The organism is Pseudoalteromonas sp. ND6B (assembly GCF_000764215.1).
GTDB lineage: Bacteria > Pseudomonadota > Gammaproteobacteria > Enterobacterales > Alteromonadaceae > Pseudoalteromonas > Pseudoalteromonas tetraodonis.
The window spans coordinates 1-40,951 of sequence record NZ_JQFL01000060.1 but is presented as its reverse complement, the minus strand read 5'-3'; the positions used below and the strand labels follow the sequence as shown (position 1 = coordinate 40,951).

The window sequence follows — 40,951 nt, the reverse complement described above, 5'->3', positions numbered from 1 at the left end:
ATGGTATCTACAAAACATTCTTACCACAGAGTACACCGAGGCGCTTCGCGCTACACAGAGAAGACAAAGCAAATAAAACATGTTTTTAATCATTTTCTCTGTGTGCTCTGCCCCCTCTGTGGTAAATAAAATCTCTTCAAGATCTTTTTGCACAAAGAGAAGTGAATGAGGAGTAAATGAGAACATAAAACCATTAGCCCAACTGGTTAATTCGAAGCTCTAGGCTGGAGGCCTGAAGCTCGTAGCTCGTTACCCGATGCCCGTCGCCCGTTACCCTTTAACCAACTCTTTCATATATTCAGTAAACTCAGCACCTAACGTTTCATGGCGCATGCTGTATTCTAAAATTACTTTTAAATGACTATAGCTCAAAGTAGTTTATTAATTGCAGCAGCTATATGCTCAGCCTGAGCTTGTGATGCAACAGAGTCTGTTGATTCAACCATTACTCTAATAAGTGGCTCAGTGCCTGATTTACGAAGTAAAACACGCCCTGTATCTGCAAGTACGGTTTCAGATTCGACTACTGCTTGTTTAACCCCATCGGTATTGAGTATTTCATCGGCATTATTTTGTGTTAAACGCACATTTAAAAGTACTTGCGGTAGTTTTTGCATGCCAGAAACATAGTCCCTTAAAGACTGCTTTTGCTGAATAAGCGCTGTTAGCACTAACAGTGAGGCTACAATGCCGTCACCTGTAGTCGCATAGTCTAAATGTAAAATATGGCCTGAACCTTCACCGCCTAACTTCCACCCGGTGTGTTTTAACTGCTCAACCACGTATCGGTCACCTACCTTAGCGCGCTTAAATGGAATATCCATTTGCTTGAGTGCTAGCTCTAAGCCTAAGTTAGACATTAACGTACCAACTACACCACCATTCAGAGTACCTTGAAGCTTGGCAGCTTTAGCTAAAACATACAGTATTTGGTCACCATCAACTACTGCACCTAAATCGTCTACTAGCATTAATCTGTCAGCATCACCATCAAGCGCTATACCTAAATCGGCTTTGTGCTCTAATACAGCGGCTTGTAAGCTATCTAAATGTGTTGCACCACATTGCTCGTTAATATTTAAACCATTAGGTTTATCATTAATGCTAATAACCTCTGCACCTAGCTCTGCATATACATTAGGAGCAATATGGTACGCTGCGCCATTGGCGCTATCTACAACAATTTTTAACCCTTCAAGTGTTAACTCTTTTGGAAATACGCCTTTACAAAACTCAATATAACGGCCTGCGGCATCGTTAATACGCCTAGCTTTACCTAAACGCTCTGAGCTTACACATTGCATGGCATTGTTGTTTAATGCCTGCTCTAGTAAGGCTTCAATTTCAAGCTCTTGTTCATCGTTTAGCTTAGTGCCATAGTTATTAAAAAATTTAATCCCATTATCATAAAATGGATTATGTGATGCACTAATTACTACACCGGCATCGGCTCTAAAGGTTGATGCTAAATAGGCAACAGCAGGCGTTGGCATAGGCCCAACAAATGCAACATTGACACCCGCGGCAGAAAGGCCAGCCTCCATGGCCGACTCAAACATATAACCGCTATTACGTGTATCTTTACCTATTAAAATTTCTTTAGTACCGCTTGAGGCTAAAACCGTACCCGCAGCCCAACCTAACTTCATTGCAAAATCAGGGGTAATAGGAAACGTACCCACTTTACCTCTTACACCATCAGTACCAAAATACTTACGTGACATTATTATTCCTTTATAAATTTAATAAAAATTGGTTTTAAAAAATAAAATTTTAGAAAGCAAAAAGCGCGAGTAAAACTCACGCTTTTATCTATTAATACTTCAAGGTTTTACATTTTTACTCTAAACCAAATCAGCATTAACTTACACCGTCAATCATCTAATAGATGAAAACTCTTTCTCTGGTAGGTTTAGCTTACGTCTAAAGTAATTCATTACAGTGCAATAATTTATTAAAAATATAAGGTACACAGTAAAAATAGCAATAAAACTATAAAACATAATAAATTCAGGTATTAATAATATTTCACCAACAATTCCCACACCGGCGAAAGCTGTAGCGATAAAACATATTAAAGTTAATGTTTGTAGTGATGAAAAGCCTAAGCGTTGACAAATATGATGTAAATGCTCACGGTCTGGCTTAAAAGGAGATTTACCATGCTTTACTCGGCGCACCATAATTGCAACCATATCCATTAACGGTACTGCAATTAACCATAAAGCGGTAACAGGGCGAATCATCGGGTTACCTGCAGTTTGGCTTGCACCTATAAGCAACCAAATAACTGTGAAGCCAATCATCATGCTGCCAGCATCACCCATAAATACTTTACGCTTATGGCCAACAAAACCCAAGTTTAATAGTATGTAAGGCACCATGCATACTACTAGTAGCAAACATAAATAACTTAGGCTTTGTTCACCCGCTAATAAAAGTAATATACCAATACTCGCAAAAGTCACTATTGATAAGCCACCTAACAAGCCATCAATACCATCGACCATGTTAAACGCATTAATACAGCCAATAACTGCAAAAACAGTGACCAAACCACCAAGTACACCTAAATTAATTGCACCAAAGCCAAGTAAATTACCTAGTGTGTGTAGCTCTGCATTGGCAAAGTAAATCATAGCAATAGATATGAGTGCTTGTACTAACATACGTATTTTTACGCTTAAATCAAAGCGATCATCTAAAGCACCAACAGCAGTTAACCCACAAATACAGAGCATATATAAATTTGCGTGGTTAATCATGTTAGGATGTGTATAAATATAATTAACTATAGTTATACATATTGCCACACCACCCACTAATGGTACGTTACCCGTATGCATTTTGCGCCCTGATGGCTTATCTACAAGGCCTACTCTACGAGCCACTTTACGCATTAAGAATAAAATTGCAAAAGCAATGAAAAAAGTAAAAAGCAGATCTAAAAACATAGTAGTTCCATTAGTAAATAATATATTTTAATCCATATAGGAGTTGGTAAATGAAGCTGATATCTAGCCTGATTAAGAGTTAGTATAAATAATATTATTAAAAGCCATTAAAAGATTAATTATTTTTTTCATTTATTAAAGTTTTTGCATACTTTTCAACAAATGGACCTTCTTTTATTTCTAGCATAAGTGCCTGCTCCGAGATACATTCTACGCTGTGCACATCGCCTGGTTTAAATTCAATGGCTTGAGTATCTTGCTCATCGCCTATCAAGCAAGAACTTATTACAGAGCCATCTTTATGGTGCTGCGTTACTTTTAATACCCCGCTTTGCACAATAAACATTTCCCATTGATGCGCTAACGCATGGTAATGCGGTTCTACATAACTGCCTTTAAGTAGTGCTATATACAGCCTTTGTACTTTGTCATCAAAGCTAGCGTGTAAATTAAGGTGCGCTCTTTTTCTGGGCGAGTTACTGGCCTGCTCAAATAAAAGTTCGATGTCTGATTGGGTTATTTTTCTCATTATTGCTCTTTTAATTTTTTAACAATGTTAGCGGCGATAGTAGTAACTGAAAATTCATTTTTTAACAGCTCATATGCTCCATTGCCTAGCTGCTTACGTAAATTGGGATTTTCGTAAAGCGCCACTGCATTTTTTAACAATGTATCATCATCACCATTTTCACTGATAAATCCTGCCTCGCATGAATTAACTAGCGGTTGTAGGTCATTCCCACTATTAACACTGCCTAAAATTGGTAACGACTGCACCATATAACCCAACAATTTACCTGGAAAATTATGTGCCGTATGCTTAGCTGACAAAGAAAATAGCCCTACATCTATATCTGCTAATATGCGTTTAAATTCATTTTGATCAACCGATGGTAAATAGCTGTAATTAGTAAGTTGCCACTGTTGTGCAAGCTGATTTATTAAGTCTACTTCATCACCTTGGCCAATAAATAAAAAGTGCGCATCAGTGCAATGCTGCATATTTTTAGCTAAGCGCATTAAATTGGCCATATCTTGTGCATGGCCAATATTGCCACCATAAAAGTAAATAACTTTATTTTCTAGTTGCAGCTGCGTACGAATAGAGTTAGCACTAGTATCGATATTACTTGGTGTTGTATCTGCCCAGTTACGCAAGATTTCGGTGGGGTAATGTTTGCGGTTACTTTGGCTAAATACTTCTCTGTTTTTTTCTGACATTAAGCCAATGGTGTTTGCAGCTTGATATGAATATTGTTCAAAAAACTTAAAATAGCGTGCTATTAAAGAACCTTTATTTAACATGCCAGCATCTATCACCCACTGCGGAAACAAATCACGTAACACTAAGTAAGAGGAGCAGTTACAGCGTTGTTTGATTTTATTAACTAAGCCACCAAAGAATATAGAAGGAGAGTAATAAATGACACCATCAAACGTGTGCTCGTTTACATGTTGTTTAATAGCCGACCAAGCTCTAAAAGAGAGTAAGGTTTCGTTTAGCGCTCGCGTTACTTTTCCAACATCTTTAATCGGGCCAGAACTAAAACGCCAAACGTTTACTCCCTCTACTTTTTGCTCAGTAAAGGCTTCTACTTGACCTACAGCAGGTGTAATAACAGTTACATCGTGCCCACTGGCCATGAGTTCAAGTGCGAGCTCATGAAACATTTTAGCACCCACTCGGGTGCTGTCGGGCAAGTAGTCATCAATGATCAAAGCAAGTTTCATTAATATTTTTTCCACACCACTCTATTTACATAGTCGGTATAACTAATAATGGTTCGTAATACCTTGTCTGATACATTAGGGGCAATGTAGTTTTGCACTTTATTAATGAGTCTGTGCTCACCACGAGGTTGCTTATCGAGTATTTCAAGAGCTTGAAGTATCCGCTCTACATTCATACCAGTAAACATAACCGCACCTTCTTCAAAGCCTTCGGGGCGCTCTTGTGCATCTCTAATATTAATGGCAGGAAAGTTTAAAATAGACGACTCTTCGGTAATGGTACCGCTGTCACTTAATACAACTTTCGCTTCCATTTGCAGTTTTACGTAATCACTAAACCCTAATGGTTTTAACAAGTTAACTAACGGGTGGAACTCAAGGTTAAGTAAATCAATTTTCTTTCTGGTACGAGGGTGAGTCGACACTATAATAGGATGCTGATACTTTTCGGCAATGGCGTTCAAAGCTTTTACATAACTGTGAATATTTGTCTCAGAGTCCACATTTTCTTCTCTGTGCACACTTACTACAAAATACTCGCCCGATGTTAAACCTAGCGTGGTTGAAATTTCGGCATTAGCAATTTTATCTACGTAGCGATTTAGCACTTCGTCCATAGGACTACCCGTTTTAACAATTAGATCGGGCTTGAGGCCTTCGGCTAATAAATATTCGCGCGCTATATCGGTATAAGGCATGTTAACGTCAGAAATATGATCCACTATTTTACGGTTGATCTCTTCAGGTACTCGCATGTCAAAACAGCGGTTGCCTGCTTCCATATGAAAAATCGGGATTTTTTTACGTTTAGCTGGAATAGCTGCCATTGCACTGTTGGTATCGCCCAGTATTAAAATTGCATCGGGCTTTACTTCAGCAAACATTGCATCGGCTTTACTAATTACTTGCGCCATGGTTTCGGCAGCGGTAGCGCCAGCACATTCTAAAAATATGTCTGGTGCGCGAATGCCAAGGTCTTCGAAAAATATTTGATTTAGTTCGTAATCGTAGTTTTGCCCAGTATGAACTAACACATGTTCACAAAACTCATCTAACTTTGCTATGGTGCATGACAACCTAATGATCTCTGGGCGAGTACCAACAACGGTAACCACTTTTAACTTTTTCATGCTTTATACCTTTTTACATAATCTGTATGCATATATTCAACAAGTTCGTTCCATGGGGGAGGGCTAAACTGCGTTACCTGCCTAAACTTATCTGAATTTAGCGAACGATCTATCACCAACTCTTGCGACTCAGCAATAGTGATTTGCTTTTGGTATTGCTTTGCAATCAGCTGCAATAACGTGTACTTGTCAACTGGGTCTACCGATAAGTGCAATAAGCCTGCAACCTCTGGGTTTGGTAAAATATACTCTACCAACAGTTTCGCTATGTAGCTGGTAGGTAAGCCCGAGAATATCGCCTTAGAAAACCCCTTAGTACTTTCGCCTTGCGATAAAAACCAGTCAACTAAGCTTACCGCAGAAGTAAGCTCATGCCCTATAATCGAGGTTCGTAACGTTAGATGTTTTCCATAACTCACTTCACCTAAACACTTAGATTTACCATACAAGTCACGCGCATCGGGTAATGAGTCTTCGGTATATAAACCTACATCACCAGTAAAAACACAGTCGGTAGAAAAATGAATCAATTTAGCAGCAAACTTGTCACAAATATTGGCCAACTCATGTGGAAGTAATGCATTAATTTTGACGGCATCTATGTGTTGCTTTGAAATACCATGCTGTTTAATTAAACCCACACAGTTAATTACTACATCAGGCGCCACTGTTTCGATTGCGTGCTGCAGAGAGCTAATGTCGTAAGCGTCAACACCAGTAATTAACTGCGGTTGAGTGTCTTTAAAAAAATGCTCTTTACCTACAATGCTTCTAACTGTACCAAATACCGACAAGCTAGCATGTTCATTTAAGTTGCTAAACAGGCTGTAACCTAGCATGCCTGTAGCCCCTAAAATTAATACTTTCATGCTTACACCCCTTCAGGAACTACTATATTTCCAGATTCAATTTCACGTATAAAATCAAGCTTACGTAGTAACTGTTTCATGCCTTCAACGTCTAAACGCTTGGTATTATGCGAGTTGTAATCTTCTATTTTAGAAAGGTCTGCGTCACCTTCTTCAAAAAACTTTGAGTAGTTTAAATCTCTATTATCGGCAGGTACTCTAAAGTATTCACCTTGCTCTTGTGCCACAAACATTTCTTCGCGGCTACATAAAGCTTCAAACAGCTTTTCACCGTGGCGAGTACCAATCACATTTACAACATGCTCAGGTTTTTTAAGCATTTCGAGTAACGCAGTTACTAGCACCTGGATAGTTGCTGCTGGCGCTTTTTGTACAAAAATATCGCCATTTTTACCATTTTCGAAAGCATGTAACACTAAGTCAACCGCGTCGTCTAAGGTCATCATAAAGCGGGTCATGGTCGGGTCGGTAATAGTGATAGGCTCGTTATTAACTACCTGGCGAATAAACAAAGGAATAACCGAGCCACGAGATGCCATTACATTGCCGTAGCGCGTACAACAAACTGTGGTATTGGTATGTTCTAAATTACGACTTTTAGCAACAATCACTTTTTCCATCATCGCTTTCGAAATACCCATAGCATTAATTGGGTACACGGCTTTATCGGTACTCAAACACACAACGCGTTCAACATTATTAGCTATAGCAGCTTCTAACACGTTTTCTGTACCTAATACGTTAGTTTTAACGGCTTCTAACGGATAAAACTCACATGACGGAACTTGCTTTAATGCAGCAGCATGGTAAACATAATCAACACCACGAATGGCGGTATTAATACTTTGGCTATCGCGTACATCACCAATATAAAACTTTAATTTATCTGACTGAAAATGCTTACGCATGTCATCTTGTTTTTTTTCATCACGTGAAAAAATGCGAATTTCTTTAATGTCGGTATTTAAAAAGCGACGCAACACTGCATTGCCAAATGAGCCTGTACCGCCTGTAATAAGTAATACTTTATTTTTAAACACTATATTTTCTCCAATAGTATCTATATTAGATAGCTAATAAATTCATGAGGATTTTTTAATTCTACCAAGGGTGAAGGCTCACCAAGATAACGTAAAACTGATAACGAAATTGAAACACTAGAATGCGGGTTAAATGTTTCATTAGGTGTAACTACATCGCGCACATAATCAAGCTCTGCAGCTACAATAGCCAGACCAAATTGATTAGCCTCAATTAAAGGCATACCAAAAGATTCGACCAAAGAGGGATAAATTAATGCTTTAGTTTGTTGGTAAAGCTTTTGAACAATGTCTTTTGACACATAACCAACATTTATAATATTGCAGCCGTACTCACCGTTTAGTTGTGCTATCGCTTCAATAAGCTGGGTATTATCGTCACTTAATGTAACCAGCAGAGTTGGATAATAGCCTTTTTCAGCAAGTAAACGCCAAGCTGCAAATAATGTATGATGGTTTTTATGTGCAGAGCCATCGGCTATGTAGGCAAAGTCATATTTTTTTTCTACTGCCCCTGTAGCGACGCACTGAGAACTTTGGCTAATAAAGGGTTTCACCGTTACTAAAATAGATGTTAAATTTTTTAAGTTTAGCTCTGTTTGCGTTTTCATGGAGTTAGACTGCACAATAAACTCAGTTACTCTAGTGCGTAACACATAAAACATTAAGCGCTCAAAGGTTAACCTTAGTGCCGTTTTGAAGTTATAACCCGCTACCGAAAAACCACTTATGTACAATCTATTTTGCAAAAATACGATTATTTCACTGCCTTTATAAAACACTGGCGGAAGGCCATGAAAGCAAAAAATTTTATCGTGTTTATATTTAAGCCCACTAATAAATAGCTCCGCTTTAAGTCTTGAAATTGGGTCCGGCTTCACCCAATATACATTTTGCAATGGACTGACATCTAATCGATTTACAATTCGATGATCAAGAACAAATTGCACATCACTATTTTCATCAAAAGATGTTAATAATGACTTAAGCAACTCAAAACCACCTCCAATGTGGACATTGGGTGCATAAAAAATCATAACTTTATTGTTCTCTATAATTACTAAATACAGTTGCCAAATTAAATCCTTTTTTGCTTAAGTGGGCGTTTAATAATTCTGGTGTTTTTGAAACGTCTAAAACACCAGATACAAACTCTTTGCCACCAGCGGCAGTAGGAATGAGTATACGTTTAGCTATATATGCGCCTCTCAACAATAAATTTTTGACTTTGTAATTAATCAATTTAAGCTTAAAACTTGTTGCACTCATTCCATATTTTTCACGGTATAGCTTTTCAGAATCAGCTATTTCAGCATAATAATCGGAATGATTAGCTTCACACAACGAGTATAGATTAATGAAATTATAATCTTGAATTCTATTTGGAGATAGCTTTTCTAGTGTATTTAGTGCAGCATGACTCCAGACTGTTTCCACAGAAAAAAAGAGTGGAATAAGGTTATTCCATCCCGATTTTGTAAAGGCATTTGTTTGTGATTCAGATGAAAGTGAGCCTTTATGTTTATTCATAGCACTTCGACCAGTGTTACTACCACCAGATGCACCAGGGATTGTTAATGGATAATCGATCTCATGGAAGCTATCAGCTATCAAAGCTAAGCCTATTGCTGCAGACATATCAGGACTTGAACCATGAAAAAAAGCCCCCGTTTTATCATTTAATTTCTTCAATAAATCGTTTTTAACTAAACCATGATAAAGCTTAGGCAGTCCGTCAGTACCTTGACATGAATTATTCAATGCATTTACTAATGCACTCTTAGTATCTTTCTTTTCAATTCCGCCAATAGTTTTTGGTAGATAGAGTCTAGTGCAATGCTTATTACCAAAAACTTTAGTTTGAAAATCAGGCCAGTTATACATGGCTGTCACTTTAGGTGTAAGGATATTTATATTCTGTTTTTTAGCCCATTCCGCTGCGTTATATAATTCATCTGACACCGAATCATCATCACCGATTAAACAAACATACTCTCCTGTTGCTTGCGAAAGCGCATAGTCATGATTTTCTGTCATATCTAAACGCACACTGTGTTTTGTATATTTAAAGTGTACTTTACTCAACTTAGTATCAATCTCATCAACTAAGTTTTTTAGTAAATCATCAGTGCTAGTATCACTTACAACAAGCTCTATACCATTTTGATTAAACTGTAAAATTGATCTAATCGCATAAATTGCATATTTTGATCTATTGTGCGTTGGTATAATAATAGAGAGTAGAGGTAACTCAGAATTCATTTAGTGATCCCTGCAAAGTTTTTAGTTGATTTATTTGTTAACAAAAGCGCAATAGCTAAATAGAGGTTCATTGGAAAAGCCTCAAAAATAATTGTCGTGAAAGAAAAAAGTATAAAAACCAATAAAACAGGGATATAGCTGGAGGAGTTTATATTGTGTTTATTTATATAATTCCTATAAAAAAGCACTAATAAGACAACTATAGGTATAAAAAACAGACCTAGGTTACCAATCATTGATGCGATTAGTGAATCTGGAGCTACCATTTCTTCAGGGTTTTCACTACTTAAGTTAGCTGCATTTGTGAAAACCCCAAAACCGTTCACACTATAATATTGGTAGATACTTTTCTCAAAAATACTTATTAATATATCAATCCGTCCTCCTCCAGATAGCTCAAGATAGTTATCTCTTTGGGTAATTATATTAAGACTTAAAAATGCGACTATTAATACTATAGGTAAGATTACAAATCGTACAATAGTATTTCTCTCCGTTAAAATTGTCATTATTAACAAAAAAGATACTATTATTCCGGTGCCGGATTGTGCTAGCAGGCTGATTAAAAGTGATAAAAAAGAAGGATACAGGCTTTCTTTGAAACGCCCCTCACTAGCTGAGATAATTAATGCAGCACTAGCACAACCAAAAAAAGCCGCTGAATTTGGCGCCATAAATATACCAGGGGTTCTAGCTGGTATATTAGCAAATATAACACCATATATAGGTGGCATAATAAATAACTGAATCACCTGTACTAAAAGACAGATATACAAACCAATATAAATCCAAAATATCAGTTTTTTGTTATCTAAATTTGCAACCCAATTTCCCATTATTAAAAATATGAATAACGGTATGAACCACCTCACACCTAGTAAGGCAATATATACACCGTTAAAATACATTGATAAAAAAAATAGAATTAATATTAACAAAAAAATAAAAACTAATGTTTCTTTGAGAAAACTTTCACCCTTAATAGTAGAACTAATTATCACCATAAAAATGATACTAAAAAAGAGAACGTCTTTTAATAACTTAATATAGATTGGCCCTGAATATGTATGAAGAGCTAAATCTCCACCTTGCAGTATAGAAATTAAATCGTAAGAGTTTTGGACTATTGTAATAAGTAAAATAATAGGAAACAGTAAGATTTTAGTCACAATGCAATCCCATATGTTTACTTAATTATTCTTTTAGCTTTATAAAGCATAATCAAGTAATCAATGATATTTCTTGACGTCCAAGCCAACGCCACTCCTATAACGCCATATTGAACACCCAACATATACATAACCATGCAATAAATAGGCAGCTCGATTAAGTGAACTATAGCTGTAAAACGAACAAACCCATTTCCTTGAATTAATGAGAATGGAACTTGGGCTAAACAAGTAAAAAACATGCCGATAGAAATAATAGCCATTGCGTCACTTGATTTTTTAGCAAAACCATCATTGATCCATAACGCTAATATTTCGTAAGAATATGTAAAAAACACCCCTGTTAAAGGTAACATGATCAATAATAACAGTGTGTTGGTATCCCTATATAATTTTTTTAGCACTTCCTTATTGCCTATATTACTAGAGACAGTAGGGAAGAATACAGATGTAATTGAGATAGGTATAATTGAAAGTTTAGAAATGAGCTCCTGAGGAGTAACATAGTATGCAATAGCCGCAGTAGAAACTGACGAACCTATAAAAAAACGATCTAAGTACGTCATTAATGGACTAACAATATTACTTACCGTCATCCATCCTCCAGAATATACTAAGGATTTAAGTTCACCTTTTTGAAACCTCCCTTCTTTAAAGTAAATTCCCTCTTTGTGAAAGATTTTCATCACTAGTACATAATGAACAAACATAGCTACAATCCGCCCAATCACTAAGAAAACACATATGGCAAGAAGACTATTACCAAAAATCATAATAGAAAAAACCGGACCTAAAAATGTAAATAAACCCATAGGGAAGCGAATTAAATTTATTAATTTAAACTCCCCCTTAGACTCTAAAACCCCTCGTAAACCAGAAGTCAAAGTTATAGCTGGCATTGCGATAGCCATCGCAAAAACACACCATTTAACTTGATTGCTATCAACCCCCCCTGTTGCTTCCAGTGATACAAAGGGAATAAACAATACCATGAAAAAACCAGCGATAATGCCCAGTACAAGAAGTGTAACAAGTGAAGTAAAAACCAAGTTTAATATTCGGTCTCGTTGTTTTTTAGAGTAAGCAATGGATAGCTCTAGAGTTAAAGATCTCCCTAAACCAAAATCAAATAAAGAAAAATAACTGACTACGGCCCATATTAGTGTAAGAATACCAAAAGTTGAATCGCCCAAATGAGAGATTAAGAATGGAATAGAAAATATAGCCGCAAAAAAAGGCAATCCTAAACCGAGCATATTATAAACTATATTTTTATAAGACACTTAACTTCTACTCAACTTTCATTTTTTGATTATAGAAATGTTTTTTCCTCACAAAAACATACTTAATAAAGAGACCTAAAACAGAAAAAACAAAACCTAAAATAAAACCAACAATAACAATCATACCTCGTTTGGGTTTAAACTTTTTCTCCGGCACAAAAGCAGGGTCTATAGTTTTAAAAACATACTCTTCTCGTACTTCTGCAAACATTATTGTTTTTGCTTGCTCTTCGACTAATTTGTATAAGACAGCTCGAATATCAGCGATATTTGTTTGTTTTATTTTATTCTCTAAAAACTCGATACTTTTATTGGCTTCTGTAACATCTCTTTGTTTCATTTCACTGTTGATGTCTTGGATAAATAAACTAATCCAGTACTCAGCTAAATATGGTGAAATATGCTCTATAGATATAGTTATCATACCTGTATCTTTATTGGTATTAACATGTAATATTTTACTAAATTCTCTATATGCTTCTTGTAAAGATGGTTTAGACTTAAGAGGCGCAGCAACTTCTCGAACCCATTCATCATTAGAAACAAGGTATTTTTTTTCATCATAAGAAATTGAATTATCGTGCATATTCCATTGCTTAGCTGCCATCAAATCTGGTAACAAATTGTGCTTTTTGATGAAGTCTCCGATAAACCTTCGTGATTTCATCACTTCAATTGCAATTTGCGTTTTATCGCCAGCCCCTTTACTTCCCAAGTCAATCCCAGCCATACTTGCTATTCCACCAAATTGGCCGGCAAGAGCAGCTAACCCACCTCCACCATTCTCTGAGTTAGTGGGCGCTAGTAGAGCTTCAGATTTATAAACATTGGGCTGCTTAACTGCGAATATTAAAGACCCTATTAAGAAGAGCGAAGTAATTATTATAGCAACCCGCTTTCCTTGCCAAACAATATAGAGTAGCTCTCGTAAGTCAATTTCATCCCCAGTAACATTATTTCTCTGAGTATGTGGTTTATTTGATATTTGTTCGTTATCTTGCTTTGTACTTGGGTTATTCATATGGGTCTCATGGGTTCTAGTGAGTGGCTTCGAGCCGCGAGCTATTGACTAAGAGCTATTTTTAATGACCGTTATTAATCTGCTTAGCATCTTTGCAATTACCTCACACTCCTCAAGAATATAACCTGCTTTTGAGCTATTGATATATCCTAATTCTGAAGCAATCATAACTTGTGTTTTTAATTCGCCTATGGAGCCTTTGGCTATCCATAAAAAACGTGTTTTTTCTTTTTCAAAACCTCTTTCCATCCCCTCTGCAATATTGCTAGGTACAGAAACAGAGCATCTACACATTTGATCTTTTAGACCATAATCCTGGAGCTGCTGAAAGTTTTATCAATCAATAAACTTAGCTTAAAGCTCTTTGCCAAACTTCTAGGTTTTCATATTTCATTTTTAACTCTAAAGTAATACTTTAAAGTTAAAATGTAGCAGGTTTTAGCGTTTTTACAGTTAGTTAATTTTAGAGCTTCGAGCTTCGGGCTTCGAGCTTTGGGCTTCAGGCTTCGAGCTTCGGGCTTCGGGCTTCGAGCTCTAGGCTCTAGGCTCGTCGCTGTAAGCTTATCTAGCCCTTCGGGCACGCTCCACGTTCCAGTTCGTCGCAGAGTTCCTCTCGCTCCAGCTTGAAAGCAAAACTATTTGCTTGTCTAGCCCTTCGGGCACGCTTCCGCCCCTAGGTTGCAGTTCCTACGGTCTGATAAAAAAAATAGGTTTTAGGTCCTAGGTCCTAGGTTCTAGGTTCTAGGTTCATAGTCTTTAAGTAAACACCTGCGGGCGTAAAGCCCGGCCTACAAAATCATTTTGAACCACAGAGCACGCGAGGCACTGCGCGCTTCACTGAGAAACAAGCTTGCGCGGCGTAAAGCCCCGCCTACAGGCTATTTAAACCCCGAAGCTCGCAACTCGTCTCTTCCTTAATCCCTAACGGCTTATCTTTACCCTCTGTGGTAAATAAAATCACCTTAACGCGACATAAAGTCGCTGTTACCTTTGCGAGGCGTAAAGCCCCGCTTTAAAAATCATTTTTGAACCACAGAGTGCACTGAGGCGCTGCGCGCTACACCGAGAAAAAGCTTGCTGAAAAATGACAGCTAATAACTGCTTTTTTCCTCTGTGTTCTCTTTACCTCTGTGGTAAATAAAATCACTTTAACGCGACATAAAGTCGCTGCTACCTTTGCGAGGCGTAAAGCCCAGCCTACAAAATCATTTTGAACCACAGAGCACGCGAGGCGCTGTGCGCTTCACAGAGAAACAAGCTTGCGCGGCGTAAAGCCCCCGCCTACAAGCTATTTAAACCCCGAAGCTCGCAACTCGTCTCTTCCTTAATCCCTAACGGCTTATCTTTACCTCTGTGGTAAATAAAATCACTTTAACGCGACATAAAGTCGCTGCTACCTTTGCGAGGCGTAAAGCCCCGCTTTAAAAATTATTTTGAACCACAGAGACACCGAGGCGCTGCGCGCTGATACGAAAAGCCTGCGCGGCGTAAAGCCCGGCCTACAAAAAAACTAGGTTCTAGGGTTTAGGTTCTAGGTCTTCCTCGTACCTAGAACCTAAACCCTATTTATTCCTTGCGCCTATTACCTATATTACAGGCTGCCTATAGCAGCTACTGCTACGCCAAGCTGATAAAGTATTTGTGTAGCGGTGCTCCACAGCGTTAGCTTATCCATATGGCCTGCATCCATTGGCACTACTATGGTGTCGCCTGGTTCTAGCATTTGCTCATTACCTGGAGCAAACCAATTACCTGAGTTAGGTATGGTTACTGCGCCATTGGCTTTAATAATATAAATACGGTCGTCATCAGCGCGTTCTTTTAAGCCACCACTTAGCTCTAGGTAGTCATCAACACTTATGCCTGCTTTATACAAATGCGTGGTTGAGTAGTTTACTTCACCCACAACACTAATAGAGTCGCGTTTGCTAGGTACATATAAAGTGTCGCCATCTTGAAGCACTAAGGTTTGCTGGTTATTTTGAATAAGCGGCAGGTCTATTACCAAACGGCCTAATGCTTCTACACTTGCGAGGTCATTGAGTAACTTGTCCATTTCATCATACGAAAGCGAGCTACTACTCACTGAGTCTTGAAAGCTTTTTGATGCCACATCACGGCGTAGCTCTGTTGCTAAACGTGCTAGCTGTTGCTGCTCTTGTTGCTTTACTGATAAACGCGTAAATATAGCGGCATTTTGCTCTGCAAAGTCGCTAAAACCACCCGCTCGCTCTAGTAAGTTACTTAAGGTTTCGCCACGGCGAATGGTGTAGGTGCCCGGAAATTTAAACTCACCTTTTAAAGTTACCTTAACGTTTTCTTGCCAGTTAGGAATTGCAAAAATATTTAAGCTGTCTTTGCTTTGTAAAGCAAGGCTGCTTTCGTTACTACCTATTAGTTGTTCAAGGTTTATTTTTACATGCTCTACTTGTGAAGCATTGCCATCAACCATGCGGGTTATTTCAGCTTCTTTGGTGTAAGCCGATTCTAACAAGCCCCCAGCAGCTATTATTAAGTCAGCTACACGGCCATTTACGGTTAAAGGGTAAACCCCTGGGTGACTTACTTTGCCGTTAATTTCTACTAGTTGTATTGCTTTATTCGTTGAAGCTTGTTGCTTCAACTGTTTAATTATTGGCGCTAGTAAATTATTACGGCTGTATGGCGAGTAGCTCTCAGCGCTTAAATCGTTACTATTTTCATCGAGCGATGCTTGCTCAATAGATTTATCTTTTTTAGTGCCTGACCCTGTGGTTGATAAAGTTAGCTGCTCTTGCTGCTTTTGCTCAAACTCACTAAATATAATAATTTTATCGTTTGCGTTAAGGGTTAAGTCGTTTTTAGCGTTTTTTACAATGGCTTGCGCAACATCAAACTGATGCACTTCTATATCACCACTAATATTTATTTCACGAATTACTAAGCCATAACTTAAATCAGCTTGTTGTAGTAGATCACCACGTACCGACTTTAACACGTCGGAAATGCGTTTACCTTCATACCACTGGTAGCTGCCCGGGCGAACTACTGCCCCCACTAAATTTACAACATTATTATATTGTGCGCTTACCGTGTTAAAACGAATGCGATCGCCGTCTTGCGGAATGTAATTTATATTGCTAGCAGAAAAGTCTACGGTAAGTACTTCTTTGCGGTTGTTTTTAAAACGCTCTACCACGGCATTTTTAGTATAAGCGCCCGGCTTTAGGCCGCCTGCCATAGCTAAAAGCTCTTTGGCTGTTTCGCCCTTTTTTAGCTCAAAAATAGCAGGGCGTTTCACTAAACCTTCAACGGTTACTTGTGCGCCCACCGAAGGTACAAATACCACGTCGCCGGGTTTTAAAATAATATCGTTACTGCTATCACCGCGAATAAGTAAATCGTATAAATCGAAATTAGTAACTACTTTACCAGCCCGCTTAACTTGAATATTACGTAATGATGCAATATCCGACACCCCACCACTTACAAATAACGCATGCGATACTGTAGTAAGCGACGACACACTGTAACTTCCTGGTTTGTATGCTTCACCTAATACCATAATACGCATACTGCGAAGTTGACCAAGCGAGACAAACGCTTTTACACCTATAACTTCTTGCTCTACTTTTAACTTAATTAACTGCTTTACCTCAGAAAAAGTTAAGCCAGCGACTTGTACCGGGCTCAAATCAGGGATGCTAATGCGCCCTTCGCGATCAACAATAACTTCAAAGCTCGCGCTTTCTTTACCATAAAAGTTAATTAATAACTGATCGCCTCGGCCAACTAAATACGTATCGGGTACTGCTGACGTTTCGCTAGGCATAAAAGTGGTGGGTTCGCCGGCAAATAGTTCATAGCCAAATGGTTTAACTTTATTGGTTTTTGGCTTTTTATCGAGTTGTTTATCGTTTTCTTCGGTTTCAGATGGGTCTATGCGCTCACCGATAGTAGGAGGTTGTTCTGCACTAACCTGGTTTTGTTGGCCAGCACCGGTTATTACTGATAAGTCAACACCGTACTGTTTTGCAAGTGCCTGCTGTTGAGACTTAGGCAACTTTTTAAATTGCTCTATTTGCGATGCACTTGGGGTAAAAGCCAATGCGTTGAAGCTGCTGATAATTATCAGCGCACTAATAAAGTATTTAAAAAAGTTCACGAGTAGGTATTTCCCTAGTTCTACAGTCGATAATGCGCGTATCATACACCATTTTCGCGTAATTAAAAAAGAGGCAACCGCCTCTTTTATTACATAATTGTTATTAAAACCGCTATTGGTTAAAAGCTATACACCAATGTTAATGAGGTCTCTGTATCAGTTGCTTCTTTATCATCAGCCACATCTGAGTTATTGGTGATATTGTAGGCTACTTTCATTTGTAGTGAGCCATTAATTTTAGTAAGTAACGCAGTTTCTGAGCGAGTTTTAGTATTAGTATCACCATATTCTACCGATACCAACTGAGTAAAACGTGCGTTGTCTGAAATTTTCCAGCTAAAATCTACTTTACCTAAGGCAATTACTTCGCCTTCGTATTCACCGGCTAGTGAGTTGCCGTTTTCATCAACCTCTTCGCTTACATCTGGGTATTTAAAGTACTTATAACCTGGACCAATTTCAGCGTTTAGTTTCATGTTTGACTCGTTTAATAAACGTAAACCATAACCCGCTGAAACAACCGATTCATTTCTGTAGGCACCAAAGTAATCAGAAACGTGTGACCCATAAATAAATAAGTGGGCGTGCTTTTCGTTTAATTTGTAATTACCCTGCGCTGAAATAGAGTACTTTTCGTTAGTACGCTGTTTTTCTTTAGTACCGTCGTCGTTTTCTACTTCGTCTTCTTTGTAGATGCCGTCTAGCTTATACTCGTTATTCCAGCTTTCTAAGTTATGTAATACTTTAATACCGCCTTTTAGGGTGGTTGTTTCGGTATTACCGCTGGTAATAATAGCGCCTACTTCACTGGTAACTTCCCAGGTTTTTTGTTCTTCTTCTGCTGCAAATGCATTGGTTGTAGCTGAGGCTGCTACTAAAATTGATAAAAGCTTAAGTTTCATTAAAAAATAACCCTGTAAAAAATGTATTTATACCTATTAAAAAAAGCAGCGCACATGCTAACCAATCTCATATGATCGCTGCCTTAATAAAATAAATATTTTAAAAATTAGTCTTGCTTATGTAAATGAACATCCATTTGTGGGAACGGAATAGTAATGTCTGCGTCGTCTAACGCTATTTTAATGTTTTCCATTAACGACCAATATGTTGGCCAGTAATCTTCTGAGTTAACCCACGGGCGCACAATAAAGTTAACACTTGAATCTGCAAGTTCAGAAACCGATACGTTGTATGCAGGATCTTTTAAAATACGCGGTTCGTTATCTAGTACTGATTTAAGTACTTCTTTTGCTTTTCGTAAGTCGGCGTCGTAGCCAACGCCAATCACAAGGTCAACGCGGCGCGTTGCTTCGCGTGAGTAGTTAATGATTGCATCTGACATGATTTTTGAATTTGGCATTACAATTACTTTGTTGTCAGGAGTGCGCATTTCAGTTGAGAATATTTCGATTTTTTTAATCGTACCGGCTTTACCGCCCGCTTCAACGTAGTCACCTGATTTAAATGGGCGAAGTAGAATAATTAATACGCCTGACGCAAAGTTAGATAACGACCCTTGCAGTGCTAAGCCAACGGCTAAACCTGCCGCACCTAAAATAGCAATGAATGATGTGGTTTCGATGCCAATTTGTGACAGCGCCATTAAAATAGTGGCTGCAAATACAATGGCATATACAATACTAGAGACAAACGATGAAACCGCTTTATCTACTTTTTTCTTGTCGAATGCTTTTTCGGTTAACTTTGCACAAAATTTAGCAATTCGTCCACCCAGTAAAAATATAACAAGCGCTATAACTGCTTGAATACCATAGTGTAAAATTAAGCCTGAATTTTCATTCAGCCAATTGAGTATTGAATCCATATTAACTCCTGATAGTGTTATTTAGCAGTTTAGCGATATTGTTTGTTGTATTGTAAATCTTTAATACGTGTTTGCAACAGCGTATTTCGAGGTTCTAGGTTCGAGGTTCGAGGAATTTAAAAACCTTACGGTTAATATAGCGAGGTTTTTTTATGCCCGTAGGCGGGAGTTTACCTCGCGCAGGGTTTAATAAAATGCGCGGGATAACCACCGCCCACGTTCAATACAAACATCATGCTTGGCTTAATCTCTACCTAAAATCTTTGTCTTTAATCTCTTCCTCTGTGAACTCTGTGACCTCTGTGGTAAATAGTGTTTTAATTTTTTGCACCACAGAGTACACCGAGGCGCTTCGCGCTACACAGAGAAGAAAATCTTGCGCGGTATAAAGCGGGATTAGGGATTCGAGCCGCGGGTTTCGAGGTTCGAGGAATTTAAAAACCTTACGGTTAATATAGCAAGGTTTTTTATACCCGTAGGCGGGAGTTTACCTCGCGCAGGTTTTATAAAATGCGCGGGATAACTCCCGCCTACGTTCAATACAAACACCGTACTTAACTTAATCTCTACCTAAAACCTAAAATCTTTGTCTTTAATCTCTTCCTCTGTGAACTCTGTGAACTCTGTGACCTCTGTGGTAAATAGTGTTTTAATTTTTTGCACCACAGAGTACACCGAGGCGCTACGCGCTTCACAGAGAAGACAAAACAAATAAAACATGTCTTTAATCATTTCCTCTGTGTGCTCTGCCCCCTCTGTGGTGAATAAAATCTCTTTAAGATCTTTTGCACAAAGAGAAGTGAATGAGAAGTAAATGAGAAAACAATAACCATGAGCCCGAGTGATTAATTGTTTTTTCACTAGCTCTAAAAGCGCAGCGTCTCTTAACCTCTTTGTGAATAAGTTTATTGCCTAAAACCACCTGCGCGTGATAACCCCCGCCTATAAACCATTTTGAACCACAGAGTACACCGAGGCGCTACACGCTCGCGGGATTGGGGATTCGAGCCGCGGGCTGCCCGTTGCCCGTTGCCCGTTGCCCGTTGCCCGTTGCCAATAGCTTAAATATAGAATACTTATAATAAGTTTAATTTTTTTTGATTTTTTGCTTCACAAGCATGGGGATATTATGTATTATGCGCGCCACACCAAACAAGGTGTATGTAGTGGCGGTTGTAGCTCAGTTGGTAGAGCCCCGGATTGTGATTCCGGTTGTCGCGGGTTCGAGCCCCGTCAATCGCCCCACTATTTCTAAGTATCCTCAGTAATATTCAAAGTTAATCTTTTAGTTATATCTACACGGCTTTAAGCCAAAAAAACCTTAAATAAAGAAATAATACTGACTTATCTGTTTTCTTAAGCTTATTTGCGTCTTTACTCCGCGTTTGCTTATACCCTTTAACTTATACTTTTATAAAACCCTGACGCGACATAAAGTCGCTGCTACTATAAATATTACCCTGCGTCTCACTTTAACTTATACTTTTATAAAACCCTGACGCGACATAAAGTCGCTGCTACCATAAATATTACCCTGCGTCCCACTTTAACTTATACTTTTATAAAACCCTGACGCGACATAAAGTCGCTGCTACTATAAATATTATCCTGCGTCTCACTTTAACTTATACTTTTATAAAACCCTGACGCGACATAAAGTCGCTGCTACTATAAATATTACCCTGCGTCTCACTTTAACTTATACTTTTATAAAACCCTGACGCGATATAAAGTCGCTGCTACTATAAATATTACCCTGCGTCTTACTTTAACTTATACTTTTATAGAACCCTGACGCGACATAAAGTCGCTGCTACTATAAATATTACCCTGCGTCTCACTTTCACTTATACTTTTATAAAACCCTGACGCGATATAAAATCGCTGCTACATAAATTAAAAAATAACTCCCGTAGCAGCGGGTTTACCCCGCGTCATAGCGCCTTAAAAAGACGCGATGTGAAATCGCTGCTACACTTTATTCTTTATGCGCAAGGACTCGCTATGAAGAAGGCTTATCGTCTCAGGAAAGGGAGGGTTTCACTAGCTAATCATTACTATATTGTCACTATGGTATCCCATAATCGTAATAAGCTTTTTACTAAACTTAATATGAATCGTTGTTTAATAAAACATATGCGAGAGCTAGAACAAGAACAAAGAATAAAATCGATCGCATTTGTTATTATGCCAGATCATTTACATTGGCAATTTCAAATACTTTCTAACAACACGCTTTCAAATATAGTTCGTCTTTTTAAAGGTAGAACTGCTGCTAGTTTTTATCAGTTTGAGGTTTATAGATTGTGGCAAAAAGGATATTACGATCATTTAATTCGTAATGAAGAAGATCTTATAACAAGCGCTCGTTATATTATTGCCAATCCTTTGAGGGCAAAGTTAATAGTCAATGTTGCAGATTACCCTTATTGGGATTGCGTTTATGTTTAATATTACAGCCGACGTGTAGCAGCGGGGTTACCCCGCGTCACCGAGTCTTTAAAAGACGCGATGTAAAATCGCTGCTACATATGCGCGAGATACCCCCACCTACGTTCAACACAAACACCGTGCTTGGCTTAATCTCTACCTTTAACCTTTTGCCTTTAACCTTTAAAAAGACGCGGAATAAATCCGCTGCTACATGTGCGCGAGATACCCCCACCTACGTTCAATAAAAACACCGTACTTGGCTTAATCTCTGCCTAAAACCTAAAACCTAGAACCTTTGTCTTTAACTGGTTATTGAAGGCGTTCTTTCCACTGTTCTACAGGAATTGGCTTTGAAAATAAGTAGCCTTGAAACAAGTCGCAGCCACGTTGTTTTAAATAATTGAATTGCGCCGTTTCTTCAACGCCTTCTGCCACGCTATTTACGCCAAGTGCGTTGGCCATGTCGATGATCATGTTTACAATTGTTTTACTGGAACTATCCTCGTTATCCATAATGCCATCAACAAAGTATTTATCTATTTTAAGCTCTGAAATAGGCAACTCTTTCAAATAACTCAAACTTGAATAACCCGTTCCAAAATCATCAATTGAAAACCTAAAACCCATTTGATTCAGTTCAACCATGGTTTCTTTTACCAGCTCTATGTCTGACACTAAGGTGGTTTCCGTCAATTCAATAATTAAATGCTGTGGCAACACTTGCCATTTTTGCACGCTAGCTAATAACTTCTCTTTAAAGTCTGATGCTACTATTTGCTTAGCGCTTATATTAACCGCAATACAGGTGCTTTTACCTAACTGACCCACTTGATGTAATAATTTACACACGTTATCAATCACCCAATCTCCAATTTTAATAATAGCCTCACTTTCTTCGGCAATAGGTATAAATTCAGCAGGGCTTATAATACCCAGCTCTTGAGAGTGCCAACGTAATAATGCCTCTGAAGAATGAAAGGTATTTTCATTAATATATTGCGGCTGAAGCGCGAGTTTTAGTTCATTGCTTTTATCCACATTTATCAGCAAATAACGAATTTTATTCGTACGTTCATAACGCTTTAATGCATCTAAATCTGCAAAATAGTAACCAAAAGGGGATAGCTTTTTGGCTTGTTTTAGTGAGTAATCAAGTTTATTGAATAATGAGTCGTAAGAGTCTTTACTCGCATCAATAATAGTACTGCCCAAAGAGGCACTTAATACCACTTCAAGATCATTGATCTTATGGGAAAAGTTAGCCAAGGCTAATATTTTAGAGTCAATTATCGGTTGTTGTAGCTCCAAATCACATAAGTTGCGATTGGGGTAAGTGCTAATTATTAAAAAAGAATCAACACCACTTTTATAAAGTTTGTACTCTCCTTCAACGGCTTTAGATAGTTTTTTAGCCGTTAAAATAAGTGCTTCATTTCCTGCTTCAATCCCATACTTAAAATTAAACTGAGATAATTTATCCATATCTAACAACGCAGCATAAATATAACTGCTATTTAAACTGGCACTTTGCAGTAAACTTCTACATTCACGTTCAAACCAGCGTTTATTTTTTAAACCTGTGATGGGATCTGAATAGGCTAAGTTATAAATAGTGTCTTGAGCCTTAAGCTTTTCGCTTATATCTCTTACAACACCAATATATTCAATACTCTCACCATTTACTGCTTTGGTAAGCGACAGCTCAATTTGAAATACTGTGCCATCATTTTTACGCGCGGGTAACTGTCTGCCTACCCCTATAATTTTAGCCTCACCGGTTTGCTCATAGTTTTGCATATAAGAGTGGTGTTTAGAGGCATAGGGTTCTGGCATTAAGTTATTAATAGATAAACCCAACATTTCGCTGTGCTCATAACCAAACATAGCCAAGGCTGTTTTATTACAATGAACAATTACCCCTTTTTGGTTAATGGTAATAACCGCATCATTAAGGTTATCTAAAATAGCTTCGAGGCGATTGCTTTTTTCTGCCACTCTCGTTTGTAAGTCATACTCAAACGTAACATCCTCAAACGCACCATAAACGGCAATTAATGTGTTATTACTATTAAAAACAGGGTGCCCGCTGGTTCTTACCCACTTATTGTGACCTTTAGCATCTATAAACTGAAAGTCTTCACAGTAGGGTAAACCTTGCGTTTGTAGGTGTTCGAAATGCTGACGAATACGCGATTGTTCTTTTTCACCAGCATAATACTCAATTGCTTGTGTTGGGGTGAGCTTGGCGTTAGTTTCAAGCCCGTAAATATTATAAACTTCAGGGGAATAATATAATTCCTCGGTTGCAACTTTGTATTCCCAGGTCCCTACCTTAGCCATGCTTTCTACGGCATTAAACAGTTGCTGTTGAGAGCTTGATTTATTCTCTAAAAAACACTTTTGTAAGTATATATTGGTGTAATTAGCAAAGCTAAGCAGGGTAGACTTATACGACTCTAACGTTTCATGGGCATTAAAATATAGGCCAACTAACACACCCGTTAATTGCCCCTCATCATTAAAAATAGAGGCGCCAATATAAGCATGCGCATTTATTTTTTTTAGCAGTTTATTTTCAGGATAATGGCGCTGTAAATCATGGGTAATATAGCACGCACTTTGCGACAACAATTGCTCACAAGGTGACCCCTCAAGTGAATAAGAAAAGTTAGCAGTCACTTTTCCATTTAGCATAACCAATTGTGTGGTTGCTAATTTTTGCTGATTAACAGAGGCAATAAATAAGTAATCGGCTTTTATTTCTTGCTGCAAGGCACTCAATTGCGCACTTAAATTTGCGCATTGAGAATACGGTGCATCATAGGCTGCGCCTATATCGGAATGTTTACTATCCTTGCTCACGTTATTAACCTACTTTAAAAGAAAGACCTAGAGACGCTAATGCTTTAGAGTGCTTTTCGATTGCATCAGACTCAGCACCTACACAATGCGCTTGCGCTAGGTTTTCTGACGATGCGCTACTAATATTTGAAATATTACGGCTAATTTCTTGCGATACCATACTTTGTTCTTCTGCAGCGGTTGATATTTGCGTTGCTAAATCAGAAATATCAGTAATTGCAGCGTATACTTTTGAGACGATATCTTGGGTATTACGGGTTTCTTTCACACAACTCTCTGCCGCGTTTTTACCCGCTTCCATGGTTTTTGACCAATTTAAAAGCGTAGATTGCATTTCAGATATAGATATTTGGATTTGCTCTGTAGCGGTATGTGTTCTGCTTGAAAGCGCACGCACTTCGTCAGCAACAACTGAGAAGCCTCTACCGTGCTCACCGGCACGCGCAGCTTCTATAGCCGCATTAAGTGCAAGTAAATTTGTTTGGTCGGCAATCCCTTGTATCTCTTGCATTATACCACCAATTTTTTCAGCCTCTGTTGCTAGCTCGCTCGCTGAACTTGCTGAGTTATCAACTTCTGTTGCGAGTAACGATACTTCACGCATGGTGCCTGACATAGCTTGCGTTGCATTTTCGCAGTCTTGATGAGCTTGTTGAACACGTTGGTTGGTTACTAAGGTATTTTTAGCGACCTCATCAATTGAATGCACCATTTCCTCAACCGCAGAGGATACCTGATGCAATTCAGACGCTTCTTTTTCAACACCGGCCTGCGCAGCTTCAGCACAAATTTTTAGAGAATCAGCACCTTTACTCAAGCTTAAGGTGCCATCAATAATCCGGCCAACAATCGTCGTGACTTTACCCTCAAGCAGTTTAATCTGAAAATCAGTATAGCTAAGGCTATCACTGCCGGAGTATACATGGCGAGATACACTGTCACTGCCTTTTTTGCTTTCTTTAAGCGCACTTTGCGAGCGAATTAACTCTTCATAAAAAATAATAAAAGGCAAAGGAACAAACAGCAAACATAACCAGAACATGTAACTTGTTAACCAAGCAATTAAAGCAGCACACCCAATAAATAGCGGCAATTTAAATGCGGCTAATTTTTCACTTAAAGGCGTAATTGATTGACCGCTGTTTAAACGTTGGTAAAGCTTTTCTGCGCGGTTTTTATATTCAGGCAGAAGCTGTTGACGAACTGATTGATAACCTACTTTTTTTCCGTTTTCATAAATAGGGGTAACAAATGCATCAACCCAATAATAACGCCCATCTTTACATCTATTTTTTACCGCTCCTCGCCAAGCGGTATCGCTTTTTAAGTTCGACCACATATCTCCAAATGCCGCAGGAGGCATTTCTGGGTGACGAATCATGTTATGGTTTTTCCCTTTCAACTCATTAATGGTATACCCTGACACTTTACAAAAGCTATCATTTGCATAAGTGATAACCCCTCGTAAATCTGTTGCAGAAACTAATTCTTCATCAATGCCGAACGAAACTTCTTGGTCTACCGTTGCTTGATTTCTTCTACTCATAGTGGGTGCTTCATTATGTTTTAATGGGTTAGTTTTCGAGATGTTAATTTATAAATGTATAAAACACAATTATACATTCTTACTATATGTTAGTAGTTTTGAAACTACATTCTACTTACTTAAACACTAAAAATATACATTTAAAAACATACAGTTAAAAAATTTTACATATAGAAAAAGGAATTGCTATTACGTAAAGTTCCACCTATAAAAGGATTATAATTAGAATAGTATCTAATTAAGAATAGTTTAGACCTTAAAATGGAAAGCTGCAAAAAACCTCTCCTTGTATAAAGATAAAAAAAATGCCACCAGATGGTGGCATTTACACACGGGAGTATTTCTACTTATAGAAATTTTTTACGTTTTGTTTACTTAAATATTTTTTGAAAAGGTAGCATTTACACCCGTTTCAAGCAACTTAAAACGCTGAACTGTTAACTCATCGGAACAGTTTTAACCATTACACCTTAATACATACATATTTTTCTTCTAAGTACTCATCTAACCCTTGGTGACCGCCCTCTCTGCCGAGACCAGATTGTTTTACCCCACCAAACGGCGCTACAGGGTTTGATATAACCCCTTCATTAACACCGACCATACCAAATTCTAGCGCTTCACTTACGCGGTATATTTGCTTAATATTCTGACTATAAAAGTAGGCTGCTAGTCCATAGGGAACATCATTAGACAATGCCAGTACTTCTGCCTCATCATCAAACGGGATTATACTTAATACAGGGCCAAACACCTCTTGGTGATAAATATTCATCTCAGGCGTAACATTGTTAACAATAACTGGGTTTTGAAAACTCCCCCCTAAATCTCGTTGCTCGCCAATAAGCGAAGCCCCTTTGCTTAATGCATCGTTTATCAATTGCTGAACTTTTTGTTTAGCCTCAGGGTATATCAGCGGACCAATATCCACTTCATCTTCAAAGCCGTTTGCCACTTTTAATCCAGCAACCTTTGAGGTTAGCTTGTTGAGCACTTTATCCATAATACTGCGCTGAATAAAGATACGGTTAGCCGCCACACACGCTTGGCCACTATTTCTAAATTTAGCCGCCATTAAGCCATCAATGGCGTCATTAATATCGGCATTATCAAAAATAATGAACGGCGCATTGCCGCCTAATTCCATTGATGTTTTCTTAATTGTATCAGCGCATTGCGATAGTAACTGCTTACCCACCCCGGTAGAGCCTGTAAAAGTAAACTTACGTACCACCTCTGAGTCTGTCAGCATTTTGCCAACGTCTTTAGCGTTTTGTGATACCAACACATTAAATGCACCTTTAACAAAGCCAGCCTGATCAGCTAAATAAGCTAAAGCAATGGCGCATAGTGGTGTGTGCTCAGAAGGCTTGAGTATAAAACTACAGCCCGCGGCATAAGCCGGCGCGACTTTTCGAGTTACCATAGCCACAGGAAAGTTCCATGGCGTAATACCTGCTACCACGCCAATAGGTTGCTTGAAGCTAGTTAAACGATGACTGTTATCGGTGGCGGGGATCACATCGCCGTAGCTGCGTTTAGCTTGTTCGGCAAACCACTTAATAAAGCCAGCCCCATAATCTATTTCACCAAGCGATTCTTTAAGCGGTTTTCCCTGCTCTTTAGTCATAAGTGTAGCAAGGGTTTGTTTGTGTTTGATCACCAACTCATACCAGCGCATCAAGGTGTCACTTCGCTCGGTCGCATTGGTGGCTTTTAATTTTACAAACGCGCCTTTTGCTGCTGCTATGGCATTTTTTACGCCTTGCTCATCAATATCACTTACATCAACAATACTTTGTTCGGTGGCCGGATCATCAACGCTAAAGCGTGAGTTGGTTTGATAAAATTCACCGTTAATAAACGAGTCTGAAAAAATAAGATCACTCAAAATATACCTCCGAAATGGGTTTTGGTTTTTGGGCCTCGAGCCTCGAGCTTCGAGCTTCGAGCTTCGAGCTTCGAGCTTCGGGCTTCGGGCTTCGATAAATTAAAAAAGCCTTGTGGTTAACGCTACAAGACTTTTTAATTTTAATTTACCTGCCGCCCGTAACCCTTTACCTTCAACCTTTGTATTTATTCACTTCCTCTGCGCACTCTGTAATCTCTGTGGTAAATAAAATTACTAACAAACGCGGAATAAAACCGCTTTAAAAAGCATATGCACAAAGAGAAGTGAATGAGAAGAAAATGAGAAAGCACTAACCATTAGCCTGAGTGATTAATTGTTTTGTCACTTCCTCTAAAAGCGCAGCGTCTCTTAACCTCTTTGTGCATAATTTTATTACCTTTAACCACATTTGCGCGGCGTAAAGCCCCGCCTACAGGCTATTTTAATTTACCCGCGCCTCGCAGCCCGCCGCTCGTAACCTTTTGCCTTTCGCCTTTAACCTTTAAAAAGACGCGGGGTAAACCCGCTGCACTTCTGCGCGGCGTAAAGCCCCGCCTACAAAATATTTACACCACAGAGAATACAAAGGCGCTTCGCGCTACACCGAGGGGTTAAGGTAAATAACACTAAACCTTTGCCTTTGCTCACTTTCTCTGTGAACTCTGTGCCCTCTGTGGTGAATAAATCACTAAAAAATCAAACAATGAGCCGCTGCAAGGCTAACTTGAGAAAGCTCTACGTCTACAAAAGATTTGTCTGCGCGGCATAAATCTTCGCCTAAAACAAAAAGCCGCGGTGTTAAACAGCGGCTTTTAATATAATAGTCGTTAATTAAAAACTAGTGTTCTTCATTAACGATATTGAGATTGTACTTAGGTATTTCAACCACTAAGTCTTCATCTCTAATGATTGCTTGGCAACCTAAGCGCGATTCAGGCTCTAAACCCCATGCTTTATCTAGCATGTCATCTTCTAGGTCGTCACTTTCATCTAATGAGTCAAAACCTTCACGGATCACTAAGTGACAGGTTGTACATGCACATGACTTTTCACAGGCATGAGGAATGCTAATGCCATTTTTAAGCGCGATATCAAGTACCGTTTCGCCGGCGGGCGCTTCTATTGCTGCACCGCCAGGACACAACTCCGGATGGGGAAGAAAAACAATTTGTGGCATTCTAATCTCTCTTATATATTGTCTACTGACTGGCCTGTTAAGGCTTTTTTAATTGATGCATCCATTCTAAGCGCGGCAAAATCACTACTCGCGTTGTCCATTTTTTCAATGGCTGCTTTAATTTCGCTTGGATCTTGTGCACTCTCGCGTACTTTTGCAAGTTCGTTTATTTCCACTTTTAGCGCCGCTAGTTGCTCAGGCTCAAGTAAATCGCCATCAGCAGCTAAAGAGGCTTCCATTGCTTCTATTACTCGAAGCGCTTCAACTTGTTGCTCTTTAAGCATACGCACTTGCATGTCGCCTTTAGCGTTACTCATCGACTCTTTAAGCATATTAGCAACTTGGTCGTCAGACAAACCAAACGACGGTTTTACTTGTATTTCTGCTTGAACGCCAGTTGATTTTTCCATGGCTGATACGCTTAGTAAACCATCAGCGTCTACTTTAAAGGTAACGCGAATATGCGCAGCTCCCGCCGCCATAGGTGGAATGCCTTTTAAGCTGAACTTTGCCAGCGATCGACAATCGTCAACCAGTTCACGCTCACCTTGTAATACATGCAACGACATAGCCGTTTGACCATCTTTAAACGTAGTAAATTCTTGCGCACGTGCAACTGGGATAGTGGTATTGCGTGGAATGATTTTTTCAACTAAGCCACCCATGGTCTCAAGTCCTAGCGACAACGGTAACACATCCAGCAATAACATGTCTGAATCTGGCTTGTTACCAATTAATACGTCTGCTTGTAATGCTGCCCCCAGAGCAACAACACGATCAGGGTCAATTGAAGTGAGTGGTTGTTTATCAAAAAACTCGCCAACTTGAGTACGTACCAACGGCATGCGGGTTGAACCGCCAACCATCACCACTTGTAATACTTCTTGGTTTTCAATACCGGCATCTTTTACTGCACGACGACATGAGCGGAGCGTTTTTTTAACCAGTGGCATAGCCAGCTCGTTAAACTTCTCTCGTGTTACTTCAACCATGTATTTTTCATCGTCAAACTCAAGGCCAACATTCACTTTTTCGTATTGGCTGAGTGCTTCTTTACAGGCTTTGGCTTTATTTATAAATAAACGTAATACCGAAGGAGATAAGCCCGTTACGCCGGTTTCTTGTTTTAGGTAATCAACTAATAATGAGTCAAAGTCATCGCCGCCTAGGCTTGAATCGCCACCAGTGGCCAATACTTCAAACACGCCTTTATTTAAGCGCAGTATAGAAATATCAAATGTTCCGCCACCTAAGTCATAAACAGCAATTATGCCTTCTTGGCCTGAATCTAAGCCATAAGCAACCGCAGCCGCGGTTGGCTCGTTTAATAAACGCAGCACATTAATGCCGGCAAGCTCAGCCGCATCTTTGGTGCTTTGACGCTGTGCATCATCGAAATAGGCTGGTACGGTGATAACCGCGCCTAAAATATCTTGATTACCAAAGCTTTGTTCTGCACGTGCTTTTAAAGCATTTAAAATATGACTTGAGGCTTTAACTGGGCTGATTTTCCCGGCTTCAGTTGCTATTGCAAGTGCACCATCATCATCGCAAAACTGATAAGGCAGTTGGCCATAGCTTTGTTCTATTTCGGTTTGCGTTTTACCTAAAAAGCGCTTCACTGAAATAAGCGTATTAACCGGATCGAGTGTAGCTGCTTGCATTGCATCATTACCCACGGTAATGCCGCCAGCTTGATAACGCACTACAGACGGCAACATCGCTTCGCCTAACTCATCAGTAATAGTGCGTGCTTCGCCGCTTTGTACGGTTGCCACTAATGAATTTGTAGTGCCTAAATCAATTCCAATGGCTAATTTGTGTTCATGTGGTGCCGCGCTCTGCCCCGGCTCAGCAATTTGCAATAATGCCATAATGCTCTTTAAACTCGTGTTGCTCGCTTTGCAGCAAGTGAATTAATCGTCAAATAAACTGTCTTCAATGCGTTCAAGTTCGTCTTGTAACTTATATACAAATTTTAATTTGCGAATGTTGTCAGCAGCGTGTTGATATTGTTGCTCATCGTTGCTTGCAAGTTGCTCAGCCAGTTCGTTGCTATACTGGGCTTTTAATTGCTTTATTTGCGACTCAAAATTAGCAATAGCGATATCTGGATCACTTGCAGAGGGAAGTTCTTCAAGCTCTTCGCGCAGTTCCATTTGTTGCATCAAGAACATGGGATCTTGCAGTGTTTGCTGCTCAGCGCGAATATCAACGCCCAGCTCACTCAACATATATTCAGCACGTTTAACCGGATGCTTAAGTGTTTGTAATGCGTCGTTAATTTCAGCGGTACTTTGTACGGCCATTAATTTATCACGACTGCTGGCATTAGCATGGCGATCAGGGTGAACAGCACGTTGAAGTTCTAAGTAGTGCTTGTTGATCATTGCTAAGTCAATATTGTAGTCAACCGGTATTGCAAATAACTCAAAATAACGCATAACTTCTCACAAATGACAAAGCCCTACATTAACTGGCAGGGCTTATTTATATCTTAAAACAAGTTTGAGCTTAAACGGTAAAGCTTTCGCCACAGCCACACTCATCGGCTTGGTTAGGGTTATTAAATTTAAACCCTTCATTTAAACCTTCTTTAGTGTAGTCGAGCTCAGTGCCGTCGATATAAACTAAGCTTTTAGCGTCAACAATTAAGGTAACGCCTTTGGCCGCAAATGTTTCATCGTCATCGTTTAGCTCATCAACAAACTCTAGAACATAAGCAAGACCTGAACAGCCCGTCGTTTTAATGCCAACTCGCAGGCCAATGCCTTTACCACGGTTTGCTAAAAATGATTGTACGCGGTTTGCTGCCGCATCTGTCAATGTCACTGCCATGAATATCTCTTAGTTTGTATGTTTGCTTTTGTAATCTGCAATTGCTGCTTGAATTGCATCTTCGGCTAAAATTGAGCAGTGAATTTTCACTGGTGGTAATTCTAGCTCTGCGCTGATATCGGTATTTTTGATAGTCGCAGCTTCGTCTAATGTTTTGCCTTTAACCCACTCTGTTACCAGCGAAGATGAAGCAATTGCGCTACCACAGCCGTACGTTTTGAATTTTGCATCTTCAATAACGCCGTCTGCCGATACTTTAATTTGCAATTTCATTACGTCACCACATGCTGGTGCGCCTACCATACCCGTTGCCACTGACGGATCGTTTTTATCTAGAGCACCTACGTTACGTGGGTTTTCTACGTGGTCGATTACTTTATCACTGTAAGCCATAATTCTATCCTCACTACCTGCTAGGTATGGGCTCCACTAATTAGTGGTGCGCCCATTCAACTGAATCTAAATCAACACCTTCTTGGTGCATTTCCCAAAGAGGAGACATTTCACGTAAACGGCCAATCGAGTTTTTCATTAGCTCAACGGTGTAATCAATCTCTTCTTCGGTGGTAAAACGGCCAATACTAAAACGAATCGAGCTGTGCGCTAGCTCGTCGTTGCGACCTAATGCACGTAATACGTAAGAAGGCTCTAAACTTGCAGATGTACAGGCTGAACCTGACGATACCGCAATATCTTTAACAGCCATTAATAACGACTCACCTTCAACAAAGTTAAAGCTAATGTTGACAATACCAGGTACTGATTGGTCTTGCGTGCCGTTAAAGTACACTTCGTCCATATCCGTTAAAATGCCGTCGATTAGGCGTTTACGCAACGCACTGATGTGTGCGTGATCTTTTTCAAAATCTTGTTTTGCAATTCTAAATGCTGCGCCCATACCCACTAATTGATGAGTTGCTAATGTACCAGAACGCATACCACGTTCATGGCCGCCACCGTGCATTTGTGCTTCTAAACGGGCACGTGGTTTACGGCGAACATACAAAGCACCTACGCCTTTAGGGCCGTATACTTTGTGCGCCGAGAATGACATAAAATCTACTTTGGTTTGTTGCACGTCAATTAAAACTTTACCCGCGCTTTGTGCTGCATCTACGTGGAACATAATTTTACGTTCGCGGCACATTTCACCAATTGTATTGATGTCTTGGATTACACCTAGCTCGTTATTTACATGCATAATACTTACAAGCACGGTGTCGTCACGCATGGTGTCTGCTAATTTTTGCAGATCAAGTAGGCCGTTTTCTTCAACGTCCATGTAGGTTACTTCAAACCCTTGACGCTCAAGCTCACGACATGTGTCGATAACCGCTTTGTGTTCAGTTTTAGCAGTAATAACATGCTTACCTTTTTTCTTGTAAAACTGAGCTGCACCTTTAATAGCAAGGTTATTTGATTCTGTTGCACCCGATGTGAATACAATTTCACGTGGGTCTGCATTAATTAAATCAGCAATGTCAGTACGTGCTTGGTCAACGACTTCTTCAGCTTGCCAACCAAAACGGTGTGAACGCGATGCTGGATTACCAAAATTACCGTCCATAGTCAGGCACTGCATCATTTCTTTGGCAACTCGTTCGTCAACAGGCGTAGTTGCTGCGTAATCTAAATAAATCGGTAACTTCATTTCTCTCTCCGCTGCAGGTCAACCTTAAAGTTGACAGCTTACTTGAATATTTTCCAACTGCTTAATTGCATCATTAACGCTGTTTTCTTGGCGAAGAGCGACCGCTTTAACGTCCGACTTTTCGACCAGTTCAGCTAAGGTAATATTATTTAAAAATTCTTCAATTCGTGCGCTTAAGTCTGACCACAATGTATGGGTTAAACAACGCATACCACTTTGACAACCAGTATTGCTTCGCTGACACCGTGTAGCGTCAACAGATTCATCTACCGCATTGATAACATCGCCAACTGAAATTACGTCAGCCTCACGTCCTAGTAAATAGCCCCCACCAGGACCTCGAACAGAACTCACTAGCCCATTTTTACGTAAACGGGCAAATAACTGCTCAAGATAAGACAAAGAAATTTCTTGGCGCTGCGAAATATCTGCAAGCGCTACAGGGCCTATATTTGCATGTAGTGCAACATCCAGCATGGCTGTAACGGCATATCTGCCTTTTGATGTTAACTTCATAACGCCCCCGCACAAAAGAGTGCAAATTTTAATTACCAGAGTAGATTAGTCAAGTATTATCCTGATTGGCTAGCCTCAAACGGCCACCGATAAACTTGTAATACCCGACTGTTTTGGTCAAGTATTGGGTCTATTGTAGTTACCTGAGTAATTTAGTCAAGTATTAGTGGAGTAATAAAGGGCGCTATTTATCGAAATTTTCCGAGAAAACCCATTGATCGACGCGAAGCGGTGTCGATGGGATGAATCGGAATAGTTAGCCCTGCTCTTGAATGTATTTTTGAATTGTATCAGCAGCCGCATTCCCAACAGAGCAAACAAAATATCCGTCAGACCAAAATGTTTTTTTAACCCAGAATTGCTTTTTAAACCATTTAAATCTCGACCATAGCCTTTGCGTTGTAGATTGTTTAATTCTCCTAACGTAACTCGCAACGCTGATATTGGGAGAGATCGTTAGCAATATGTGTATATGATCTTTGTCCACCTCGATCTCTTCGATATTAAATTCTGAGCGCTCTGCAATTTCAGTGATTTTTTGTTTTACAAAATCACCTACATCACCTTTTAACAATTGTTTTCTATATTTAACCACAAGTATTAAATGTAGCGCTATTAAATATTTACAGTGAGATTTAGTTTCATATTCCATCTTGACAACTCATTTCCACACAGTAGTCTACACAGTATATGAAAAAGACGCTTAGATACAACTACAGGCTAAATCCTACGCCAGAGCAAGAAGCTAAACTCGTTGAGTTTGGCGCGACAGCGCGTGGCATTTGGAACTTATTGTTGTCTGAGAACATGCGTCGATACGAGCACGATAAAACGTTTTTGTTTTACAAAGACATGGCCTCACTACTTAAAGATATCAAGACGTTCGAAGAGTTTAACTGGATCAAAGCATTCGATTCTGCGGCAGCTCAACAAGTTGCCCGCGACCTGGAATTAGCGCTCAAGAATGTTTTTACTAAAGGTCGCTTGCAACGCTTTCCAAAGCACAAGATCTCATATAAAAAGAAAAAACTTCACAACGATAGTTTTCGAGCGGTCAATAACTCGAACTGTATCCGCATTGAAAATGGCGCTATCAGTATCCCAAAGGTAGGCAAGATACCCATTATCTTGCATCGCAAACTAGCAAGTAAAATCAAGACTGTAACTATCCAGTATCACCACGGAAAATGGGGATGCAGCATCACTCAGGAAGTTGAGTGCAAAACAGCTAAACAAGTTTTAAAAACAATCACAGGTTTTGACATTAACTCAAAGCAAACTGTTGTTGGCTCAGATGGTTTTGTGGTCGATAACCCCACGTTTTTAAAGCAGTCAAAAACAAAGTTAAATCAATTGCAACGCCAGCTTGCACGCCGAACTAAAGGTTCAAATCGCTGGCAAAAAACCAAACAACGCATCAACAAATTACACGGCAAAATCTCACGGCAAAGGCTCGACTTTGCACACAAAATTTCACGCCAGATAACCAATGAAAATGACATTTTAGTGTTCGAAGATTTAAACGTAAAAGGGATGCAAAAGTTCAATGGCAGCATGGTTGCCGACAATGTGATGGGCTTAATTACTCAGCTTTCAAAATACAAAACTGAGCTTGAAGGTAAACTTTATCACGAGATTGGCAGGTTTGAAAAATCCACAGGGGTTTGTTCTGAATGCGGCCAACATCATGTTTTGACATTGAACGACAGATATTTCACATGTACGGCTTGTGAAACTAACCAAAGCCGAGACTTGTCAGCGGCTAAAGTCATAGCAAAAACAGGTGAATTAGATTTGATTGCGGCTGGGATCGTCGCAAGGGTTACCCCCACATCTCAGCAGAAATCAGCCATTAAAACGAAAGTCTTCGAGCTATCGAAGTTTGCTGTTGGAACTGAGAAAAAAGAAGCAGCCTAGTCTCTAAGTCAAGGCTGTAGAAGCCCATTGATCGACACGGAGTGGCGTCGATGGGTAGTTCACAACTAATTGCTATTTTATAGACTTATTAATTGAGGTAAGAATACCTCGTAATATGTTCATTTCAGCATCTTCAGGGCGAGCACGATTAAACAAGCGACGTAGCTTAGTCATTACCATGCCTGGGTGCTGCTTAATGATGAAGCCTGTTTTAAACAAAGTGTCTTCAAGGTGTTCGTAAAACAGCTCTGTTTGTTTAGACGATGGATATAGGGTGTCGTCTTCTTCTTGTTCCGCTTTAGGTTGCTGATTTAAAAACGCCATACGCGTTTCATAGCATAAGGTTTGTACTGCCATGGCTAAATTTAGCGAGCTGTATTCTGGGTTAGCAGGAATACACACATGGTAATTACACAGTTGTAATTCTTCGTTTGTTAAGCCACTGTTTTCACGACCAAATACAAGTGCTACAGGGCCATTTACAGCTTCGCCAACAAGCTTTTCACCACATTCACGCGGCTCAACCATAGGCCACGACAATGTACGCGAACGGGCGCTAGTACCAATCGTTAATGCACAATCAGCAATCGCATCGGCAACCGTATCAACAATAACCGCATTTCCGAGAACATCAGTAGCACCTGCAGCAAGCGCACTTGCATGACTGTCTATTTCACAGGCTGGATCAACAAGGTATAACTTTGATAATCCCATGGTTTTCATGGCACGTGCCGCAGAACCAATATTGCCAGAATGTGATGTGTTTACTAAAACGATGCGAATATCATCTAAGATCATTACAGTGCTACTTATCGAGTACAAAAAAATTGCGCAAATTCTAGCATGAAAACGCGCTGAGATCCTATATTCAATAGTCGAGATCTAAAAGATCAGTTCGGGGTCAGCGGTCAGCGGTCAGCGGTCAGCGGTCAGCGGTCAGCGGTCAGCGGTCAGCGGTCAGCGGTCAGCGGTCAGCGGTCAGCGGTCAGCGGTCAGGTAGTAAAATAAAACACCGAGCCTTATGCAAGCCCAGTTTTTATATTATAGGTGAGAGTTTACCTCGCGCACTTTCACAACATGTCAAACTACCTGCGCGGCGTAAAGCCCCGCCACAAAATAGTGTGCGCCACCACATCAGCCTTAGTTTACCTCGCACACGTTTTAGGCTCGAAGCCCATCGCTCGTAGCCCGTTAACCTTTAACCTTTAACCTTTTGTCGCTGCAAGCACAGTATGGTTGTATTATGTCAAACTATGGTTGCAGCGACACTAGTTCTTCTTTCGCGATAGACTCGGCAAAACCAGCAAGAGCTTGTTCAGTTACTTTATCCAGATCTAAAGCACCTGCTGTTGCGATTTTTGCTGCAACAGGAACAGTTCTTTTTAGCAACGTAACTCCAAACCCTTTTGCCTTATCTAGGTACTCTTTAGTCTTAGAAATATCTTCAGGTGTAGAGAGTTCATCAATTCCAGAGCTGATTTCACCAATAATTGAAACTAGTGCATCATCTGTAAAATCATTTTCCCAAGCATTAAAATATATAGTTGGTACTTCATTATCTTTAAGATGTTGTTCCCACATCCTTAGAAAAGTAGTTTTTCCTTGTCCCCAAGGTGCATCTAAACAAACAACCATAGGGTCTTTAGTAGAAAGAACGAATTGAGTAAGAACTTCAGCACTTTCAAGCCTATTTAGTTCATCATTTAAAAATGGGCTACCCGGCTCAACTACTATTTCACGATTCTTGATAATCACTCTGGCTCCTTGAGATTGCTAACGCCCCGCATCACCGGCAGCAAAAAGCAGAGCGAGGAACGAGCGGCGCTTTTTGCTGTCCGAGTGCATGTGATTGTTATGTCATTTCACTATAAATAGAATGAAAGCTTCTTTGCCCAGTACCATCATAAACATAAATAGTGTCGAATACTTTCACTGATTTCTTTGCAACAAGGTCTGAAATACTCTTTGCTTCAGATTGCGCTATGTCAGCGGCCGATGCGAAAGGGGTAAAAATACCAACCAAGAGAATTCCTGCACCTCGTTCCTGAAAAATTGATTGCATACTTGCTTTATCATATTTTGCTTCTATTACTGACTGAAGCACGGATGAAAACCTTTCATCAGGTTCGATAACAAGGCGACCTGAATCTGATATATGCTCTACATCCTCAGATACTCCAGTTGTAAGACCAATAGCATGATCTTTATCCAAAAAAGCATCAGTGACCTCTAGCCATGTTTTCTTGTCATTGATTTCAATAATCGCCTCGGGTGGATCAGGTGTTTCCAGCACATTAAAGGTTTTACCTAAATTTTCCATATATTTGGAAAATTGCTGTATTACAGCATCTTCATGTGCTTGCTTCAGATCTCTTCGTTTAACCATAGCAGTTCACTCTTAAAAAAGATCTTTCTCTGCCTGATTAGCAAGCCCACACATTTTGTCTACGTATGGCGCTAGGGCTTGAAGAGTATCAAGCAAATTCTTTTTGTTTTGCTTTGTTGTATTGAGCATTACATTGGCATAATGAGAATACACTTCCATGACCTCTGTACTGCCAGAGGGAAATTTTTCGTTAACCTCTTTTCGACCTGCTGCATAGATCGGTTGAGATTCTTCAAATAACGCGCCATATTCGCTATTGTTGATCGTGCTAGTAAAAAGGTTGAAAACATCAAAATCTATCGCACGCGCCTCTTCTACGAAAAAATTCTCTAGAGTGCCGATTATGCCCCCCGCAATTTGTTGAGATTCCGGCGTGTTTGGATCATTCGCCGCTTGCACGAACCATATTGCACTTACTGCGGTAACAAATTCCCTTTCCGCTCCTGCACTAATCAACCGATTTAATAATGAAATTGTCGAAAAACCTGACTTTAATGGCTCGTCTAATTTCATAGTCCCCCCTTTTAAAGATGAGCTTTTTTGACCTTTATATTTTCCAAAGGATAAAGTCTTCATGATGTTGTCAACTATCTTAGTTCGCAATTCCACAACTAAATCGACATTAGGTTGAAGTTGCATACAGAGAGCCAATATGAATTGCTGCGGGCCATCAGGGCCATCTACTTCAGGCCGAGAATCCTTCATTGCACCTTTATACTCCTGTGGACTAATGCCGCTATTTTTAGCAAAGCTTATTGCTGTGTCGTTTCCTTGGCTCGCAGCCTCAATCTCCTCAAGGACAAATTGGTATGCGATCTCGTCTGTTGGTATCTTTTGCATGATGATTTCAGAAAATCTTTTCGCGGCATGTTCAATGCCATCTTTCTCAATAAGCTTTTCTAAGTCAGATTTTTGCTTTTTCTTGAACATTCCAAACATATTGCCTCCTTAGTGGCATTAAAGACATAACGCTTTGCTAATGGGCAAAATACCGTTTGCTAAAATTGGCGAGGTACGAGCCGAGCAAACTGTATTTTGTCCTGTTGAGCAACTTGTTATGCTATTGGCTACACGTACCTTTTTTAGCCAAATCTAATTTTGATATTTCTTTTTTTCCTTTATTTTCATCAACAAGTTCGACACCTGCACCACCAACGAAAACGCCCATTTTTATATATTGGCTTACGAAGTAATTTTTACCATTTTCTGTTTTTACAATTAGATCATTTGGTGAAAACTCTGATTCTGTTGAAATTTTGTGCTCACCATCACCAGTTATTTCCTCATAAAAAAACACATTTGGTGCCGTTTCGCCAATGCATTTCCCATCTAGCCATACATCTTTTTTTAATGCTCCTCCAAAACTGCCTGATCTATAAATATATAAACCAGCCTTACCTTCAGATGGCAAGTTAAACTGTTTTGCTTGTTCGCTCTTCTCTTTTGATTCCATTGCGGAGTTTTTCAAGTTAGTTGTCGCCTCAAGTTAAATTTTATGCCGCCCGCATTTCTTCTTTTTTCTCAGGGTTTAAATTTACTTCATTTATCATTGACCAGTCTCGTGACTTCCCTGACCAACGACTTGGGTTATTCAATTTAGCTGCGTCGTTTACCTGCTGACGCTTAGCTAATATTTCTTTATCTAAACCTGAATGACGTTGGTTTGGCGTCACAAATTTTATACCACTGTGTAGGTGCTCATTATTGTACCAATCAACGAACCCACTTACCCATTCTCTTGCTGCGCTTATATCTTCAAATGCCTTTTCTGGGTATTCTGGGCGATACTTTAACGTTTTAAATAACGACTCAGAGTATGGATTATCATTACTTACTGACGGTCGACTAAATGATGGCACAATCCCTAACTCCTGTAATGTTGCCAGTAATGTCGCGCCTTTCATTGGGCTACCATTATCTGAGTGCAACGTGACTTGCTCGCGCTTTATTTGCTCCCGACTGCAAATATCCTTCATTAAATCTGCGGCTAATTCACTTAACTGTGTGTCGTAAACTTGCCAGCCAACAACCTTTCGACTAAAAATGTCCATCACTAAATATAAGTATAAAAATTGCCCTTTTACGCTCGTTGGTAAATAGGTGATATCCCAAGTGTAGACTTCATTTGCACGCACTGCTTTCAATGCTCTTGGCTTTTTCATCGGCTTAGCTGGCTTTACTTTTTCTCTATGCGTTAATAAGTTATGTGCCTTCATGACACGATAAAACGAACTTTCAGACGCTATCCATATGCCCTTATCAAGCAGCTTAGGGACTATTTTACTGGCCGGTAAATGCCCATA

Annotated in this window: 36 protein-coding genes and 1 tRNA gene; 3 read left to right on the top strand and 34 right to left on the bottom strand. The window is 39.5% G+C overall.

The features are described from left to right. Positions 1 to 368 precede the first annotated feature (368 nt). From glmM to ND6B_RS04795, 17 genes are all read right to left on the bottom strand, one after another. Complete coding sequence (gene glmM, locus ND6B_RS04720; protein WP_033103961.1) at positions 369 to 1,724, bottom strand: phosphoglucosamine mutase; 1,356 nt, start codon at positions 1,722 to 1,724, stop codon at positions 369 to 371. 153 nt (positions 1,725 to 1,877) lie between these two features. Further along, complete coding sequence (wecA, locus tag ND6B_RS04725) at positions 1,878 to 2,954, bottom strand: UDP-N-acetylglucosamine--undecaprenyl-phosphate N-acetylglucosaminephosphotransferase (protein WP_033103960.1); 1,077 nt, start codon at positions 2,952 to 2,954, stop codon at positions 1,878 to 1,880. Positions 2,955 to 3,069: 115 nt separating this feature from the next. Further along, positions 3,070 to 3,483 carry a WbuC family cupin fold metalloprotein gene (locus tag ND6B_RS04730; protein ID WP_033103959.1) on the bottom strand — a complete coding sequence of 138 codons (414 nt, stop codon included), beginning with the start codon at positions 3,481 to 3,483 and terminating at the stop codon, positions 3,070 to 3,072. Next, the gene (locus ND6B_RS04735) at positions 3,483 to 4,700 is read right to left on the bottom strand and encodes a glycosyltransferase family 4 protein (RefSeq protein WP_235420558.1); all 1,218 of its coding nucleotides are present in this window, start codon (positions 4,698 to 4,700) and stop codon (positions 3,483 to 3,485) included. The genes ND6B_RS04730 and ND6B_RS04735 overlap by 1 nt, the downstream gene beginning before the upstream one ends. Continuing rightward, positions 4,685 to 5,815: a non-hydrolyzing UDP-N-acetylglucosamine 2-epimerase gene (gene wecB, locus ND6B_RS04740; RefSeq protein ID WP_033103957.1), complete on the bottom strand. Its 1,131-nt coding sequence runs from the start codon at positions 5,813 to 5,815 to the stop codon at positions 4,685 to 4,687. Before wecB ends, ND6B_RS04735 begins: the two co-directional genes overlap by 16 nt. Then, positions 5,812 to 6,684, bottom strand: a complete 873-nt coding sequence (locus ND6B_RS04745) for a dTDP-4-dehydrorhamnose reductase family protein (protein ID WP_033103956.1) — start codon at positions 6,682 to 6,684, stop codon at positions 5,812 to 5,814. Before ND6B_RS04745 ends, wecB begins: the two co-directional genes overlap by 4 nt. A gap of 2 nt (positions 6,685 to 6,686) precedes the next feature. After that, on the bottom strand, positions 6,687 to 7,724 hold the full coding sequence (locus ND6B_RS04750) for a polysaccharide biosynthesis protein (RefSeq protein ID WP_033103955.1): 1,038 nt from the start codon (positions 7,722 to 7,724) through the stop codon (positions 6,687 to 6,689). A 20-nt stretch (positions 7,725 to 7,744) separates the two neighbouring features. Beyond that, positions 7,745 to 8,716 (bottom strand): glycosyltransferase, encoded by a 972-nt coding sequence (locus tag ND6B_RS04755; protein ID WP_160173137.1) that lies wholly within the window; start codon positions 8,714 to 8,716, stop codon positions 7,745 to 7,747. A 49-nt stretch (positions 8,717 to 8,765) separates the two neighbouring features. Then, complete coding sequence (locus ND6B_RS04760; RefSeq protein WP_051686729.1) at positions 8,766 to 9,986, bottom strand: glycosyltransferase family 2 protein; 1,221 nt, start codon at positions 9,984 to 9,986, stop codon at positions 8,766 to 8,768. Beyond that, positions 9,983 to 11,155, bottom strand: a complete 1,173-nt coding sequence (locus tag ND6B_RS04765) for a hypothetical protein (RefSeq protein WP_033103953.1) — start codon at positions 11,153 to 11,155, stop codon at positions 9,983 to 9,985. Before ND6B_RS04765 ends, ND6B_RS04760 begins: the two co-directional genes overlap by 4 nt. Before the next feature lie 17 nt (positions 11,156 to 11,172). Next, entirely contained in the window at positions 11,173 to 12,438 is a 1,266-nt protein-coding gene (locus ND6B_RS04770; protein ID WP_152333086.1) for a flippase, read from the bottom strand. Positions 12,439 to 12,445: 7 nt separating this feature from the next. Beyond that, positions 12,446 to 13,459: a Wzz/FepE/Etk N-terminal domain-containing protein gene (locus ND6B_RS04775; RefSeq protein WP_033103951.1), complete on the bottom strand. Its 1,014-nt coding sequence runs from the start codon at positions 13,457 to 13,459 to the stop codon at positions 12,446 to 12,448. Between the two features lie 48 nt (positions 13,460 to 13,507). Continuing rightward, positions 13,508 to 13,753: a four helix bundle protein gene (locus ND6B_RS19685; RefSeq protein ID WP_235420550.1), complete on the bottom strand. Its 246-nt coding sequence runs from the start codon at positions 13,751 to 13,753 to the stop codon at positions 13,508 to 13,510. 1,297 nt (positions 13,754 to 15,050) lie between these two features. After that, complete coding sequence (locus ND6B_RS04780) at positions 15,051 to 17,603, bottom strand: SLBB domain-containing protein (protein WP_033103963.1); 2,553 nt, start codon at positions 17,601 to 17,603, stop codon at positions 15,051 to 15,053. 119 nt (positions 17,604 to 17,722) lie between these two features. Then, entirely contained in the window at positions 17,723 to 18,505 is a 783-nt protein-coding gene (locus ND6B_RS04785; protein ID WP_033103949.1) for a DUF481 domain-containing protein, read from the bottom strand. 107 nt (positions 18,506 to 18,612) lie between these two features. Continuing rightward, positions 18,613 to 19,431, bottom strand: a complete 819-nt coding sequence (locus ND6B_RS04790) for a mechanosensitive ion channel family protein (protein WP_033103948.1) — start codon at positions 19,429 to 19,431, stop codon at positions 18,613 to 18,615. A gap of 570 nt (positions 19,432 to 20,001) precedes the next feature. After that, a complete protein-coding gene (locus ND6B_RS04795) occupies positions 20,002 to 20,292 on the bottom strand; it encodes a hypothetical protein (RefSeq protein ID WP_033103947.1) in 291 nt (96 codons plus the stop codon). Positions 20,293 to 20,600: 308 nt separating this feature from the next. Between ND6B_RS04795 and ND6B_RS04800 the strand changes: the two genes are divergently transcribed. Both ND6B_RS04800 and ND6B_RS04805 read left to right on the top strand, forming a co-directional pair. Then, positions 20,601 to 20,676, top strand: a tRNA-His gene (locus ND6B_RS04800). Between the two features lie 759 nt (positions 20,677 to 21,435). Then, entirely contained in the window at positions 21,436 to 21,882 is a 447-nt protein-coding gene (locus ND6B_RS04805) for an REP-associated tyrosine transposase (RefSeq protein ID WP_033103946.1), read from the top strand. A gap of 291 nt (positions 21,883 to 22,173) precedes the next feature. On the opposite strand, the gene ND6B_RS04810 is transcribed toward ND6B_RS04805, so the two are convergent. From ND6B_RS04810 to tnpA, 11 genes are all read right to left on the bottom strand, one after another. Further along, a complete protein-coding gene (locus ND6B_RS04810) occupies positions 22,174 to 24,726 on the bottom strand; it encodes a putative bifunctional diguanylate cyclase/phosphodiesterase (RefSeq protein ID WP_051686730.1) in 2,553 nt (850 codons plus the stop codon). A gap of 4 nt (positions 24,727 to 24,730) precedes the next feature. Continuing rightward, positions 24,731 to 26,272 carry a methyl-accepting chemotaxis protein gene (locus tag ND6B_RS04815; RefSeq protein ID WP_033103945.1) on the bottom strand — a complete coding sequence of 514 codons (1,542 nt, stop codon included), beginning with the start codon at positions 26,270 to 26,272 and terminating at the stop codon, positions 24,731 to 24,733. A gap of 463 nt (positions 26,273 to 26,735) precedes the next feature. Beyond that, on the bottom strand, positions 26,736 to 28,163 hold the full coding sequence (locus tag ND6B_RS04820) for an NAD-dependent succinate-semialdehyde dehydrogenase (RefSeq protein ID WP_033103944.1): 1,428 nt from the start codon (positions 28,161 to 28,163) through the stop codon (positions 26,736 to 26,738). 838 nt (positions 28,164 to 29,001) lie between these two features. Further along, positions 29,002 to 29,340 (bottom strand): ISC system 2Fe-2S type ferredoxin, encoded by a 339-nt coding sequence (fdx, locus tag ND6B_RS04825; protein WP_033103942.1) that lies wholly within the window; start codon positions 29,338 to 29,340, stop codon positions 29,002 to 29,004. A gap of 11 nt (positions 29,341 to 29,351) precedes the next feature. Then, a complete protein-coding gene (gene hscA / locus ND6B_RS04830; protein WP_033103941.1) occupies positions 29,352 to 31,214 on the bottom strand; it encodes a Fe-S protein assembly chaperone HscA in 1,863 nt (620 codons plus the stop codon). 42 nt (positions 31,215 to 31,256) lie between these two features. Beyond that, positions 31,257 to 31,784, bottom strand: coding sequence for a co-chaperone HscB (gene hscB / locus ND6B_RS04835; protein WP_008113925.1), 528 nt, complete (start codon positions 31,782 to 31,784; stop codon positions 31,257 to 31,259). Positions 31,785 to 31,854: 70 nt separating this feature from the next. Next, complete coding sequence (gene iscA, locus ND6B_RS04840) at positions 31,855 to 32,178, bottom strand: iron-sulfur cluster assembly protein IscA (RefSeq protein ID WP_008113924.1); 324 nt, start codon at positions 32,176 to 32,178, stop codon at positions 31,855 to 31,857. 9 nt (positions 32,179 to 32,187) lie between these two features. After that, entirely contained in the window at positions 32,188 to 32,571 is a 384-nt protein-coding gene (iscU, locus tag ND6B_RS04845) for a Fe-S cluster assembly scaffold IscU (protein ID WP_008467675.1), read from the bottom strand. Between the two features lie 40 nt (positions 32,572 to 32,611). After that, on the bottom strand, positions 32,612 to 33,829 hold the full coding sequence (locus ND6B_RS04850; RefSeq protein ID WP_008113922.1) for an IscS subfamily cysteine desulfurase: 1,218 nt from the start codon (positions 33,827 to 33,829) through the stop codon (positions 32,612 to 32,614). 24 nt (positions 33,830 to 33,853) lie between these two features. Continuing rightward, positions 33,854 to 34,345 (bottom strand): Fe-S cluster assembly transcriptional regulator IscR, encoded by a 492-nt coding sequence (gene iscR, locus ND6B_RS04855; protein ID WP_008113921.1) that lies wholly within the window; start codon positions 34,343 to 34,345, stop codon positions 33,854 to 33,856. 256 nt (positions 34,346 to 34,601) lie between these two features. Continuing rightward, positions 34,602 to 34,997 (bottom strand): IS200/IS605 family transposase, encoded by a 396-nt coding sequence (tnpA, locus tag ND6B_RS04860; protein WP_033103940.1) that lies wholly within the window; start codon positions 34,995 to 34,997, stop codon positions 34,602 to 34,604. 38 nt (positions 34,998 to 35,035) lie between these two features. Between tnpA and ND6B_RS04865 the strand changes: the two genes are divergently transcribed. After that, on the top strand, positions 35,036 to 36,262 hold the full coding sequence (locus ND6B_RS04865) for an RNA-guided endonuclease InsQ/TnpB family protein (RefSeq protein ID WP_033103939.1): 1,227 nt from the start codon (positions 35,036 to 35,038) through the stop codon (positions 36,260 to 36,262). A 72-nt stretch (positions 36,263 to 36,334) separates the two neighbouring features. On the opposite strand, the gene trmJ is transcribed toward ND6B_RS04865, so the two are convergent. The 6 genes from trmJ to ND6B_RS04895 form a co-directional block, all read right to left on the bottom strand. Further along, entirely contained in the window at positions 36,335 to 37,060 is a 726-nt protein-coding gene (trmJ, locus tag ND6B_RS04870; protein ID WP_010390589.1) for a tRNA (cytosine(32)/uridine(32)-2'-O)-methyltransferase TrmJ, read from the bottom strand. Positions 37,061 to 37,513: 453 nt separating this feature from the next. Next, positions 37,514 to 38,017, bottom strand: a complete 504-nt coding sequence (locus tag ND6B_RS04875) for a KAP family P-loop NTPase fold protein (RefSeq protein ID WP_033103938.1) — start codon at positions 38,015 to 38,017, stop codon at positions 37,514 to 37,516. Between the two features lie 97 nt (positions 38,018 to 38,114). After that, on the bottom strand, positions 38,115 to 38,648 hold the full coding sequence (locus ND6B_RS04880) for a hypothetical protein (protein WP_033103937.1): 534 nt from the start codon (positions 38,646 to 38,648) through the stop codon (positions 38,115 to 38,117). Positions 38,649 to 38,660: 12 nt separating this feature from the next. Further along, positions 38,661 to 39,587, bottom strand: coding sequence for a hypothetical protein (locus ND6B_RS04885; protein ID WP_033103936.1), 927 nt, complete (start codon positions 39,585 to 39,587; stop codon positions 38,661 to 38,663). A 121-nt stretch (positions 39,588 to 39,708) separates the two neighbouring features. After that, on the bottom strand, positions 39,709 to 40,116 hold the full coding sequence (locus tag ND6B_RS04890; protein WP_235420549.1) for a DUF2846 domain-containing protein: 408 nt from the start codon (positions 40,114 to 40,116) through the stop codon (positions 39,709 to 39,711). A gap of 25 nt (positions 40,117 to 40,141) precedes the next feature. Beyond that, positions 40,142 to 40,951: IS3 family transposase (locus ND6B_RS04895; RefSeq protein ID WP_033103044.1), on the bottom strand; the 810-nt coding region annotated here is incomplete at its 5' end.

Coding starts and splice junctions, on each gene's coding strand:
- ND6B_RS04865 (WP_033103939.1), top strand. CDS start 35,036: ATGAAAAAGACGCTTAGATACAACTACAGGCTAAATCCTACGCCAGAG.
- ND6B_RS04790 (WP_033103948.1), bottom strand. CDS start 19,431: ATGGATTCAATACTCAATTGGCTGAATGAAAATTCAGGCTTAATTTTA.
- ND6B_RS04815 (WP_033103945.1), bottom strand. CDS start 26,272: ATGAGTAGAAGAAATCAAGCAACGGTAGACCAAGAAGTTTCGTTCGGC.
- ND6B_RS04745 (WP_033103956.1), bottom strand. CDS start 6,684: ATGAAAGTATTAATTTTAGGGGCTACAGGCATGCTAGGTTACAGCCTG.
- ND6B_RS04880 (WP_033103937.1), bottom strand. CDS start 38,648: ATGGTTAAACGAAGAGATCTGAAGCAAGCACATGAAGATGCTGTAATA.
- wecA (WP_033103960.1), bottom strand. CDS start 2,954: ATGTTTTTAGATCTGCTTTTTACTTTTTTCATTGCTTTTGCAATTTTA.
- glmM (WP_033103961.1), bottom strand. CDS start 1,724: ATGTCACGTAAGTATTTTGGTACTGATGGTGTAAGAGGTAAAGTGGGT.
- tnpA (WP_033103940.1), bottom strand. CDS start 34,997: ATGGAATATGAAACTAAATCTCACTGTAAATATTTAATAGCGCTACAT.
- ND6B_RS04805 (WP_033103946.1), top strand. CDS start 21,436: ATGAAGAAGGCTTATCGTCTCAGGAAAGGGAGGGTTTCACTAGCTAAT.
- ND6B_RS04885 (WP_033103936.1), bottom strand. CDS start 39,587: ATGTTTGGAATGTTCAAGAAAAAGCAAAAATCTGACTTAGAAAAGCTT.
- trmJ (WP_010390589.1), bottom strand. CDS start 37,060: ATGATCTTAGATGATATTCGCATCGTTTTAGTAAACACATCACATTCT.
- iscA (WP_008113924.1), bottom strand. CDS start 32,178: ATGGCAGTGACATTGACAGATGCGGCAGCAAACCGCGTACAATCATTT.
- ND6B_RS04850 (WP_008113922.1), bottom strand. CDS start 33,829: ATGAAGTTACCGATTTATTTAGATTACGCAGCAACTACGCCTGTTGAC.
- ND6B_RS04760 (WP_051686729.1), bottom strand. CDS start 9,986: ATGAATTCTGAGTTACCTCTACTCTCTATTATTATACCAACGCACAAT.
- hscB (WP_008113925.1), bottom strand. CDS start 31,784: ATGCGTTATTTTGAGTTATTTGCAATACCGGTTGACTACAATATTGAC.
- ND6B_RS04785 (WP_033103949.1), bottom strand. CDS start 18,505: ATGAAACTTAAGCTTTTATCAATTTTAGTAGCAGCCTCAGCTACAACC.
- ND6B_RS04775 (WP_033103951.1), bottom strand. CDS start 13,459: ATGAATAACCCAAGTACAAAGCAAGATAACGAACAAATATCAAATAAA.
- iscR (WP_008113921.1), bottom strand. CDS start 34,345: ATGAAGTTAACATCAAAAGGCAGATATGCCGTTACAGCCATGCTGGAT.
- ND6B_RS04730 (WP_033103959.1), bottom strand. CDS start 3,483: ATGAGAAAAATAACCCAATCAGACATCGAACTTTTATTTGAGCAGGCC.
- iscU (WP_008467675.1), bottom strand. CDS start 32,571: ATGGCTTACAGTGATAAAGTAATCGACCACGTAGAAAACCCACGTAAC.
- wecB (WP_033103957.1), bottom strand. CDS start 5,815: ATGAAAAAGTTAAAAGTGGTTACCGTTGTTGGTACTCGCCCAGAGATC.
- fdx (WP_033103942.1), bottom strand. CDS start 29,340: ATGCCACAAATTGTTTTTCTTCCCCATCCGGAGTTGTGTCCTGGCGGT.
- hscA (WP_033103941.1), bottom strand. CDS start 31,214: ATGGCATTATTGCAAATTGCTGAGCCGGGGCAGAGCGCGGCACCACAT.
- ND6B_RS19685 (WP_235420550.1), bottom strand. CDS start 13,753: ATGTGTAGATGCTCTGTTTCTGTACCTAGCAATATTGCAGAGGGGATG.